This window comes from Achromobacter maghribensis, assembly GCF_057334215.1.
The window spans coordinates 157,050-198,168 of sequence record NZ_JBHFII010000005.1 but is presented as its reverse complement, the minus strand read 5'-3'; the positions used below and the strand labels follow the sequence as shown (position 1 = coordinate 198,168).

At 62.9% G+C, this 41,119-nt stretch carries 46 protein-coding genes; 25 read left to right on the top strand and 21 right to left on the bottom strand.

Annotation, left to right across the window (positions count from 1 at the left end; all coding sequences use genetic code 11):
- Positions 1 to 93 precede the first annotated feature (93 nt).
- Positions 94 to 1,515 carry a cache domain-containing protein gene (locus ACE039_RS02435; RefSeq protein WP_485821598.1) on the bottom strand — a complete coding sequence of 474 codons (1,422 nt, stop codon included), beginning with the start codon at positions 1,513 to 1,515 and terminating at the stop codon, positions 94 to 96.
- Between the two features lie 313 nt (positions 1,516 to 1,828).
- On the opposite strand from ACE039_RS02435, the gene ACE039_RS02430 reads away from it, so the two are divergent.
- Positions 1,829 to 3,910 carry a carbon starvation CstA family protein gene (locus tag ACE039_RS02430; protein WP_105557151.1) on the top strand — a complete coding sequence of 694 codons (2,082 nt, stop codon included), beginning with the start codon at positions 1,829 to 1,831 and terminating at the stop codon, positions 3,908 to 3,910.
- Positions 3,911 to 3,928: 18 nt separating this feature from the next.
- Positions 3,929 to 4,141 (top strand): YbdD/YjiX family protein, encoded by a 213-nt coding sequence (locus tag ACE039_RS02425; RefSeq protein ID WP_085946884.1) that lies wholly within the window; start codon positions 3,929 to 3,931, stop codon positions 4,139 to 4,141.
- An 80-nt stretch (positions 4,142 to 4,221) separates the two neighbouring features.
- On the opposite strand, the gene ACE039_RS02420 is transcribed toward ACE039_RS02425, so the two are convergent.
- Positions 4,222 to 5,397: an MFS transporter gene (locus ACE039_RS02420; RefSeq protein ID WP_485821597.1), complete on the bottom strand. Its 1,176-nt coding sequence runs from the start codon at positions 5,395 to 5,397 to the stop codon at positions 4,222 to 4,224.
- Positions 5,398 to 5,589: 192 nt separating this feature from the next.
- Between ACE039_RS02420 and ACE039_RS02415 the strand changes: the two genes are divergently transcribed.
- The 3 genes from ACE039_RS02415 (at position 5,590) to ACE039_RS02405 (ending at position 8,134) form a co-directional block, all read left to right on the top strand.
- Positions 5,590 to 6,141, top strand: coding sequence for a Dps family protein (locus ACE039_RS02415; protein WP_169270342.1), 552 nt, complete (start codon positions 5,590 to 5,592; stop codon positions 6,139 to 6,141).
- Between the two features lie 383 nt (positions 6,142 to 6,524).
- Positions 6,525 to 7,289 carry an acid phosphatase gene (locus ACE039_RS02410; protein WP_485821596.1) on the top strand — a complete coding sequence of 255 codons (765 nt, stop codon included), beginning with the start codon at positions 6,525 to 6,527 and terminating at the stop codon, positions 7,287 to 7,289.
- Positions 7,290 to 7,342: 53 nt separating this feature from the next.
- Positions 7,343 to 8,134 (top strand): hypothetical protein, encoded by a 792-nt coding sequence (locus tag ACE039_RS02405; RefSeq protein WP_485821595.1) that lies wholly within the window; start codon positions 7,343 to 7,345, stop codon positions 8,132 to 8,134.
- Positions 8,135 to 8,146: 12 nt separating this feature from the next.
- Here the strand turns inward: ACE039_RS02405 and ACE039_RS02400 are convergent, their stop codons facing one another.
- The 4 genes from ACE039_RS02400 to ACE039_RS02385 form a co-directional block, all read right to left on the bottom strand.
- A complete protein-coding gene (locus tag ACE039_RS02400) occupies positions 8,147 to 9,187 on the bottom strand; it encodes an AraC-like ligand-binding domain-containing protein (protein ID WP_485821594.1) in 1,041 nt (346 codons plus the stop codon).
- Positions 9,188 to 9,221: 34 nt separating this feature from the next.
- Complete coding sequence (locus tag ACE039_RS02395; protein ID WP_485821593.1) at positions 9,222 to 10,256, bottom strand: DUF1254 domain-containing protein; 1,035 nt, start codon at positions 10,254 to 10,256, stop codon at positions 9,222 to 9,224.
- 182 nt (positions 10,257 to 10,438) lie between these two features.
- Positions 10,439 to 11,434, bottom strand: a complete 996-nt coding sequence (locus tag ACE039_RS02390) for an AraC family transcriptional regulator (RefSeq protein ID WP_485821592.1) — start codon at positions 11,432 to 11,434, stop codon at positions 10,439 to 10,441.
- 157 nt (positions 11,435 to 11,591) lie between these two features.
- On the bottom strand, positions 11,592 to 12,176 hold the full coding sequence (locus tag ACE039_RS02385) for a lipid-binding SYLF domain-containing protein (RefSeq protein ID WP_485821591.1): 585 nt from the start codon (positions 12,174 to 12,176) through the stop codon (positions 11,592 to 11,594).
- 214 nt (positions 12,177 to 12,390) lie between these two features.
- On the opposite strand from ACE039_RS02385, the gene ACE039_RS02380 reads away from it, so the two are divergent.
- The 6 genes from ACE039_RS02380 (at position 12,391) to ACE039_RS02355 (ending at position 16,188) form a co-directional block, all read left to right on the top strand.
- The gene (locus ACE039_RS02380) at positions 12,391 to 13,167 is read left to right on the top strand and encodes a putative bifunctional diguanylate cyclase/phosphodiesterase (protein ID WP_485821590.1); all 777 of its coding nucleotides are present in this window, start codon (positions 12,391 to 12,393) and stop codon (positions 13,165 to 13,167) included.
- Between the two features lie 105 nt (positions 13,168 to 13,272).
- Positions 13,273 to 14,010, top strand: a complete 738-nt coding sequence (locus ACE039_RS02375) for a 3-oxoacyl-ACP reductase family protein (RefSeq protein ID WP_485821589.1) — start codon at positions 13,273 to 13,275, stop codon at positions 14,008 to 14,010.
- A 65-nt stretch (positions 14,011 to 14,075) separates the two neighbouring features.
- Positions 14,076 to 14,393, top strand: coding sequence for a DMT family transporter (locus ACE039_RS02370; RefSeq protein WP_313460435.1), 318 nt, complete (start codon positions 14,076 to 14,078; stop codon positions 14,391 to 14,393).
- Positions 14,390 to 15,019 carry a TetR/AcrR family transcriptional regulator gene (locus ACE039_RS02365; RefSeq protein WP_485821588.1) on the top strand — a complete coding sequence of 210 codons (630 nt, stop codon included), beginning with the start codon at positions 14,390 to 14,392 and terminating at the stop codon, positions 15,017 to 15,019. Before ACE039_RS02370 ends, ACE039_RS02365 begins: the two co-directional genes overlap by 4 nt.
- A 180-nt stretch (positions 15,020 to 15,199) precedes the next feature.
- The gene (locus ACE039_RS02360; RefSeq protein WP_448711002.1) at positions 15,200 to 15,637 is read left to right on the top strand and encodes a GNAT family N-acetyltransferase; all 438 of its coding nucleotides are present in this window, start codon (positions 15,200 to 15,202) and stop codon (positions 15,635 to 15,637) included.
- A 170-nt stretch (positions 15,638 to 15,807) separates the two neighbouring features.
- Positions 15,808 to 16,188: a hypothetical protein gene (locus ACE039_RS02355; protein WP_313460430.1), complete on the top strand. Its 381-nt coding sequence runs from the start codon at positions 15,808 to 15,810 to the stop codon at positions 16,186 to 16,188.
- Positions 16,189 to 16,211: 23 nt separating this feature from the next.
- Here the strand turns inward: ACE039_RS02355 and ACE039_RS02350 are convergent, their stop codons facing one another.
- The gene (locus ACE039_RS02350) at positions 16,212 to 17,354 is read right to left on the bottom strand and encodes an NADH:flavin oxidoreductase (RefSeq protein ID WP_448711000.1); all 1,143 of its coding nucleotides are present in this window, start codon (positions 17,352 to 17,354) and stop codon (positions 16,212 to 16,214) included.
- 1 nt (position 17,355) lies between these two features.
- The gene (locus ACE039_RS02345) at positions 17,356 to 17,751 is read right to left on the bottom strand and encodes a RidA family protein (protein WP_485821587.1); all 396 of its coding nucleotides are present in this window, start codon (positions 17,749 to 17,751) and stop codon (positions 17,356 to 17,358) included.
- A gap of 150 nt (positions 17,752 to 17,901) precedes the next feature.
- Between ACE039_RS02345 and ACE039_RS02340 the strand changes: the two genes are divergently transcribed.
- A complete protein-coding gene (locus ACE039_RS02340; RefSeq protein WP_485821586.1) occupies positions 17,902 to 18,789 on the top strand; it encodes a LysR substrate-binding domain-containing protein in 888 nt (295 codons plus the stop codon).
- 4 nt (positions 18,790 to 18,793) lie between these two features.
- On the opposite strand, the gene ACE039_RS02335 is transcribed toward ACE039_RS02340, so the two are convergent.
- The 3 genes from ACE039_RS02335 to ACE039_RS02325 all read right to left on the bottom strand — a co-directional run bounded on the left by ACE039_RS02335 (position 18,794) and on the right by ACE039_RS02325 (position 20,442).
- Positions 18,794 to 19,123, bottom strand: a complete 330-nt coding sequence (locus tag ACE039_RS02335) for a YciI family protein (protein ID WP_485821585.1) — start codon at positions 19,121 to 19,123, stop codon at positions 18,794 to 18,796.
- A 67-nt stretch (positions 19,124 to 19,190) separates the two neighbouring features.
- A complete protein-coding gene (locus ACE039_RS02330) occupies positions 19,191 to 19,691 on the bottom strand; it encodes a hypothetical protein (RefSeq protein WP_105557172.1) in 501 nt (166 codons plus the stop codon).
- Between the two features lie 151 nt (positions 19,692 to 19,842).
- Positions 19,843 to 20,442 (bottom strand): ECF transporter S component family protein, encoded by a 600-nt coding sequence (locus tag ACE039_RS02325; protein WP_485821584.1) that lies wholly within the window; start codon positions 20,440 to 20,442, stop codon positions 19,843 to 19,845.
- 176 nt (positions 20,443 to 20,618) lie between these two features.
- Here ACE039_RS02325 and ACE039_RS02320 point away from each other — a divergent pair, with 176 nt between their 5' ends.
- Positions 20,619 to 21,275: a hypothetical protein gene (locus ACE039_RS02320; protein WP_485821583.1), complete on the top strand. Its 657-nt coding sequence runs from the start codon at positions 20,619 to 20,621 to the stop codon at positions 21,273 to 21,275.
- Between the two features lie 71 nt (positions 21,276 to 21,346).
- Here the strand turns inward: ACE039_RS02320 and ACE039_RS02315 are convergent, their stop codons facing one another.
- The gene (locus ACE039_RS02315) at positions 21,347 to 21,841 is read right to left on the bottom strand and encodes an autotransporter outer membrane beta-barrel domain-containing protein (protein WP_485821582.1); all 495 of its coding nucleotides are present in this window, start codon (positions 21,839 to 21,841) and stop codon (positions 21,347 to 21,349) included.
- A gap of 1 nt (position 21,842) precedes the next feature.
- On the opposite strand from ACE039_RS02315, the gene ACE039_RS02310 reads away from it, so the two are divergent.
- Positions 21,843 to 23,537, top strand: a complete 1,695-nt coding sequence (locus ACE039_RS02310; RefSeq protein WP_485821581.1) for an EAL domain-containing protein — start codon at positions 21,843 to 21,845, stop codon at positions 23,535 to 23,537.
- Between the two features lie 44 nt (positions 23,538 to 23,581).
- Complete coding sequence (locus tag ACE039_RS02305) at positions 23,582 to 23,866, top strand: hypothetical protein (RefSeq protein ID WP_448710986.1); 285 nt, start codon at positions 23,582 to 23,584, stop codon at positions 23,864 to 23,866.
- A 109-nt stretch (positions 23,867 to 23,975) separates the two neighbouring features.
- Here the strand turns inward: ACE039_RS02305 and ACE039_RS02300 are convergent, their stop codons facing one another.
- Entirely contained in the window at positions 23,976 to 24,398 is a 423-nt protein-coding gene (locus tag ACE039_RS02300; protein ID WP_448710984.1) for a DUF3995 domain-containing protein, read from the bottom strand.
- Positions 24,399 to 24,470: 72 nt separating this feature from the next.
- Positions 24,471 to 24,815 (bottom strand): winged helix-turn-helix transcriptional regulator, encoded by a 345-nt coding sequence (locus ACE039_RS02295; protein WP_485821580.1) that lies wholly within the window; start codon positions 24,813 to 24,815, stop codon positions 24,471 to 24,473.
- Between the two features lie 60 nt (positions 24,816 to 24,875).
- On the opposite strand from ACE039_RS02295, the gene ACE039_RS02290 reads away from it, so the two are divergent.
- From ACE039_RS02290 to ACE039_RS02270, 5 genes are all read left to right on the top strand, one after another.
- Positions 24,876 to 25,940 (top strand): NADPH:quinone reductase, encoded by a 1,065-nt coding sequence (locus tag ACE039_RS02290; protein ID WP_485821579.1) that lies wholly within the window; start codon positions 24,876 to 24,878, stop codon positions 25,938 to 25,940.
- Between the two features lie 114 nt (positions 25,941 to 26,054).
- Positions 26,055 to 27,638, top strand: coding sequence for an EAL domain-containing protein (locus ACE039_RS02285; RefSeq protein WP_485821578.1), 1,584 nt, complete (start codon positions 26,055 to 26,057; stop codon positions 27,636 to 27,638).
- 281 nt (positions 27,639 to 27,919) lie between these two features.
- Positions 27,920 to 28,909 (top strand): zinc-dependent alcohol dehydrogenase family protein, encoded by a 990-nt coding sequence (locus tag ACE039_RS02280; protein WP_485821650.1) that lies wholly within the window; start codon positions 27,920 to 27,922, stop codon positions 28,907 to 28,909.
- Between the two features lie 251 nt (positions 28,910 to 29,160).
- Positions 29,161 to 30,063, top strand: coding sequence for a LysR family transcriptional regulator (locus tag ACE039_RS02275; protein WP_485811016.1), 903 nt, complete (start codon positions 29,161 to 29,163; stop codon positions 30,061 to 30,063).
- 74 nt (positions 30,064 to 30,137) lie between these two features.
- A complete protein-coding gene (locus tag ACE039_RS02270) occupies positions 30,138 to 30,221 on the top strand; it encodes a hypothetical protein (protein ID WP_485821649.1) in 84 nt (27 codons plus the stop codon).
- Positions 30,222 to 30,279: 58 nt separating this feature from the next.
- Here the strand turns inward: ACE039_RS02270 and msrA are convergent, their stop codons facing one another.
- The 5 genes from msrA to ACE039_RS02245 form a co-directional block, all read right to left on the bottom strand.
- Entirely contained in the window at positions 30,280 to 30,969 is a 690-nt protein-coding gene (msrA, locus tag ACE039_RS02265) for a peptide-methionine (S)-S-oxide reductase MsrA (protein ID WP_485821577.1), read from the bottom strand.
- 31 nt (positions 30,970 to 31,000) lie between these two features.
- On the bottom strand, positions 31,001 to 31,495 hold the full coding sequence (gene msrB, locus ACE039_RS02260; protein WP_485821576.1) for a peptide-methionine (R)-S-oxide reductase MsrB: 495 nt from the start codon (positions 31,493 to 31,495) through the stop codon (positions 31,001 to 31,003).
- A gap of 79 nt (positions 31,496 to 31,574) precedes the next feature.
- The gene (locus tag ACE039_RS02255; RefSeq protein ID WP_485821575.1) at positions 31,575 to 31,916 is read right to left on the bottom strand and encodes a pentapeptide MXKDX repeat protein; all 342 of its coding nucleotides are present in this window, start codon (positions 31,914 to 31,916) and stop codon (positions 31,575 to 31,577) included.
- A gap of 54 nt (positions 31,917 to 31,970) precedes the next feature.
- The gene (locus ACE039_RS02250; RefSeq protein ID WP_485821574.1) at positions 31,971 to 32,762 is read right to left on the bottom strand and encodes a molybdopterin-dependent oxidoreductase; all 792 of its coding nucleotides are present in this window, start codon (positions 32,760 to 32,762) and stop codon (positions 31,971 to 31,973) included.
- Between the two features lie 10 nt (positions 32,763 to 32,772).
- Positions 32,773 to 33,405 (bottom strand): cytochrome b/b6 domain-containing protein, encoded by a 633-nt coding sequence (locus ACE039_RS02245; RefSeq protein WP_313462779.1) that lies wholly within the window; start codon positions 33,403 to 33,405, stop codon positions 32,773 to 32,775.
- A gap of 144 nt (positions 33,406 to 33,549) precedes the next feature.
- Here ACE039_RS02245 and ACE039_RS02240 point away from each other — a divergent pair, with 144 nt between their 5' ends.
- Entirely contained in the window at positions 33,550 to 34,278 is a 729-nt protein-coding gene (locus tag ACE039_RS02240) for a response regulator transcription factor (protein ID WP_485821573.1), read from the top strand.
- Positions 34,275 to 35,747, top strand: a complete 1,473-nt coding sequence (locus ACE039_RS02235; protein WP_105557184.1) for a sensor histidine kinase — start codon at positions 34,275 to 34,277, stop codon at positions 35,745 to 35,747. Before ACE039_RS02240 ends, ACE039_RS02235 begins: the two co-directional genes overlap by 4 nt.
- 25 nt (positions 35,748 to 35,772) lie before the next feature.
- Here the strand turns inward: ACE039_RS02235 and ACE039_RS02230 are convergent, their stop codons facing one another.
- Both ACE039_RS02230 and ACE039_RS02225 read right to left on the bottom strand, forming a co-directional pair.
- Positions 35,773 to 36,930: an NAD(P)H-dependent flavin oxidoreductase gene (locus ACE039_RS02230; protein ID WP_448708321.1), complete on the bottom strand. Its 1,158-nt coding sequence runs from the start codon at positions 36,928 to 36,930 to the stop codon at positions 35,773 to 35,775.
- Positions 36,931 to 37,044: 114 nt separating this feature from the next.
- On the bottom strand, positions 37,045 to 37,773 hold the full coding sequence (locus tag ACE039_RS02225) for an IclR family transcriptional regulator (RefSeq protein ID WP_485821572.1): 729 nt from the start codon (positions 37,771 to 37,773) through the stop codon (positions 37,045 to 37,047).
- Between the two features lie 186 nt (positions 37,774 to 37,959).
- Between ACE039_RS02225 and ACE039_RS02220 the strand changes: the two genes are divergently transcribed.
- From ACE039_RS02220 to ACE039_RS02210, 3 genes are read left to right on the top strand one after another with little or no spacing between them, the layout of a single operon-like run.
- Positions 37,960 to 38,910: a hydroxymethylglutaryl-CoA lyase gene (locus ACE039_RS02220; protein WP_485821571.1), complete on the top strand. Its 951-nt coding sequence runs from the start codon at positions 37,960 to 37,962 to the stop codon at positions 38,908 to 38,910.
- An 11-nt stretch (positions 38,911 to 38,921) separates the two neighbouring features.
- Positions 38,922 to 40,127, top strand: coding sequence for a CaiB/BaiF CoA transferase family protein (locus tag ACE039_RS02215; protein WP_485821570.1), 1,206 nt, complete (start codon positions 38,922 to 38,924; stop codon positions 40,125 to 40,127).
- Complete coding sequence (locus ACE039_RS02210; protein WP_485821569.1) at positions 40,124 to 41,110, top strand: Bug family tripartite tricarboxylate transporter substrate binding protein; 987 nt, start codon at positions 40,124 to 40,126, stop codon at positions 41,108 to 41,110. The genes ACE039_RS02215 and ACE039_RS02210 overlap by 4 nt, the downstream gene beginning before the upstream one ends.
- The last annotated feature ends 9 nt before the right edge of the window (positions 41,111 to 41,119 follow it).

Sequence of the window (41,119 nt, the reverse complement as noted above, 5' to 3'; positions counted from 1 at the left end):
GCCGCGGCACGGTCTCCAGGCGCAGGCGTAGCCCGTCCCGTACCAGGGGGTGGTCGTCGACCAGCAGGAGTCGGATGGCATCGGGGGTGTCGGTCATGCTTGGGTCGTCGCGGTAGGGGTGGCCGGCGCCGGCAGGGGCAGCCAGGCCTGCAAGGTCGTGCCTTGCGCGTTGGTATGGAAAGTCAGGTTACCGGATAGCGCGCTCATGCGTTCGCGCATGTTGCGCAGCCCGATGCCGCGCCGGGGGTCCTGCTGGACTTCGGCGAAATCGAAGCCGCGGCCATCGTCCGAAATGGTCAGGCGCAGGTCGTGCGCGCTGTACGCAAGCGTCATGTCGGCGCGCGTGGCGCCGGCATGGCGCAGGATGTTGGTCAGGGCCTCCTGGGTGACGCGGAACAACGCCGTGGCATAGGCGTCGGGCAGTTTGACCGGCCGTCCGGTGGTGCGAAGGCTGACGGCCAGCGGCGGCGCTCCGTCTGCGCTGGCGATGGCGAACTCGCGTCCCAGGTGTTCCAACGCGGCCGGCAGGCCCAGGTCGTCCAGCAAGGTGGGACGCAGGTTGTGCGAAATGCGCCGCACCTCGCCCACGGCGCTGTTCAGGCGGTCCAGCGCGCCGCCCAGCGGCCGGTCGATATGGGCCAGGGCCTGCGGTTGCTCCGGCAACGAGTGCCGCAGCCGTTCGCGCGCGGCTTCCAGCGATAGTTTGATGGACACCAGCACCTGGCTGATGCCGTCGTGCAGTTCGCGTGACAGGCGGGCGCGCTCATCTTCCTGGGAGCGCACCAATTGCTGGGCCATCAGCCGCAGCTTGGCGTCGGACTGCCGGTGGTCGCTGATGTTCAGCGCCAGCCCGCAAGCCGCCACCCCCAGGATGGCGACGGCGGCAATGCCGGCCACCCAGGCGAACATGCTGCGGATGTTGGCCTGCGCGGCGGCGTCGATACGCACCAGGGCCTGCTCCACGTCGTCCAGGTAAATGCCCGTGCCGAGCATCCAGCCCCACCGGTCCAGCACCACGACATAGCCGAGTTTCTCCACCGTCTGGTGGGTAGAGGGTTTTTCCCAAAGGTAGTGCACCACTTCGCCTTGCTGGCCGCCGCGGCGGGCGGCCGTGAGCAGGTTCTGGATGACCGCCTGGCCGCGCGTGTCGCGCAGGTTCCAGAGGTCTTGGCCGACCAGTTCCGGCTGGCGCGGGTGCATCAGGTTCTTGCCCTGCAGGTCGTAGACGAAAAAATAGCCGTCATGGCCGAATTCCATCTGCGCCAGCAGCTCCAGCGCCCGCTGGCGCGCGGCCTCGTCGTCGCCCGCCTCCTGCAAGGGCGCGACGGCGCTGTAGGCCAGGCTTACGTAGTGGCGCAGTTCGCTTTCCTTGCTGGCCAGCCAGGCGCTTTCCACAACCTGCTTTTCGCGCTGGGCCAATTGCAGGCCTTGCACGTAGACGGCCACCGCGATGGCGGCCAACGCCACCAGCAGGGGCACGGCGGCAAGCAGCAGGATTTTCAGGCGCAGCTTCATATTGTGGGGGGCAACCCGGATAAGAATTGGTGCGATGCGTCACGACGGCTTTGCCTGTAGTGCTATCGGTCGCGGTGCAGGATTTTACGGTTTTCGTCGGTTTATGTTGCGGCGCAGTGCGTAGTAACACGTACGCGGCTTGCGTAGTTCCGCGCTTGTTGGCAAGGGGGCAAAACGAAATACTAACGCCCGCGTTCAACGGACGCAGTGCGGGCGCCAGCGCGCCCGCCACCCCACAACAATGAGTCTGCCTTCCGCGGGACGAAAAAAGCGTTTCACGCCACAAGCATGGCGGGAGGCAAGAGGAGCACTTATGCATACCAGCAGTAAGGGACTGGGTCAGCACCTGGTCTGGCTGGCGGTTGCGGTACTGGGCGCGTTTGCGCTGGGCACCGTGGCGCTGGCCAGAGGCGAGACCATCAACGCGCTATGGGTGGTGATTGCCGCCGTATGCGTCTACCTGATCGCATACCGCTATTACAGCCGGTTCATCGCCAAGAACGTCTTCCAGCTGGACGCCTCGCGCATGACGCCGGCCTGGAAGCACAACGACGGCCTGGACTACGTGCCGACCAACAAGCACGTGCTGTTCGGCCACCACTTTGCCGCCATCGCGGGGGCCGGCCCCCTGGTGGGCCCGGTGCTGGCCGCCCAGATGGGTTACCTGCCTGGCATGCTGTGGATCCTGGCGGGCGTGGTGTTCGCCGGCGCCGTGCAGGACTTCACCATCCTGTTCATCTCGACGCGCCGTGACGGCCGGTCGCTGGGCGATCTGGTCAAGTCCGAACTGGGCAAGATCCCGGGCGTGATCGCGCTGTTCGGCGCCTTCATGATCATGGTGATCATCCTGGCCGTGCTGGCGCTGATCGTGGTGAAGGCGCTGACGCATTCGCCCTGGGGCACCTTCACGGTCGCGGCCACCATCCCCATCGCGCTGTTCATGGGCGTGTACCTGCGCTACATCCGTCCGGGCAAGATCGGCGAGGTCTCGGTCATCGGCTTCGTCGGCCTGATGGCTGCCATCACCTTTGGGCAGGACGTGGCCGCGCATCCGGTGCTGGGCCCGATGTTCGATTTCGATGGCAAGGGCCTGACCTGGATCCTGATCGTCTACGGTTTCATCGCCGCCGTGCTGCCCGTGTGGCTGCTGCTGGCCCCGCGCGACTACCTGTCGACCTTCCTGAAGATCGGCACCATCCTCGGCCTGGCGATCGGCATCGTGGTCGTGGCGCCGGAACTGAAGATGCCCGCGCTGACGCAGTTCGTGGACGGCACCGGCCCGGTCTGGTCGGGCAACCTGTTCCCGTTCCTGTTCATCACCATCGCCTGCGGCGCGGTATCGGGCTTCCATGCCCTGATCGCGTCGGGCACCACGCCCAAGCTGATCGAAAACGAAAGCCAGGCCCGCTATATTGGTTATGGCGGCATGCTGATGGAATCGTTCGTGGCCATCATGGCGCTGGTGGCGGCTTGCGTGATCGAGCCCGGCATCTACTACGCCATGAACAGCCCGGCGGCCGTCATCGGCACCACGCCGGACCAGGTGGCCCAGGTGGTGTCCAGCTGGGGCTTCGTGGTCACGCCGCAAGACCTGATCCAGACCGCCAAGGACGTCGGCGAAAGCACGATCATTTCGCGCGCGGGCGGGGCGCCCACGCTGGCCGTCGGCATGGCGCACATTCTGCACCAGGCCATCGGCGGTCCGGGCATGATGGCCTTCTGGTACCACTTCGCCATCTTGTTCGAAGCGCTATTCATCCTGACCGCGGTGGATGCGGGCACGCGCGCCGGCCGCTTCATGCTGCAAGACCTGCTGGGTACCTTCGCCCCGTCGCTCAAGCGCACGGACTCGTTGCCGGCCAACCTGATCGCCACCGCCTTGTGCGTGGCGGCCTGGGGCTACTTCCTGTATCAGGGCGTGGTGGACCCGCTGGGCGGCATCAACACGCTGTGGCCGCTGTTCGGCATCGCCAACCAGATGCTGGCCGCGATCGCGCTGACGCTGGGCACCGTCGTGCTGTTCAAGATGAAACGCGACCGCTACGCATGGGTCACCATCTTGCCCACGCTGTGGCTCCTGGCTTGCACGCTGACGGCCGGCTGGCAAAAGCTGTTCGACGCCGACCCGCGCGTCAGCTTCCTGGCTCACGCCGCGAAGTACAACGCGGCTATCGCCGAAGGCCGCGTGCTGGCGCCCGCCAAGTCGCTGGGCGAGATGTCGCGTGTCGTGATGAACGACTACATCAACGCCGGCCTGTGCGCCATCTTCATGTTCGTGGTGGTCAGCATCGTGGTGTTCGGCCTGAAGTCGGTGCAGCGCGCGCGCGCCGAGAACAAGCCTACCTCGCGCGAGACGCCCTACGAAACCCTGCCCGTCGCGGCGGGCGCGGACTGACCCCCAAGGAGCCGCCGCATGCTGTTTGGCAACATGAGTTCAGCCGCCGGCGCCGCCGGCCGTTACCTGGGGCAGACGCTCCGGCTGATGGTCGGCGTGCCGGACTACGAGACATATGTGGAACATATGCGGCGTACCCACCCTGACCAAGAGCCGATGACCTACGAAGCTTTCTTCCGCGAGCGCCAGGACGCGCGCTACGGGGGAAAGAAACGGATCGGCTGTTGCTAGTGGACAATGCCCCTGCGGGGGCTTTTTCTTTGGACGCGCCAGCGTCGAAAAGACCCACGCGGCGAACGACGCACTCGCTTCTACGATGCGCGCGGCCGCAGCCTTTCCGAATAAATCACCAGCGGCACCGCGCACAGCGCGCACGCGGCCATCACCATGAAGCCGCCGGGCGCGTAGCTTCGGTACAGCGCGCCGCCCAGCTGGATGCTGGCGAACATGAACACGCCGCCCGACAGCATCGCGTATAGCGCGATCGCCGATGTCTTGCATGCGGCGGGCACGTGGCGCGTGATGTACCACATGATGGCGGCGTTGTTGCCGGCCAGGGTGAAGCACTGCAGCAGCTGCAGCCCGGCGATCAACGCCGGGTCCGTCGTGGCCGACAGGCCCGCCCAGCGGATGACCGTCATCACCGCCGATGCCAGAATCAGCCATTGCGCTCCGGTCCGAGCCAGGACCTTTGGCGCCAGGAAAAAAAACAGCACTTCGCTGCCGACGCCCACCACCCACAGCAGAGAGATCAGCGCGGTCGACAGGCCGCTTGCGGTCCAGTAGAGCGTGGAATAGGAATACAGGAAGCCGTTGCTGGCCTGGACCAGCGACGCCGCCGCGATGCACATCACAAGCGGGCGGTCGCGCAGGACCGCCAGCATGGGCATCCTCACGCGCTGGGCCGGCGTCTCGTCGGCGGCGGGGCGCGCGGCTTGCGGCAGCAGCCGCACGCAAGCCAGGCAGGCGATGATCAGCAGGATAGACAGCCACATCACCCAGTCGGCATCGAACGTCTTGATCAGGTAGCCCCCGACGACGGTGATGGCGGCAAAGCCTAGCGAGCCGCAAGCCCGGATCACGGTGTAGGAATGACCCTGCGCCCGGCCGCTTGATATCGCCATCCGGTCCATCAGCGGCAGCACGGCCGGGAAGACGGCGTTCAAGAGCAGCGTGATGGCGAGCATCCAGCCGGACGTCTGCGAAAACGGATAACAGAAGAACAGCACAAGCGATGCCGCCAGCGCCAAGGCGATCAGCGCGTGTGCGCGGCCGCTCTGGTCGGCCACGTGGGCGACGACCGGCGTGGACAGGATCTTGGGCAGGAAGGAGGTGGCGACGATCAGCCCGATGACGGCGGGATCCACGCCGCGGCTGGCAAACCATAAGGGCAGGAAGGGGATGCTGACGCCCTGCAGGCCGTAATACAGGAAGTAGAACCCGTGCAACGCGATGGCGCCTTGTCTGGCGTCGGGATTGCCGCGCATAGCGATGGTGTCAATCTGGCTGATACGAAGGCGCGTAGCATACTCCTACCCGTCAGGCTCAAGCATTCAGCTTGCCGCCAGCTGACGCGGCCCATTGGCAAAGCGGATTTAGGGGATTACCCTTAGGTATCGCACACGGTTTCATCCGTGCCGCGACTGCGTACTTTCTATCATTCCAAGGAGCGGCATTTCATGGCCAAGAAATTGAATGAGAAGACCATCAAGACGCTGAAAGAGCGCCGCAAGCTTCCACTGGCAACGCCTACCGACCTGGCGGCGGCAGCCACCCGCGACATCTCCGCCGCGCTCAACCAGCTACTGGCCGACGTGTTCGCCCTGTATCTGAAAACCAAGAACTTCCACTGGCACGTAAGCGGGCCGCACTTCCGCGATTACCACCTGCTGCTTGACGAACAAGGCGACCAGCTATTCGCCATGACCGACCCCATCGCGGAACGCATCCGCAAGATCGGCGGCACGACGCTACGTTCCATCGGGCATATCTCGCGCATGCAGCGTATTTCGGACAACGACGCCGACTACGTGCAGCCGCTGGACATGCTGGCCGAATTGCGCGAAGACAACAAGGTGCTGGCGGCAGCGCTGCGCGAGGCCCACAACATCACCGACGAACACCGCGACATTGCCAGCTCGAGCCTGATCGAAAACTGGATCGACGAAACCGAACGGCGCACCTGGTTCCTGTTTGAAGCCAGCCGGCAGGGCGACTCCACGGGTCATTGAGTCCGCTTCGTTCCGTCGCAAATGAAAACCGCCCAGCCCTGACGGACTGGGCGGTTTTGCATGGCGCGGCCGCAATCTGGCAAGCGGAACAATATGCGCGTTGATCGCGCCGATCACGGCATTGCAGAAGCGGACGGACGTTGCGCCACGTGCAATGTCCCATTAATCATGCCGTTCTGTCTCAGGTTGCCGTTTTGCCGTTTTCTGCGTGGGTGTTCAGTGTAAATTCGCCAACGCTTTCACTCCCGCTGCGGTGCCAGAATGGCTGGCGTGGGGTGTCGCGTGTCCCGCAATTCGACTGACGGTAACGATCACCCATGCATTCAAAGCTACGTCGCACGGCAATCAGCGTTCTTTTTATTTCTCTTGGCATGAGCAACGCGATGGCCGCCGCAGCGGGCGATGGGTCGGATCCGGCAGTCACGGATCCGCACTTCGAATTGGCGCCGGGCTACCTGCCCAAGGAAACCTTGCCCAATAGCCTGGACCTGCTTGGGCCGCCGCCCGCCGCGGGCAGCGCCGCATTGGCTCGCGACGAAGAGGCAAGGGCGGCAACGATTGCCCTGCGAGGCTCGGCGCGCGCGCATCTGGCTCGTCTGGACGCGGACCTGCAGTTTCCGCAACCCGCCCAGCGTTTCTCTTGCGCCATGGGGGTCGATATCACCGAAGCGCAGACGCCGCACCTGTATAAGTTGATGCAGAAGGTCCTTACCGACGCCGGCCTGTCCACCTACGGTGTCAAGAACACCTATAACCGTGTGCGGCCATTCGTTGTCCATAACGAAGGCACGTGTTTCCCCGAACAAGAGACGTTGCTTCGCTCGGATGGCTCATACCCCTCGGGCCATACGGCCGCGGGTTGGGCCTGGGCGCTTGTTCTGGCCGAAATCAACCCCGAACGCGCCAATCGCCTGTTGCGGCGAGGCCTGGAGTTTGGACAAAGCCGAGTCGTATGCAACGCGCATTGGCAAAGCGATGTGGACGCGGGCCGCACGATGGGGGCGGCAACGGTTGCCCTGCTGCAAAACAACCCTGAATTTGTCGCTGACGTGGATGCCGCGCGCAAAGAAGTTCAGGCGGCCAAGGCGGGGCATGCCGCGCCGGGCCTGGACTGCGTGGCCGAGGAAGCGGCGCTTTCCGGCAAGTGATCACGACATCCGCCTGCGCGCGCCCATCAATGCCGCCGTTCCGTCGAGAAACCATGAACTTTGTTGCTTTCCCCCTGATTGCCGTAAGCATGGCATTCGGAATATCCCAGGCGGCCCTTGCCCAGGACGGCTTGCCGATCAGCCCGTTGATGCAAAAGCAGGGCGACTCGTCCGCGCAATGGCGTATCACTGCAAGCCCCTATGCCTGGGCGTCCGGAATCAAAGGGAAAGTCGGGCAATTCGGGCAAGCGCCGGCCAGACTGGATTCCAGTTTCAACGACATCCTCAGCGAGCTTGATCTGGCTTTCATGGGCGCCATCGACGCGCGCTACGAACGATTCAGCCTGATCGGGGATGTGATGTATGGAAAGCTCTCGGCAGGGGGCGACACGCAGTATGGCGTTCTGAGCCGACGCGTCGACATCACCACCACCTCGTTCTCGGGGTTTTTTGGCGCGGGCTACAGCGTGCTTGAGGGCGACAACGGCCATCTTGACGTGATGGGTGGCGGGCGGCTTTGGCACGCAAGCACCAAACTATCCTTGAAAGGCGGCGTGCTCGACGGCCGCAGCGAACGCGACAGCGCCACATGGATCGATGCGGTGGCGGGTCTGCGCGGTCAATATGCCCTGAATGATCACTGGTATCTGACCGGCTGGGGAGTTGTCGGCGCGGGGCAGGCCAGGCTTGATTGGGACGTGACGGCCGCTATTGCCTATCAGTTCAAGTCCAATTTTTCGGCGGTACTGGGCTACCGGGCGCTTGGCGTCAACTACGACCGCAATGGTTTCGTCTACAACGTCGTTCAGCAGGGGCCTATCCTGGGCCTTTCCTACCAGTTCTGAATTGGCCGACGGCTATACCGCCCGCGGGCCGTGGCGGTGCCCATGGCCGTGTGCGGAAAAATGGCTTGCCAGCAGGTTGCGGCTATCGCCGGCAGGCAAGGCCAGACGGCATTGCTCTCTGGCCTCGTCCGGCGCAACGCCAAAGCGCGCGATGAACGCCTTGCGGAATCTTGCCGAATCTCGAAAACCGAAATGCGCGGCGGTCTGGCCCACCGGATGCCTGGCATGACGAGGGTCGACAATGCGGGCATAGGCCGCATCAAGGCGTTTGCACTTGATGATGTGGGCGATGCCGCCCAACTCGGCGAAGACGCGATATAGATGGGCTCGCGACACTCTGAATCGGTGCATGAGCAGCTCGGGGCCCAGTTCAGGCTGCGCGAGGTGATGATCGATATAGGCCAGGACCCGCGCGCGCAACGCCTGGCCCAATAGCGAATCCGGCGCGTTCTGGATGGGCGCGGCGTTCGCCAGGCCCGCCGAAAGCAGGGCGGTCAGGGCCTCCAGCGCCGCCACGTCTTCGCTTGCGGACAACTGCCCCGACACGGCGTGGAAGCCGCAGAGGTAATCCTTGAGCAGGCGCGTCATCGGGTTGCCGGCCTGAAGCACCAGGCCGTGAATATCGCGGGCCCCCAATATCTTGTCGATATTGGCGCGAGGAATGGTCATGGCCAGGCGTTCTCCGGCGTCCACCCGGCATTGATAGGGTCGGGCAAGATCAATGAAGCAGATTCCACCCGCACCGGCCGTGACGTCACGGTCGTCAAAATCACCTTGAATGGACCCTGCGACCAGAACATGGACCAAATACTGATCCAGCCCGCTGCGGGCGATCGTGGCGGGGTCCCGCTTGTAACGCTGCGCATTGAAAGTCGTCGAACCCAGCGTCAATCCGCCCAGATGGCGAATCCGCATGGTGCCCTCCAACGTTGCGCCCTTGGCGGTGGAAAGCAGCGTTGTGTCGCAGAAAGGGCGCGTGACCTCGCGCCAGTACTCGTCGCGAAACGAAGACGCGATGGCTTGAGTGGAAATGAGTGTTTCAGCGCGGGTCATGCTGACGTTTTACCCTAAGTCGCATGCCTGGAGACTATTGCGTGACGCGCTGCGGCTCCGGAAAGCGCCAACTGCCATTCAGGATCTCTTCACGGGGCTGATACAGCCTGACGGTGTAGTTCCAACCGGGCATGGTGGGCAGGCAATTTTTAATTTTGCCGTCGCAGCCGCCAAACTGGATGGCGATCGAGCCGTCGGCGCTTTTTTCCGCCGTCAGGCTATTCAACGAGTAAGCGTCATAAGGGTTCTTCTGGAAGTACCCTTGGGCGTTGTAGACAATAACGGACCAGAAGCTGTTGACCGGCACCTGGCCGACGTTAAGCCGATACACGGCCCGTCCGTCATTGTCCGGGGCCGTCCAGCCCAGATACGTGGCGTCCTTGGCTGGGTTTCCACCCCAGCCCGTCGCCGTGCCGATCAGGTGCTGGATGGGGTCGACGGTGTCCTTCGTGCCGAATGCCTGGTTGTAGTTGGGGATGGTCGATCCCAGGACAAGCAGGGCATCGCGCACCGTCTTCTGGCTTGCCTGGTCCCATTTCGGCACGACGAATTCCCCCACGCGGGCCTGGCTCACGGTAATGGCATCCTGCAGCGCATGCACTTGCTGGATGTCCTTCGCGTTGGCGGGGTCGACCAATGTGCGGATCGCCACAAAAACATAACGAGTGCCGATGGCCTCTTTGGTCAGCGTATGCTTGCCAGCACCGTAAAAGACGGCCGGTACATAGTGGTCTTGGCTGACCAGCTGCATCGACATGAACCGCTTGCCGGCTTCGGGCAAGGTAATCGTGACCGCGCCGGCGTCCAGATCGAACACCGCGCCTGAATACAGGGTGTCCCGATTCATGCGGATGACATTTTGCGCATCGACGGAAACGGGCTCGCGAGTATGAACGAATCGTCCGAAGCTCCCGTCGGCTACGATTTTTGCCATGTACAGGTCAGTCTCGGCTCGAACAAAATTGCCGACGCCGACTATGGCTCCCTTCTCCGGGGAAGACTGGGCGTTCGCGGTTCCAAGCACTGCCATCGTCAAGGCGACGATGCATGAGGCCGATGAATATGACATTGACGTCCTTCAATAATATCGATTCGATTCCTCTTCCAGCACGCTAGCGTTGCTTGTGGGCGGCGTGCCCGGGCAGAGGTGTTTGCCGACGCGGACTGTACAAGAACGCCCCGCGGCAGGCTTGCCATTTGATGCCAATGATGAACGGCCGAATGCCTGGCGTTCAGCGAAGCCGAATCGGATCAGGCGCTGTTGAGTAGCCGCGCGCGGAAGCGCGAAGGGGCTTGCCCGGTCCAGCGCTTGAACGCGCGCGTGAAATGCGCGGGGTCGCTATAGCCGACCATATACGCGATTTCAGTGGCGGAGTATTTGCGCATTCCCATGAGCCGAAGCGCTTCGCTTCGACGGGTCTCGTCGTGTAGCGCTTCGAAGTCAACGCCGCTGGATTTCAAGCGCCGCTGAAGGGTGCGCGCCGACATTCCCATCTCGCGGGCGATCGAAGTGAGCTTGGCCCTGTCTTGATCGGATAGGCGTTCGATGAGCAGGCCGGCCGTATCGACCGTAGACTGCAATGCCGTCGTGATCCTGCGGGCATCGTCCTTCACCGCAAGCAAAGGGCTGTCGAGCAGATCGCGCTCGAATTCGATCATGTCATAGTCGGCGCCCAGTACGATGTTCGGCCCCAGGCAGGCCTCAAGCGCGTCGTCGCCCCTTGCCCTGGTCGCCTTCAGATGCACGCGTATGCTCGAGGCGTCGCCCGACATGAGCGGTATTTTTCGAAGCACGGCCAAGCTTCCAAGAATGAACTGGCGGGGATCGGCTTCGAGTTGTCCGGTGAAACTATGAATTAGCTTTGTGCTGCGGCCTTCCGTGACGATGTGGACTTTCCCGCCCTGGTGCAGCCATTCCGCGTGCGTGGCGGCCCTGGCGCAGGCCTGCGCGATATTGACCGAATTCAACACCATCGCGCCCCACGGGCCCAGAGAGCGTAGTTCCGTCAGCTGGCCGACATGGGCGCCGCCGAACGGGTCCTGCGCGATGCTGGCCATTTCGTTTGAAATGCGAAAGCACGTGGAGCGCGGAAGCCAGATATCGGGATTTTGAAATATGTTCGGCGATATGCCGAGGCGCTGGAAGAACTCAAGAGCGGACACGCCCCGACTTGCCAGATAAGGAGCCATCTGCAAAAAACTGCGAAGTTTGATGGATGGCGTTGGGTGCGAAATGGCTTCAGACACAGAGACTAGAACGGCCCGCTTGAGGTGAATGCGTGGCAGAATTTACACCGTGGCTTTTGCGAACAAATGCGAGAATCTTCCTGCTGAGACAAATCGCCGCAAATCATGAGACATTTGCGGCGATCCGGGCTTGGGGCCAGCAGATTTTCGGACTACGTCAGGGCTTGATGTTGCTGATCTTCGAGCCTTCAAGGCCCATGCCGGCCATCAGGCCTTGGGCGCCAAATGGCACGGCAAAGACATCCTGCGTCAAGGTGGTGGTGGACAGGCTAGATGCGGTGGATTTGTCCCACAGCACGAGGCTGGGGCCGCTGCCCAACGCCCAGCCATCACTTTGGTCCAGATAGTTCAGCGATTTCTGGTTCATGAAAAACAACGCATAGCCAAAGGTCTGCGCGCCGGCCTGCAAGCCTAGCGACATGGCGGAAATATCGTAATAGGCGATCGGTTCCTTGCCCTTGAATAACGCGCCTTGCCCATGCTCGCCTCCTACGATGAGGCCGGCTTTGTAGATCTTGGGAAAGACCAGAACCGCCACGGCTTTGTCGCCCAGTTCTTTCGTACCGGGTTCAACCGCATAAAGATGTTGAAGGGCTTTGGCGGAGTCTTGGCGAATTTGCTGGGCGCTGTCCGCCCATGCCATGCCGGGCATACCCGTTACGCTGACAAGCGTCAGCAGGCCCGTTGCCAGGCCGCGGGACAACCGGCTGCGGAAACGCTTTAGGTAGTTGGGGTTTGCCATTTTCGGGTATTTCCTTTGCGTTGATTACGCGTTGCGTGGTCTAACGCGGCAGGAGTATTCAGATCGAGCCTACGCTTGTCAATAGACGAGAGCAGGCGTGCCGTCGCCCCGTTTTATGCGCGGTTGAAGGCCATTTTTTATTTGGCGCAAAATGGCAAGACGTCGTTCACGCATTGCCCTAATCTGGCCTCGACCACAGGGCATGGAAGACGTCATGAGACAACTTGCAGCTGACAAGGCCAACCTTTCGCTGCACGATGCATTGGCCAATGCATCGGCGCGCGGGGAGCTGTTTCTGCAGTACCAGCCCATTGTCGACGCGGCATTGAAAATCATCGGTATGGAGGCGTTGATGCGCTGGAACTCGACAGAGTACGGTCAGATTCCGCCTGCGCGATTCGTGCCGCTTGCCGAGCGAAGCGGCGCCATTATCTATATGGGAGCCTGGGCGTTGCACGAGGGCTGCCAGCAACTGGAGCAATGGTCCAGAATGCCCACGGCTTCCGAATGGACGTTGAGCGTGAATGTCAGCGCGCATCAATTCCGCGAAGCAGATTTCGTTGATGACGTCGTGCATCTGGTGCAAAGGTATGGAATTGCGCCGGGCCGGCTGATTTTGGAAGTCACGGAGAACGTGTTTCTGGATTCGAACGCGAGCCGCCAACAGAAGGGATTTCAACGGCTCCGAGAGGCGGGCGTTGGCATTGCGGTAGACGATTTCGGCACCGGCTTTTCGTCGATGTGCTACCTGAGGAATTTGTCGGTGTCTCAAATCAAGATCGACAAGACCTTTATCGATGACGTTGCCGTCAGCAAGAAAGACCAGGGGATTGTCGGGGCCATCCTGATGTTGGCGCGGGCGCTGGATGTGGATGTGGTCGCCGAAGGCGTCGAAACGCCAGAGCAACTGGCCTATCTGAAAGGGGTGGGTTGTTCGGCCTTTCAAGGCTATCTGTTTGGACGGCCGGGCGACGTTTCAGCATTCTTGTGATGCATGCCGTTCCGCTGCGGCCGATGGACCCGCTTAACAATCCTTGACGTCGAATTCCAGTTCGCGTAGCCTTTTTAACCGAACGGTATAAAAGGAGCCGCCAGCATGGAATTCAACGGCAAGGTCGCCCTCGTCACGGGGGGCACGCGGGGCATCGGCGCGGCTATTGTCCGGTGGTTGGCGCACAGGGGCGCGGATGTTGCCTTTACCTATGCAAAGTCGGATCAGGCCGCCAAAGGCCTTGCCGAGCAGCTGGCGGTGACGGGCAGCAAGGTCCTGGCCATTAAGGCGGATAGCCGAGATCCCGCCGCCGTCCGCGAGGCGGTCGCGCAGACCGCCCGGGAACTGGGCGGGCTGGACATACTCGTCAATAGTGCCGGCGTATTCCCTGCGGGTCCCATCGAGGACGCCACGCTTGAAGAGATCGACGACACGTTGGCGATCCACGCCAGGGCGGTCTTCGTGGCTTCGCAAGCTGCGCTTGCCTACATGGGCGCCGGCGGCCGCATTATTTCCATCGGTTCCTGCTTTGCCCAGCGCGTGCCCTATGGCGGCGTGACGCTCTACGCAATGAGCAAATCCGCGCTGATCGGGTTCACCAAGGGCCTTGCGCGCGAGGTAGGCAGCCGCGGTATCACGGTCAACATTGTCGATCCGGGATCGACCGACACCGATATGAATCCTGCCGACGGTCCCACGGTTTCCGCGGAGCTGGAACTCATGGCAATCAAGCGCTATGCCGCGCCGGACGAGATCGCGGCCGCCGTCGGATACCTTGCGGGGCAGGACAGCCGATTCATCACCGGCGCGTCGCTCGCCATCGACGGCGGCTTCACGGCGTAGCATCGCCGGCGGACGCCGTGGGGTGACGTTGACGCAATCGCAGTGAAGAACAAATGAGGACGTAGATGGCTTGGGCACTATTGATTCTGGCTGGCGCGCTTGAAATCGTCTGGGCATTGGCGCTTAAGCAGGCAGACGGTTTGACGAAATTCTGGCCAAGCCTGATCGGCATCAGCGTGGCCATGCTTAGCCTCGTGCTGCTCGGTTTGGCGTTGAAGGATCTGCCGGTAGGCACCGCGTATGCCATTTGGGTCGGCATCGGAGCTTTCGGTGTGGCCGTATTCGGAACCGTAGTGCTAGGCGAGCACATGTCGTTGGCCAAGATGTTGTTCCTGGGGCTGATCGGGGTCGGGGTAGCGGGTCTGCGGATGATTGAATCATGAGTGCCGGCAGCAAACCCAAATCAACGCCCGTCGCGAAAATCGGGCGCCCAAGAGCCTTTGATCGAGACAGCGCGCTGCTTGCCGCCATGCGGACGTTCTGGACGCAAGGCTATGAGGGCACGTCGGTCCAGGATCTGGTCAGCGCCATGGGCGTCAACAAGCCCAGCCTTTATTCAACCTTCGGTTGCAAGGAAGAGATCTTTCGAGAGGCGGTGGAACTGTACGACCGCGTCGAAGGACGGGCGACGTCACAGAGTCTTAGCCAAGCGCAAACCGCCCGCGAAGCGGTCGAAACCATGTTGCGGTCGAATGCAAGCGCCTATGCGGTGGACGAAGGGCCGCGCGGGTGCATGATTGTGTTGTCATCGTTGCTGGGCGCGCCCGAAAACGACAGCGTCCGCGCGTTTCTTGCCGACAACCGATTGAAGGGAGAAAAGGAGTTAAGGGATCGCCTTGCGCGCGGCATTGCGCAAGGAGACCTTTTGGCTTCGGCAGACGTCGATCAGCTTGCCGCCTTTTACACCACCGTGCTTGAAGGGCTCTCCATCCAGGCCCGTGACGGCGCCTCGGCCAAGAAACTCAACATGATTATCGACGCCGCAATGCTGGCGTGGCCGACCGCTTAGCGGACTACGGCTGAACCACCATACAGGCGCCAAAACCGGGACCGAAACCGACGCTTGTGGCAGTGGCGACGGCGGAAACGATGGCCGACATCAAAACGCAAAGTACCAGTGGCACCAAGAAGCACGCCGCTTCGGGACTCATGCACAATCAAGGTCTTTCGCATCTGGATAAGGGTAACCATGACCAAGCAAGGGCACAGCAAACTGGAAATCAGACGCTTATCACCGGCCGAATGGGGCGACGCATACCCTGCCATCGCGCAACTCCGATCGCTGGACGAGGCGGAGTTCATGGCGCGGGTTCGCCGCCAGTCCTATTCGGGCTATGAGTTGGTGGCTGCCTTTCGGGACGGGAAGATTATCGGCGTGCTGGGCATGCGGCCAGTCCACACCTTGGCACGTGGCGCGCATCTGCATGTTGATGACCTTGTCGTCGACGCCGCGGTGCGGGGCAGCGGCGCCGGCCGCGCCTTGATGGAGTATGCCGAAAGCGATGCGCGTGCGCGTGGAATGACGGCCGTGTTTCTTGACGCGCGGCGGGATGCCGTTGCGTTCTACGAGCGAGAGCACTATCTGCTGCATCCCGCACCTTCAATGAAGAAGGTTCTGGCGTCATGAGGGACGGCCTCTGATGCTAATGGTTACATAGATTCATGAGCGGCTAACAGCGAATAAGGCATATTGCCTGCGCTGCGTCGGCAGCAACGTCGCCGGGTGGCCACTGTGGCCGGGCGGCACGCAACCTGATTCCCGCAGACCTGATCCGTTTAACGCCTTGGAGACCTGAATTGCCGATTTTCAAGCAAGCCCACGCCGTTGTGTCCCGTAACCGTAAGGCCATCCTGATGGCTGCCGCGCTGACTTTGAGCAGCGGCGCCGCCCTCGCGCAGCAGGCCGCGCCGGGGCAAATGCCGAACATGGCTGCGTTGAGCGGCCAGATGCATGCCGCCGCCGAGTATTGCAATGCCTACACGGCCGCGCAGCTGGAACAGATGAAGCAACAGCAAAAGACCGCGGCAGGCGCTCATGGCATGGCCGCCACGGACTTCGACACCGCGTTCTCGCAGTCATACACCAAGGCCCGCGGACAACTGGGTGGGCTGAGCGCGGCGGACAAGGAAAAGACCTGCGCGCAACTCAAAGCCATGTCGGCGGCCTACCCGAAATAGCAGGGTGGGCGCGGGGATGGATCTTACGCCGCCCGGTGACGAACCGCGTTGGCAAGGTCCGCGATCGGCGCCAGCAAGCCCCGATCGAATGTCTCATGCGCTTGCCCGGCGCGCAGCCTTGCCGGCCAATCGGCATGCGTAAGCGCGCCACGGCCAAGCGAGACAAAGTCGGCCTCTTGCCGGGCGATCATCCCGTCGGCTTCTGCCGCATCATGCAGCGACCCGTTCGCCAACACCGGCACCGAAACGTGGCGCTTCGCCAGCGCGGCAAGGCTGGGGCCGACCGTGCCGAAGGCGGGACGCCAGGCCTCGAATTCGGTGGTGTGAAGGTAGTCGACAGGCTGCTTGCCGAGCGTGCCGAAGATCTGTGCCGCGTCGGCCTCGCCACCCTCCCATTTGTGCGTGAAGTCGTTGACCTTGCCCTGCGAGACGCGCACGCCCACCACGAAATGCGCCGACGTCGCGCGTCGCACCGCCTGGATGACGTCCACTGTCAGACGCAGGCGGTTTTCCACGCTGCCGCCGTAGCGGTCGGTGCGCAGGTTGGTGTGGGCCGTAAGGAACTGGTCCAGCAGATATCCGTTGGCGCCGTGTATTTCGACGCCGTCGAATCCGGCCTCCTGGGCCCTGCGCGCCGCTTGCGCGAAGCCGTCGATGGCCTCGGCGATGTCATCGGCCGACATGGCGTCGGGCATGCGGTAAGGTCCTTCGCCCCGATAGAAGGCCATCTGCTGCCCGATCGGCAGCACGGCCGAGGGGCCTTTCGTCGAGCCCCGATGGGGATTGCCTTGCGACAGCGCGCCGGCATGCATCAGTTGCGCGACAATGCGCCCGCCGTGCCGATGCACCCGGTCCACCACGGTTTGCCACGCATCGCGTTGCCCGTCGTCGGCCAAGCCAGGCTGGAAAAGGTAGCCCTGCGCATGGGCCTTGTCCGTGTAGATGCCTTCCGTGATCACCATGCCGAAGCCGCCCGCCGCGAAGGCTTCGTAGTAATCGGCCATCTGCGCGGTGACGCGGCCTTCCGCCGTCGCGCTGACGCGGGTCATGGGTGCCACCGCCAGACGGTTGGGCAAGTGCAGTTCCTGTCCCAGGCGCAACGGCGCGAATAACGTGGCGTGCGCGGTCTGCGCATCGCCCGCCGGGCGATCAATTTGCGTGCTCATGTCAACGGTCCTCCGTTTGGCGGACGGCCGCGATGGCTTCGATCTCGATCATTGCGGCGGGGTCGTACAGCGCCTTGATCTCGGCAATCGTGTCGGCTGGGTAGGGGGCTGAAAAGAAGCGGCGACGCAAGGCCACCACGTCCTGGAAATGCCCCATATCCGTCACGAAGATGGTGACTTTGATCACGTCCTTCAGGCTGGAGCCGCCGGCTTCCAGCGCGCGGCGCAAGTTCGAGAAGGCTTGCTCGCCTTGAGCAAGAAAGCCGCCTTCGACGATCTTTCCGTCATCGGCGGCGCCTGCCTGGCCCGAGATGAAAAGCAGGTCTCCGAAGCGGACGCCTTGCGACAACAGGAAAGGGGCGTAATTGTCGGGTTGGGTGATGACACGTTCTAGCATGGTGCGAATTCCTTCACTTATCGTTGGTCGGAGGACAGAGCGGAAAATCGTCTGTCCATGCCCTCAATGTAGGAATTCGCGGCGCGTGTGACAAAGGTTCATTTGTCAGCTATAAGAAGAGAATATTTCATCTATATGCCGGGACCGCTCATGCAACGCCGATTTCTTCCGCTTTCTGCGCTTCGGGCATTCGAAGCCGCCGCGCGCCTGGGCAGTTTCAAGGCCGCCGCCAGCGAACTGGCGGTGACGCCGACCGCCGTCAGCCACCAGATCCGGGCGCTGGAGGCGCAGATCGGGCTGGTTCTGTTTGATCGCCAAGTGCGCAAGGTGTCGCTAAGCAATGCGGGCACGCAGCTGTATCCGGTGCTGCGTGACGGGTTCGACGCGTTTGAGGCGACGCTGGCCAAGTTGATGCAGCAGCCAACGCGCAACCAGGTCAGCATCTCGGCGACGAATGCCTTTACCGTGAAGTGGCTGGTGCCACGCATGAGCGATTTCCGCAGCCGGCATCCCGGTATCGACTTGCAGTTGCAGGCAAGCGACGACCTTGTCGATCTGCGCTCGACGGCGGTCGACATCGCGATTCGTTACGGCCGGGGGCCGTATCCCGGCCTGATCACCGAGCCGCTGTTCACCGACCGCTTCGCGCCCGTGGCCAATCCGCGTCTGGGCGTGGTGTCGGCGGACGACCTGGCTCGCGTGCCGTTGATCCGTTTCGACTGGAAACGTCCTCAGCCCGACAACCCGACCTGGGAACGTTGGTGCACGGTCGCAGGGCGGCCCCTGCCGCCAGAAGCGGGTCAACTTCGATTTTCCGACGAAGGCCATGCCATACAGGCGGCCGTCGCGGGCCATGGCATTGCGCTGGTCAGCCTGGCGCTGATCGCCGACGAACTGGAAGCGGGCCATCTGGTGCAGCCCTTCGGACCCGCGATCGACGGGCACACCTACCATTTGGCCAGACACGCCGATCGCCCGCCTTCGGCGCCCGTCCAGGCGGTGGCGCAGTGGTTGCGTGCGCAGGCGGCGGGAGGCTGACCCGCTACGGCAGTCGCAGCGGCCAGACCTCAACGACACCGTGCGCGACCGCGCAGGGGGTTCGCGACACCATGTCTATGGCCTCGGCCAGGTTGGCCGCTTCGATGATGGCAAAGCCCGCCACCGGCAAGGGGGATTTCATGAAGGCCTGGTGCGTGGTTTCGACCCCGCCGGCTTCGGGATTGCGCACCTGCACGGGTTGGCCTGCAATGCCCATCAGCACGCCGTCTTTCTGCAGCGTGGCGTCGTGCGCATGGGCGGCATCGCGAATGGCGGCCGGGGTGCGGTCGTAACCTGCCTGGTCGCCATATCCGATCGTTACGAACTTTGGCATGGTCGGTCTCCTTGAGAGGGTTGAAAAATCCGTCGCCGGCCTTGTCCCTCTGCCCGAGGCCGGCGTGTCAGCCGTGCTTGCCGAAGCCCCCGCTGGCCCAGTCCGAGGCGCGCTGAACGGTCAGCTTGTAGGTCGGCGCGACATGGGTTTCGGCCAGTTGCTCGCCGAATTCGTCGTAGGCGCTTAGCACGGCATAGGGCTCGTCTTCGTCGGGCACGATATCCAGCTTCACCGTCAGGCGGCCGGCGGCGGCGTCGATCTTCACGCTTTTGTGCAGCGTCGCATGCAATTGCTGTTCATGGCGGCGCAGGACTTCGTTGGCGGTTTTGACCAAGGTGAAGAAGGCAGGGGAGTCGAGCGGCTTGGGGTTCTTTTTGTCACGGCCCATGGTCCATGGGCCCACCAGGGCCGGCTCGGCTTGTCCGTCCAGGGTCATTTCGACAGCCCAACCGTCATCGTCCTCGTTCTTGATGATCCGGGCGGTCCAGCCGTCATCGCGCCAAAGCCTGGCCTCTTGTTCCTTTCGGTCTTCGGGCATGCCAGTCTCGGGTATGCGGGTGTCATTCACTGCGGTAGTTCTCCTGGATTCGGTGGCGTGCGGCCCCATGGCCTGGCGGCCCTGAAGGTTGCACTGTAGCCCGGCGCTTGCGGGAATTCCGCGGGCCCTGGTGGCTTGCAGGACAATTTTGGCATAACCGCAGGCGGCCGGCGCCTGGCGCCTATAGCTTATCCAGGCGGGCGGGGTCGAATTCCCAGCGATGCGTCGAGTCAGCCGTGCATTGAATGACGGTCTTGATATGTTGCTTGGGGCCCACGTCCTTGAGCTTGACCTCTCCGTTACATACCGGGCAGTCTCCGCTCAAGGTGGTGAGATAGACGCGCCCCGATGGATCGGATTCGACGTTCATCAGATCCGCAAGCCGGACAAAACCATTCCGAATCAGTCGATAACCGATAAAGCACGCGAATCCGCTGGGGATGACCAGCCAGAACCACCAGACGCCCCATCTGAAAGCCATTTCGCCAAGCGTCGCCATCAGGCCGGCCGCGCCCACTGCCGCGAGCCAGCGCTGCTTCAGGGCGCGGCCGCCCAACGCAATGGGAATGACGCTTGTGCGAACGAGCGCGGGCCGGCTCCAGCCGCCATCCCCGGACGCGGGTGCCTGATACGCGGGCGCCACAATGGGATCCGGATCGGTGTTGAAACCGCCGGGCTCCGGCGTCTTCCCGGGCTGGGAAAGGCCGGACAGGGTCCTTTGGCATTCGTCGCAAAGACGGCCGCGGCCACGATGCGCGGCCCCACAGGTTTGGCAATGCACGTGCGCTCCCTCGCGAATGATTGCAACGGCCGAAAGGATACAACCATTGACGGTTCGGGGCCGGCGTGCGCCGCCCAGCGCCCCGCGCGCCACGCAGCCAAGGCGGAATTCGCGACCGTTTGCCGTGCTACGCTTTTGCCGACCCAAGGCTTCAGCCCGACGACATGATGAAACCCATGCGTGTTCGACGAATGCTCCTGGCGCTTGCCACGTTGGCGCTGGCGCCCGTGTCCGGCACCCAGGCCGCTGCCACGGCGGCAGCGTGGACACCGGCCGGCCCGACGGCATGCAGCTTCTCGGGTTGGACCGGCAGCCAGAAGCCGATGATCCGGGTGTATGCGACGCCGTCCACCAAGGCCGAGGTATTGGGTGGCCTGCCGACGACTCCGGGAGATGATCCGGATCCCGAAATCGACTACTACCCCGTCACGTTCGATGTGACCGAGGCGCGCGACGGGTGGCTGAAGATCAAGGGCGCCAGCGATGCGATGACCGGTAGTGACGAGAGCTGGCCGCGGCCCGTATATCGCGGCGAGGGCTGGATCGAAGCGGGCGATGCGCAGGTCGGCATCCAATCGGCGCGGGGCTACGCCCGTCCGGACGCGGGCAGCGAGCGGTTGCTGGATCTGGGCAGCGACTGGCTGACGGAGCGCGCCGCGTTGCAAGGTATCGTCGCCTGCAAGGGCGAGTGGCTGTTGCTGGACTACGAAATGCGCAACAGCGCCAAGTGGGAGCCGCTTGCTCCCAAGGACCGCGCCCGGGGGCGGGCGTGGTTTCGGGGCATCTGCGCATCGGCGGAGACAACCTGCGACATGCGGTCAGTGGACCAATAACAGGCGCGCCAGCGGCCGGCCGCCTGCGGCACAAGGCCGCCTCCGACCATTCCCCGGTCCAAGCTGCCCGATCAGAACCGGTAGCGCACGTCGAGCGTGCCGGTGTTCTGGCGGTTGCCGTCGCCAAATTGTCCGCCGTACGCGACCCCGACCGTGGTGCGTTTGCTGACCTCGATTCCCACGGCGAGTTCGACCACGGCCGCATCCCGCGCGACGGGCGCGCCAGTCACCGTGAACGAATCGCCGCCCTGGACGAAGCTCAGCGCGCTAGCCGGATTCACGTCGCCGAAGGCATGGCGCCACCCCAATGTGCCGCGCGCATAGCCGCGCGCGCCCGCGCTATCGAAGCGGTTCAGCGCATGCAGCCCAAGGGTCGTGGTGGTGACGTCGTTGCGGCTGCTTTGTCCACGCAGCGCCGCGTCGCCGCCCGATTCCGAGAAGCCACGCGTGCGCATATCGCTATAGTTCGCCGCGGCAAAGGGTTCCAGGGTGAGATGGTCATTTACCGCTGCGGCGTAGCCCAGTTCGGTGAAGAACTGGCTGGTGCGGTCGGCCGGGATCGCCACTATGCCGCGCATTGTAAGAAGTCAAAAGATCGGGAAGAATCAGGGTATTCCGAAAATTGGCATTGAAGCGATGACCCTTCAACAGTCAGGTGAAACAGCGGCCACGGCCATGAACCCGAACATGCGGAGGCAAGGCGCGGTCGTTCCCAGCGAAAGGCGCAAGAGGAACATTGCCATCATGGCGAGCGCTCTTGCGATTTCTGGGGTGTTGGTTCCTTTGCTGATTGCCAGCCACCTTGCTCGCGAGCAGGCGGAAGAAGCGCAGGTCCTGCGTTTGAACCTGGTAGCGGGAAAGGTGGCGGAAAGGGCCAATATTGCGCTTTCGCAAGCACGCAATGCTCTCGATACGCTAACAATCGTTGATGAGCAGCCCTGTCACGACGATCACGTGACACTGATGCGGCGATTGACGCTCAATACACTGTCGATCGAAGAGATCACCTATAACGATGGCACGGTCGCGTGCACCACCTGGCGTGACAGCACGCCGCTCTTGCCGGAATCCAGCTTTGAACTGACACCGGATACGCGCGCTTTCGTCGGCGCGCGCTCGGCGATATCTGGCGCCGCGCCGATGCTGGGTATACAGCGGGCCCCTTACCTGGTCTTAATCAATCTGAGCCGATTCACGGATATCCAGAATCCGCACGCAATTCAAACGGCATTCATGCGAGTGAACGGACCTGTTCTTGCCGTATCGCCGGGCGCCAATACAGATGCTCTGCTGGCCACCCTGCAGACGGGCGTCCAGGATCCCGCGCTGCTTGCCAGTTCGGTGGAATTTGGCGGATGGCGGGCCACGGCGGCGGGCCCTCATGAAAGCCCCGAGGAACTCTGGCATCAACGCTTGTTGTTGTTTCCGCTCGGCGCGCTTTTCTCCGGCCTGATCGTTTGGCTGATTTATAAGCTGTCGCGAGCCAGGCTTTCTCAGGAAGCCGAGTTGCTCCTGGCGCTGAAACAGCGCGAATTTTTTGTGAATTATCAACCCATCATCGAGCTCGCGACAGGGAAGTGCGCGGGGGCCGAGGCCCTGGTCCGCTGGCGCAGGCCAGACGGCGAGATCATCGCGCCTGACAACTTCATCCCGTTGGCGGAAAAATGTGGGCTCATCAGTGCTATCAGTATGGAAGTCATCCGCCAGGCAATGGACGACCTTGCCGCGCTGCTGACGGCCAACCCCGGATTGCACCTTGCAATTAACTTTTCGGCCATTGATCTTTCGTCGACGCAAATACTGGATTGCCTTAGCGAAAAGCTTGCGCAGTCTAAAATTGGGGCTGGCCAGATATGGATCGAATTGACCGAGCGGGATTCAATAGACCCACAAAGCGTATCGATTCTGGAACTCGCACGGTCTCGAGGCTTCGGAATCGCCATCGACGACTTCGGCACCGGCTATAGCAGCCTCGCCTACCTGAATCGATTGCCGGCGCATACCCTGAAGATTGATCGGGCGTTCGTCCACACCATCGAAACCGATTCGGTCAGCGCGCAGGTGCTGCCGCACATCATCGAGCTTGCGCATAGCCACAGTTTTCTTATCGTCGCCGAGGGAGTGGAGACTCCCATCCAGGCCGCGTACCTGCGTGCCAAGGGAGTCCAGTATGCTCAAGGGTGGCTGTTTTCCAGGCCGTTGTCTGCTGCGGATTTCTTGAAGTTCGTTGGCAGCAATCCGGACACAGCCTTCCTTGCTTAACCCTCCTTCACACCGTCCTCGCAATCCCAGGAGAAATCATGAGATTGATCGCTTTGCCCCTCGTCTGTTGCGTCCTGCTCGCGGCTTGCGCGCAACCTCGCACCAACGCGTCCGTTCCGGCGGCCGCCGTGACACCAGATTCCGCCATTGCGGCATGCAAAAGCGCCCTGGCACTCAAGCAATCCGTCAATCCCGTCATGGTCTTACCCATGAGTTCGGCGGCAATTCCCGGTGGCCGTGAAGTGTTCTTGAGCCTGAATGGCAAGCAATGGCTTTGCGCGACCGACGCTTATGGGAATGTCGGCCGCCTGGAGGCGCGCGGAGGATAATTCGTTTTGCACGGTGCTTTCGCAGGCGGTGCCGATGGTATGGGCTGCGCAAACCGCTACGCTTTCCCGCGCCGTGCAGCGCCCGCCATGTTGTCGGCCTGCCACTCGCTTATCCCTGCCAGGCGGTGGCCGCCACGCCGGCGGCCAGCAGCAGGCACAGCGGTGAAAACACCCGCGTGTCCAGCCGGGCGAAGGGCTCGCCACCCAGCCGCTTGAACAACCCCACGTAGCGGAAGTCACCAATGGCTCGTCCCAGCAGCGCCAGCGCCAGCGCAGCAGCGGCCCAGCGTAGCCAGGTCGGCGCGACAGGGGCGCCGGGGAAGCCTGCATTGACCGCCACCAATCCGGCAAACCCCATCAAGGCCAGACCCACGACGAATGTCCCCACGGCCGACGGCCGAAACAGCGGCTTGCCGTCTTTGACCGGCAAGGCAATCAGGTAGGCCACCCGGCCCCCCAGTGCCCAATAGATATGCCACAGCGACAGCACGATGAACACGCCACAGGTCAAGGCGGCAATGATGGCTTGCATGATGATTCCGGAAAGTTGGCACCGGCGTGATTGTGCCCCGGATTTACGCAGTAGGGTCGCGGCTTGCGGCGGTCAGCCCTTCCGTTTGCGGGTCTTGCTCTCCAGGTAGTGTTCGCCCCAGGACTTCATCGCTTCCAGCGTCGGAGCCAGCGTGGCGCCCAGCGCCGTCAGCGTGTATTCCACCCGTGGAGGCACTTCGGCAAAGACTTCACGGCTGACAATGCCGCTGGCCTCAAGTTCGCGCAGCTGCAACGTCAACGAGCGCTGCGTGACGCCGCCGATCAGCTTTTTCAGTTCGCCGAAACGCTTGGTTCCGCCAAGCAGGTAGTGAATGATCAACGGCTTCCATTTGCCGCCCGCGATGTGGACGGTGATTTCCACCGCGCATTGGTATTGATCGAGCTTGCCAGCCGCCATGACACTGCCTCCGTTCGGATTGAGGCCCAATAGTATAGTTTTTATCCTTAGGTATAAAGAGTGTGCCTACTTGTAAAAAAGACACTGGATTTTGATAATGCCGCCTTACGGAAGCTTGCCTTCCATGTCGGAGAAAAATCCATGAAAGCCGCTTTTTACGAACGCCAGGGCCCCGCGCATGAGGTGCTTTGCGTCGCTGAAGTTCCCGATCCCCAACCCGGCCCCGGAGAAGTCCGGGTGCGGGTGCACGCGTCGGGGCTGAACCCGACGGACCTCAAGGCCCGCACGGGGTTCTCCGCCGCGATGCCGTTCCCGCGCGTCATCCCGCACCAGGACGGCGCGGGCGTCATCGATGCGGTGGGCGATCCGAAAGAGGCGGGCCGGGTGGGCCAGCGGGTATGGATCTATGAGGCGCAGTACGGCAGGCCGACGGGAACCGCGGCTGACTATGTCGTGGTGCCGTCGGCGCAAGCCGTGCCACTGCCTGATAACGTGACGTTCGAGGTCGGGGCGTCACTCGGCATCCCGGCCTTGACGGCCCATCGCTGTCTCTTCGCCGATGGCGACATCCGGGGCAGGAATGTACTGGTGCAGGGCGGAGCGGGCGTGGTCGGCACTGCTGCCATCCTCTTGGCAAAGTGGGCGGGCGCGTGGGTCGCCGCCACCGTCATGAATGAAGAGCAAGCCGCCGTCGCCCGCGCGGCCGGCGCGGATCTGGTGTTGGACCGTCTGAATGACGATGTTGCCGCAGCCGTCAACGCACGCACGGGCAACGCAGGCGTGGACCGTATCGTCGACGTCAACGTGAAGGCGAACCTGGATATTGACCTTGCATGCCTGGCGCCCGGGGGTGTCATCAGTTCCTACGCGATGACGCATGCCGCCGATGCGCTGACATTGCCGCTGTTAAACGCGATGGTGCATGGATGCGTGCTGCGCTTCGTGTTTATCTATTCGGTGCCCGTGGCGGCGAAAATCGAGGCGATCAGGGACATCAACGCCTGCCTGGCCAGTGGCAAGTATGCCCCCCATATCGGGATGAGGGTGCCGCTGGAGAAAATTGCCGACGCCCATCTCGCGCTTGAATCGGCATCCGTCGTGGGCAAGGTACTCGTCGTGTTGTGAGTTGCTGCCTTGCAGCATGGTCTTTGGTCAAAATGCGCCCGAAAAGGGGGGCTATTGGACCGCTCGTCATCGCCTATTCTGATCGTAGAATCTGGCTGATGATCAGGGAGGATCATGACAACAGGACATCTCTCAAGCCGGTTCGGGGCACTTTTGATTCTTGTGCCGACCTTGACGCTTGCTACGTTTTTTGGAGCTATCGGTTATTCGCTCAAGGCGTCACTCCTGGACGACGCCATTGATCACCATAATGTTCATCTGCTCCAGCGTTCGCTTGCCATCGCGAACGAGCAGGCCGCCATCATCGACGAGCTGAGCGCCCCAGCCGTGGCATGCTCGGCCGAGGACCTGGCTCTGATGAGAGAGAGAGTCTTTCAGTCGAAGTACGTGGGGGATATTGCACGGATTTCGGATGGGGCAATACAGTGTTCGGCGGTGTGGGGAGAATGGGGCGAGCCCTATGTCTTGCCTGCCGAGCGAACGCCGATGCACCAGGACATCTTCGTATGGAGGAAACTCGCGAACCCGGTCCATCCGGCGCTCATCGCGGACGTTGCCGCAAACGACCGCGTGGCGGTTTTCAATGGCCCCAACGCGTTCGTTGATGTAGGGGACCACACCGGCCATTTATGGGGACGCACGTACTCAAGGGATGGCAGCGTGATCCAGGAGTTCGGTGCTTCCCCGTCTCCCGAGGCCGACACAAGCATTTTCGGGAAAATCACCAGCGCGTTCCTGATTGTCCGAAGCGGATCGACGTGTTTGTCGCCCGGCCAGCCTGATATCTGCGTGGCCTCCACAGCGCTGGTGGACGCGCGCGTCATGGTCCTGGCTATCGGGCTGGTGGGCGGGCTGGTCGGTGTCGCGTGTGGCGTGGCGCTGTTCCTGTCGTGGCGAGGCGCAAACGGCCTACGGGTGAGTCTTGCCAAAGCGATACGCCGAGAGAAAATTCAGGTCCGCTATCAGCCGCTTTGCGCGCTCGAGACTGGCGAGATGGTCGGCGCCGAAGCGCTGGCCCGTTGGACGCACGACGAGGTCGGTCCTATTCCTCCGGACACCTTCATCCCTTGGGTCGAATCGATGGGGCTTCGGCGAGCTTTCACCCAATACATCATTCGGAACGCGATTGACGGAGTAAAGGATCGACTGACCGGCGCAAGACCGTTCTATCTTAGCGTCAACGTCTTTCCGGCCGACCTGGAAGATGAATCGTTCCTTGATTTTCTCGTTGCTTGCGTCAAAGAACGAGGCGTCGCGCCTAAACGGATCGTGGTCGAAGTCACGGAGTCGGCAAAGTTCTCGTCCGCGTCCCCGGCAGAGCTGATCAGCCGCTTTCGCGTGGCAGGTTTCAATGTCTTTTTGGATGACTTCGGCGTGGGCTATTCCAACTTGGGCAATGTCCTGCAATGGGACGTCAGCGGAATCAAGCTGGACCGGATTTTTATCCAGTCAATCGGAGATGCACCGAACACCAACCCGGTGCTGGACCAAGTGATCGAAATGGCAAAACAGCTTAACGTCCAGCTGGTCGTGGAGGGTTTGGAAACGCGACGGCAGGTCGACTACATCCGGGAACGGGCGCCGCTCGCCATCGGCCAGGGGTGGTTTTTTGGGCGCCCCGTCTCTGCTGACGAGTTGGGCAAAGTGGCCATTAAGCCGGACGAGCCCACGCAGGCTCGCTCGGCGTCCGTTTGCTGACTCGGCTCCCTATATCCGCGGCGTTCCATCAGGCGATTTTCTCGTCTTCGGGGGAGACGTCGGATCCACCGCGCATGGCACTCGATCCGATAGTTATGGATTAACGAAACAATCCATTGTCGCTGGCCGCTCTTCTCGGTGGCGCTCGCCTTCCATATAGTTTTCTCCATGCCGAGTGCATGTCGCTTAACTCAATTATGCGGCGCCGGCTCAGCCTGAAGCACTCGACCAAACCCACTCGTCCGCTCAATGAGTTCGGGCAATGCAATCTGGAGAAAACAATGGCACGTCACGTCCGCTTTCATGAAACCGGTGGCCCCGAAGTTCTGAAGATCGAAGAAGTCCCCACTCCTGAACCTAATGCCGGCGAAGTGCGCATCAGCGTTCGCGCATTGGGCTTGAATCGCGCCGAAAGCATGTATCGCACCGGCCGATACGTCATAGAGCCCGCGTTTCCCGCAACCATGGGTTACGAGGCATCCGGCGTGATCGACGCCATCGGCCCTGAAGTCGAAGGTCTGGCGGTGGGAGACGCCGTCGCCGTCATTCCAGCGTTCATGTTCGACCAGTACGGCCTGTACGGCGACCTGGTCATCGCCCCGGCGCGCGCCGTGGTGAAAAATCCAGATGGGGTGAGTTGGGAATCAGCTGCCGCGATGTGGATGCCATTTACCACCGCCTGGGGCGCCCTGATCGACCTGGCGAACCTTCGCAGGGGTGACTTCGTCGTGCTTTCTGCTGCCTCGAGCAGTGTTGGCTTAGCGGCGATGCAAATTGCAAAGTCTGTGGGCGCCACGCCCATCGCGATCACTCGAAACGGCGAGAAGACCAAAGAACTGCGGGAAGCAGGATTCGCCCATATTCTCCAAACCGGCGTCGGCGATATTACGGCCGAAATCATGCGTATCACCGATGGGGCCGGTGCTCGAGTGGTCTTTGATCCCGTTGGCGGTCCCACCTTCGAGAGCATCGTGAAGGCCACGAGCAAGGACGCTATCGTGTTCATCTACGGTGCGCTGAGCCATGACGTTACGCCGGTCCCCGTGCTTCACGTCCTGGGCAAGCACACGACAATTCGCGGTTACGAGTTCATCGAGGTCACTGCTGACGACGAAAAGCTCACTCGTGCCAAAGCCTTCATCACGGAAGGCCTGAGCAACGGCAAGTTCAGCCCGCAGATCGCAAGGGTGTTTCCCTTTGAAGAAATCGTCGAAGCCACGCGTTACTTGGAGTCGAACGCCCAGTTTGGGAAGATCGTGGTCAAGCTTTAGACAGCCTTAACGGCCTCGCCTAACGGAGACGATTTCCCCACTCGGTTCAGTTATCCAGTAGTCAATCCCCGGGGGACGGTCGACACCTGGCCGCTCCGCCCATCGTTAGTGCCAGAGAAAATTGAAATGCAGTGTCTTGCATTTACAAAGCAATGTAGGCTGGGAGCGGAGTCGCCGGACGATAAAATCGGCGACATACGCGCCATTGCTGGTGGGTGGGACACGGGGGTGATATGGAGCTTTTGCATTCAATGGAGTTGTTTACAAAGGTCGTCGAAGTCGGCAGCTTCACCAAGGCCGCCGACACGCTCCAGATCAGTCGACCCCAGGTGACGCTCGCAATCAAAGACCTGGAGAATGCGGTGGGCGCGCGGTTGCTCCACCGCACAACTCGAAAGGTGACGTTGACGGCCGAGGGGGAAGCCTTTTACGAGCGGGCTAAGGAGATCCTCGTCGGTGTGGCTGATGCTACGAGCATGTTTGGACGGCTTGGTGATCCCGTCCGTGGTCGTCTGAGAATCAATCTGCCGTCGGTTCTTGGGCAGTTGCCGTTTTTGAACGCATTGGCGACCTTCTCCGAGAAGTATCCTGAAGTAGAAATCGCTCTTGGCATCAGCGATCGTTTTATCGACTTGGTCGCAGAAGGCGTTGACTGCGCGCTTCGTATCGGCGATCTGGCCAGCTCAAGCCTGATCGGCAGGCAAGTTGGCTCCGTAAAAATGGTAAGTTGCGCCGCACCAAAATACCTCGGAAAGTTTGGCGAACCCCTCAAAATTGAAGATCTCGCCCGCCATCGTGTCGTCCAGTTTCTTTCTGGAGGAAGTCGCCGGGCCTTACCGTGGTGCTTCTTGGTAGATGGGGCGGAGCAAACCTACACCGGCAAGGGCAGCTTGAGCGTCAACGAAGCCAATGCCTATGTTCACGCAGCAGTCGCGGGCTTTGGCCTGATTCAAGCGCCCGGATTCATGGTGGAACAGCAATTGAAAGACGGAAGTCTCGTACAGGTATTGGAACCGTATCGACCAAAGCCGATGCCCGTCTCTCTGGTGTACCCCAGTCGTTCTCACGTCGCCCCGCAGGTGACGGCTTTTGCGGATTGGCTTCAGGCCCAGCTGCCTCTCATTCGGCCGAAGTGGGTTCTAAAGGCCAAATAGACTCCCTATCTTGCAGCTTCCGCCTTACCGACGGCAAACATGTGCGTGCGGATGACATCATCATCCCGGCGGATATGGCCGTTGGAGACATCGCGGAATACCTTGATGATCTTCTTCATGAAATATTCCGACCCGGGGACAGGATCGTAGCGCGGTAAGGGCCCGGCGCGTCGACGCTGATAGGCCTCTACGCGCGAGCGACTTGATTTCCTGTCTTCAGTTCACCAGTACCGGCTTGTCGCGATATCGGTCGGGGAAGGTCTTCGCCAGGTTCTCCACCTTGGGGATGTCGTTCACCATGATGTACATGCTGTACGGGTGGCGCACCAGATAGTCCTGGTGATAGCCCTCGGCCGGATAGAAGGCCTGCAACGGTTCGACCGTGGTGGCGAGCGTCTTGGGGTAGACGCCTGCCTGGTTCAGCTGCGCGATGTAGGCTTCGGCGACCTTGCGCTGGCTGTCGTCGGACGGGAAAACGGTCGAGCGGTACTGCGTGCCGCTATCCGGACCCTGGCGGTTCAGTTGCGTCGGATCATGCGCGACCGAGAAGTAGATTTGCAGCAGTTGGCCGTAGCTGATTTGCTTGGGGTCGTAGGTGATTTCCACGGCCTCGGCGTGGCTGGTTCGTCCGCTGCTTACGGCGTCGTAGTTGGCCATGCCGGCTTTACCGCCGGCATAACCCGATACGGCGTTGGTCACGCCCTTCACGTGCTGGAACACGGCTTGCACGCCCCAGAAGCAGCCGCCGGCAATGACGGCCTTTTCCTGCAAGGCCGGGTCCTTCGACGGGTCGACGGCGGGCGGCGGAATGATGAAGGCGGATTCGCGGGCTTGAGCGGCGCCCGCGGCCAACAGGCCGAAGGCGGCGGCCAGGGCGGCGCAGTGTTTGCGGAACGGGATGTTCATGGTGTGGCGTCCTGATAGGGGCAGTCTGGGGTCAGGCCTGGGGAGCGAAGGTCATGGCTACCCCGTTCATGCAATAGCGCAAGCCGGTCGGCCGTGGGCCATCGTCGAAGACGTGGCCCAGGTGGCCGCCGCAGTTGGCGCAGTGGACGGCGGTGCGAATCATGCCGAAGCTGCGGTCGCGGGTTTCGCCGACGGCGGCGTCCAGCGGTTGCCAGAAGCTGGGCCAGCCGGTACCGCTGTCGAATTTGGTGTTTGACGAGAACAGCCGCTGTTCGCAGCCCGCGCAAGAGAACGTGCCTTTGCGGTGTTCGTCGTTCAGCGGGCTGGTGTATGGGCGTTCGGTGCCTTCGCGGCGCAGCACGTCGAACTGCGCGGGCGTCAGGCGGGCGCGCCATTGCGCGTCGGTCAGCGTGTAGGGAAACGAGGCTGCGGGGGCGGCGCCGCGCGCGGCCAGCATGGGAGCCAGGCCGGCAGCCAGTGCCGCAACGCCGCCCAAGCTCAGGAAATGTCTGCGATTCAATGTCATGGGATGGCTCCTTGCAGGAGTAAGGGGGCAGCCCCCGCGCTTGCTGGCGGGCGAAGCGGGCGGGCTGCCGCGAGGGGGATTATTTCTTCATGCTGTCGTTGGCCATGCCGCCCTTGGACATGCCGTCTTTCGACATGCCATCCTTGGCCATGCCATCCTTCTTCATCCCGTCGTGCGCCATGCCGTCTTTCGCCATGCCGCCTTTGGACATCCCGTCCTTGGCCATGCCGTCTTTCGCCATGCCATCCTTGGACATGCCGTCTTTCGCCATGCCGCCCTTGGACATGCCGTCTTTCGACATGCTGTCCTTCGACATCGAGTCCTTGGCCATATTGTCCTTGCTCATATTGTCGGCGGCATGGGCGGCCACGGCGCCAAAGGCCAGGCACAGGGAGAAAGCGGCGGTGGTGAGTGTCTTCATGATGTGTTCCTTTGATGGGAGGGGGTAAAACATGGGAATGGACAAGCGTTCCACCTAGCTTCCGCCGAACCAGTTGTAGCCCTGGTCCTCCCAGTAACCGCCTGGGTAGGTGTTGGTGACGAAAATCGCCCGGATGTGCTTGGGGTTCTTGTAGCCAAGCTTGGTGGGCATGCGCAGCTTCATGGGAAAGCCGTATTCGGGCGGCAGGGTCTTGCCGTCATAGGTCAGCGCCAGGATCGTCTGCGGGTGCAGCGCGGTCGGCATATCGATGCTGGTGTAGTAATCGTCCGAGCACTTGAAGCCCACGTATTTCGCGGTCAGGTCGGCGCCCACGCGCTTCAAAAACGTGGAAAACGGCACGCCGCCCCATTTGCCGATGGCGCTCCAGCCTTCCACGCAGATGTGCCGCGTGACCTGGTCTACCTGGGCCATGGCGCGCAGTTCTTCCAGGCGCCATTGGCGCTTGTCGGCCACCATGCCGGTGACTTCCAGCCGGAACGACGCTTCGTCGACATGACGGACCTCGTCGATACCGTAATAGGCGTTGAACGGAAACGGCCGCGTGATCATCGATTCGGGGTAGGTCGGCGCCAGCTTGTTGGGGTCGAAAATCCAGCCTTGCACGCGGTCGTTGAAGCGGGACACGGAAGCCAGCGCCTTTTCCACGTTCTCGTCGTCGGATAGCGAGCAGCCCGACAACATCGCCAACCCGCCCAGCGTCAGGCTGTTGCGCAGGAACGTGCGGCGGGAAGGCTGTTCGACCCGTTTGGCCAACAGGTTCCGGGCCTCTTTCAGAATGGCGGGGCCGTCCAGGCCCAGCAGCGATAAGCGTCTTTTCTGGCTCACGAAGGGCTCCTTATTTGCCGCGAATCATGGCGAGCAGGCTGCGCGGAACCAGCGCCACCATCACCAGATGGACCGCCACGAATGCGACCAGCAGCGCCATGGCGAAGAAATGAACCCGCCGCGCGAACTCGTAACCGCCCAGCAGTTCACGCAGCAGATCGAATTGCACCGATTTCCACAGCACCAGGCCGGACAACACCAGCACCACGATGTCGGCCATGACGAAGAGGTAGGCCAGCTTTTGCACCTGGTTGTAGTGGCGCAGATCGTCGTGGGCGAGCTTGCCGCGCAGGGCGGCGCCAAGGTCGGCGGCGACGCCGCGAGGGCTGACGGGGAAGAACTTGCGCCACAGGCGGCCGGTGGCCACGTTCAGCGCCAGATAGAGCAGGCCGTTGGCGAACAGCAGCCACATGCCGGCAAAGTGCCATTGCAGGGCGCCGCCCAGCCAGCCTCCCAGCGTGATGCCGTTGGGGAAGGTGAAGTCGAAGAACGGCGCGGCGTTATAGACGCGCCATCCGCTCATCACCATGATCACCACGGCCAGCGCATTGATCCAATGCATCGTCCGCAGCCATCCGGGATGGATGACGCCGGCCGGACGGGGGGCGGCCGGTGTATCGTGACGTGCGGGGCTTGCCATCATGGCGGGTCTCCGGGGCGTTCTGTCGTTGAAGCCATTCTTCCCCGGAGCCGATATCGGAGTCCTCACGCAAACTTAAAATATTTGTGATAACTCCCCGCCTGCGGATTGGCGACAATGGCACTACTGAATTGGTCCGAGCCCCCCATGGAATCGCCTCGCCGCGTGCTGATAGTTGAAGACGACGTCCACATCGCCGAATTGCTGCGCTTGCACCTGCGCGACGAAGGCTATGCGGTGGAACATGCCGCGGACGGCAACGAAGGCATGCGGCGGCTGGAAGAGGGCAGTTGGGACGCGCTGGTCCTGGACTTGATGCTGCCCGGCATTGACGGCCTTGAGATCTGCAAGCGGGCGCGCGCCATGGCCCGCTACACCCCCATCATCATCACCAGCGCCCGGTCCAGCGAGGTGCACCGCATCCTGGGTCTGGAATTGGGCGCGGACGACTACCTGGCCAAGCCGTTTTCCATGCTGGAACTGGTAGCGCGGGTGCGGGCGCTGCTGCGCCGCAGCGACGCGGTGGAGCGCAATGCGCGCATCGACGCCGGCAGCCTGGCCGTGCATGGGGTGTCCATCGACCCGACCGCGCGCACGGTGGATGTGGACGAACGCCGCCTGGACCTGACGCCGCGCGAGTTCGACCTGCTGCATTTCTTCGCGCGCCATCCCGACAAGGTGTTCTCGCGCATGGATCTGCTGAACCATGTCTGGGGATATCAGCACGAAGGCTACGAGCACACCGTGAATACGCACATCAACCGGCTGCGCACCAAGATCGAAGCCGATTCTTCCAACCCGCAGCGCATCCTGACCGTATGGGGCAGGGGCTACAAGTTCGCGGCGGCGCCGGGCGGCACGGGAGGCGCATCATGAAACGTTTCAGTCTGACTCAACGCCTGTCCGGTGTTTTTGCGTTGCTGCTGCTGGCCAGTTGTGGCGCATCGGCCTGGTTACAGATCGCCGCCAATTCGCGCTACGAGCAGGAAGTCGTGCAGCGTCTATCCAGCGGGCTGGCGCAGCATATCGCCGGCACCAACGAACTGATGGACACCAATGGCTGGAAGCCGGACGCCGTGCGTTCGCTGTTCGATATGCTGATGGCGGTGAATCCCGCAGTCGAGGTCTACCTGCTGTCGAACGACGGTCGCATCGTGGGCGATGCGGCGCCGGCGGGGCAGATCAAGCGGGACCGCGTGGATCTGGCGCCCGTCAAGCGGCTGCTGGACGGCGGGATGCTGCCTATCGCGGGCGACGACCCGCGCAGTCTGGACGCGCAAAAAGTGTTCAGCGCCGCGCCCGTGCGGGTGGCGGGGCAGGACAAGGGCTATGTCTATGTGGTGCTGCAGGGCCAGGCGCACGATGCGTTGGCGATGTCCGTGTCGCGCAGTTCGGTGTTGCGAACGACGCTGTGGTCGATCGCGCTGGTGGCGCTGCTGGGGCTGGTGGCCGGCTTGACCGCCTTTGCCTTGATCACGCGGCCACTGCGCGGCCTGACTCGGGCGGTGCGCGCCTTTGACGGTGACGACGGCCAGGCGCTGGCCGCGCTGGAACGTCCGGGCGACGCCTCGGACAAAAGCGGTGACGAAATATCGGTGTTGCGGCGCAGCTTCGTGCAGATGGGCCGCCGGATTTCGGATCAATGGCGCGAGTTGACCCGGCAAGACCAGCAGCGGCGCGACCTGGTCGCCAATATCTCTCACGATCTGCGCACGCCGCTGACGTCCCTGCATGGCTACCTGGAAACGTTGCGCCTGAAGGACGACACGCTGGACGCCAGCGAACGCCGCCGCTATCTGGACATCGCGCTGGCGCAAAGCCGCAAGGTGGGCCGGCTGGCGCAAGAACTGTTCGAACTGGCGCGGCTGGAATCCGGCTTGGTGCGGCTGGAGCCTGAAACCTTTTCACTGCCGGAATTGGTGCAGGACGTGCTGCAGAAGTTTGAACTGGCCGCCGAGGCGCGCCAGCAACAATTGACGACGGATATCCCGCAGGCCTTGCCGTTGGTGCGCGCCGACCTGGGGCTGATCGAACGGGTCCTGACGAACTTGTTGGACAACGCGATCCGGCACAGCCCGCCGGGTGGCCGGATCGAACTTCAGCTGGGGGCGACGCAGAGCCGGGTGCAGGTGCAGGTCAGCGATTCGGGGCAGGGGATTCCGCCCGAGCTTCGCGCGGGATTGTTCACCCGGGCTTCGGCGTTGAGCCGCGGGCCGCGCGATGGCGGCGGTTTGGGGCTGGTGATCGTGCAGCGCATCCTGCAGCTGCATCAAAGCGAGATCCGGCTGGTGGAACGCGCCGAACGTGGCGCGGTGTTCCAGTTTGACTTGTCGGCAGCGCGTTGACGTTCACCGGCCCATCGCCAAGGTGTCAGGCGGCGGCGGGCATCTTGCCGTGTAGCAGGTAGTCCATCAGTTCGCGCACCGAGCGCATGGCGTCGCCGAACGGCAGCTTTGACGCGCCGCGGAAGAACAGGCCGCGGCTGACCTCGCCGCGCAGGGCGGCGGCCAGCTTCAGGTCGATGCAGAACTGGCCGAAGCGCGACAGACCGTCGCGCAGGCCGCATTGCGTAAGGCAATCCATGCGCTGGCTGCAACGCCGGGGATCGGCGCGGGTACCAGCTTGCAGCGTCTTTTCCTGGCGCAGATAGCGGGTCAGCCAGGGCGTTGCCACCGCGCGCGCCGGCAGACCGGCGACGCTGGTGAATTCGGCAAGTTCGGCAGGGTCCGCATCCATCAGCACGCGTTTGAAGTTCTCGTGCGCGTCGCCCTCATGGGTGACGGCGAATGCCGTGCCCACCTGCACGCCGTCAGCGCCGTTGGCAAGCCAGTGGCGCACCTGTTCGTGGCTGCCGACGCCGCCCGCGACAATCAGGCGCGGCGCATCGTGGCCCAGTTGCAGTTCGTCGAAAAGGGCATGGCATTCGGTCAGGACACGCTGGAAATCGAAGCGTTCGTGGTGGAGGTCGTCCAGGCGCGCCGCGCCCAGGTGCCCGCCCGCATGGCCCGGATGTTCAATGACCACGGCGTCGGCAAGCTTGCCTTTCTTCATCCATTTCTTCAGCACGACCGCCACGCCGCGCGCTTCCGACAGGATCGGCACCAGCGCGACCTTCGGGAAATCGGCCGTCATTTCAGGCAGGTCCATCGGCAGGCCGGCGCCCATCACGATGGCTTGCGCGCCGCTTTCGCAGGCCTGACGCACCAGCGCGGGGTGGCCGCGCACGGCCTTCATGACGTTGACCGCGATCAGGCCGCGCCCTTGCGCCGCGTCCAGCGCGGCACGCACTTCGCGGTCCAGCGCGACCAGGTTGGCGCTGTCGATGACGTCGCGGTCATTGCATTTGTCGGTTTTTTCAAGCAGATCGGGGTGGTGATGGCGCAAATCGATGCTGGCGATGGTGCCTACCGCGTTCAGGCTGGCAACCGCGCCAGCCAGGCGGTGAGCGGACACGCCTACGCCCATGCCGCCCTGAACGATGGGCAGCAATTCGCGTCCGGCGAGTTTGAGTGATTTGAACCACGTCATGTTGAGTCTTTCCTCTGGTCAAGTGGACAGAGGCTAGAGCAAGGGATGACGGGTCGCCTTGCGCGGGATCAAGCCGGGGGGCAATGGCGGGGGCGGGGGCGCCCGCCGCCATGCTTAGCCGACGCTGCCCGTCAGCCGATTGGCGGCTTGCAGCACGGATGCCAGGTGAGCCGGTTGGTAACGGTGCGCGGGCGCCGTCAGCGTCACCGCCGCCGCGATGCCGCCGGACAGCAGGAAAACGGGCGCCGAGATGCCGGCGACTTCACTCAGGCGGTCGCCCAGCGCGGCGAAATAGCCGTCTTGGCGAATCCGGGCGTACAGCGCCTGGTCCGGGCCGGGGGCGTGCCCCAGGATGTCGTCATAGGCCGTCAGCACGCGTCCGCCGCTACCGCGTTCCAGTGGCAGCAGGTCGCCGGCCCGGATGTGGTCGCGCACCGGGTGCGGGGAATCCACGCGGTACAGGCACAGCCGGGCATCGCCCTGGCGCACATGGTAAGCCGCGCTTTCGCCGGTGGCGGCCACCAGTTCCCGCAGCACGGGCATGACCACGTGCTCCAGCGAGAACGACGCCGAATAGATGCTGTGCAGGCGGGCCACTTCGGGCCCCAGCGCATAGCGGCCGTCGTCCAGGCGGCGAATCCACTGCGCGTGTTCCAGCGACGCCAGCAGGCGCAGCACGGTGCTTTTGTATAGCCGCGTGCGTTCCGCCAGATCGCCCAGCGATAGCGTCCGGTCGGCAGCGGTGAACACAGCCATCAGGCTCATCGCCCGGTCGACGGCGGCCACGCCGCCTTCAGCGGCATCGGCGTCCGCGACGGATTCAGTGGCGGCTTTACGGGGCACGGCGCGCCCCGGTCGGACAGCGGACTTCAATGTGCATATTCCATCCTTTAGAACGATTGGGGCCATTGTAGGCACAGCCCGGCCGGCGATTCGGGCCGTATGCCGCTTGACACTGATTTTGCATTCGTCTTTAATTCTATTAGAAAGAACATCGTTCTATTAGATAGAATTTAATTGGAGACAGAAATGGCGAGCGACATTACGGCCGAAACGGGTGTCTTGATCAGCGAGGTCGGGCCGCGCGACGGGCTGCAATCGGTCAAGGCCACCATGCCGACCGCCGACAAGTGCCGGTGGATCGATGCGCTGGTCGCCGCGGGCGTGCGCGAGATCGAAGTGGCGTCGTTCGTGCCCGCGCGGCTTCTGCCGCAGATGGCGGATGCGGCGGAGGTGGTTGCCCATGCGATCCGCCATCCGGGCGTGACCGTGATGGCGCTGGCGCCCAATCTGCGCGGGGCCGAGGCGGCATTGCGCGCGGGGGTCCACAAATTGACGCTGCCGGTCTCCGCCAGCCGTGCCCATTCGATGGCCAATGTGCGCAAGACGCCGGAAGACATGGTGGAAGAAGTCCGCGCCATCGTGGCGCTGCGCGACGGCATCGCGCCCGGAGTCAAGATCGAGGCCGGAATTTCGACCGCGTTCGGCTGCACCTTGCAGGGACTTGTGCCGGAAGACGACGTGATCCGGCTGGCGGCGATGTGCGTGGAGGCGGGCGCGGACGAATCCGGCCTGTCCGACACCGTGGGCTACGCCAACCCCGCGCAGGTGCGCCGCCTGTTCCGCCGCTTGCACAGCGAAATCGGGGCCCGCGCCGGCGCGGCCCATATGCACAACACCCGGGGCCTGGGGCTGGCCAATTGCCTGGCCGCCTGGGAAGAGGGCGTGCGCACGTTCGACAGTTCGCTGGGCGGATTGGGCGGATGCCCCTACGCGCCGGGCGCATCGGGCAACGTCGTCACCGAAGACCTGGTCTTCATGTTCGAGGCGATGGGCGTGCGCACCGGGATCTCGCTGGAAAAAATCATCGCGGCGCGCTCGCCGCTTGCCGCCGGCCTGCCTGGCGAGCCGCTGTACGGCATGACGCCCGATGCCGGGCTGCCCAAAGGCTTTTCGTCTTCCCGACCCGTTTCCCCATGAAGGTGCCTGACATGTCCAGCCGTCCCCCGTCCCGTCTTCCGTACGAAGGCATTCGCGTCGTCGAATTCACCCATATGGTGATGGGGCCCACGTGCGGCATGCTGCTGGCGGACCTGGGCGCCGAAGTCATCAAGGTGGAACCGGTGGGCGGCGATTCCACGCGCCGCCTGTTGGGGTCCGGCGCGGGGTTCTTTCCCATGTTCAACCGCAACAAAAAGAGCATCGCGCTGGATCTGAAGCAGCCCGAAGGCATTGAGGCTGCGCTGCGCCTGATCGATTCCGCCGACGTGGTCAGCGAGAACTTCAAGTCCGGCGTGATGGAGAAGCTGGGCTTGGGGTATGCCGCGCTGAAGGCGCGCAACCCGCGCCTGGTCTATGTCAGCCATAAGGGCTTTCTGCCGGGTCCGTACGAAAACCGGACCGCGCTGGATGAAGTCGTGCAGATGATGGGCGGGTTGGCCTACATGACGGGCCGCCCCGGCGATCCGCTGCGCGCGGGCGCCAGTGTCAACGACATCATGGGCGGCATGTTCGGCGCGCTCGGCGCGATGGCGGCGCTGGCGCAGCGCGAACACACCGGCGCCGGCATGGAGGTGCAGGCGTCGCTGTTCGAGAACAATGTCTTCCTGGTGGGCCAGCACATGATGCAGCACGCGATGACCGGGCGCGCGCCGGCGCCGATGCCCACCCGCATTTCCGCATGGGCCGTGTACGACGTCTTCACCGTGAAAGACGGCGAGCAAGTATTTCTGGCCGTCGTCAGCGATAAGCAATGGGACATTTTCTGCCGGGCATTTGGCCTGGCGGACTGGCTGGCCGATTCGCGCCTGAAGACGAACAACGACCGCGTGCAGGCCCGCGATTGGCTATTGCCGCAGTTGCGTGCGCTCCTGGCTGGCTACCGCGCGTCTGAGCTGGCCGCCATGTTTGAACGGGAAGGCCTGCCGTTCGCACCGATCACGCGGCCGGAACAGCTTTTCGACGATCCGCATCTGAAAGCAACGGGCGGGCTTGCGCCGGTCACGCTGCCTGACGGACGCGAAACCCGGGTGCCGCTGGCCCCGCTGACGCTGGACGGCGTCCAGCCTCCCATCCGCCTGCAGCCGCCGGCCGTGGGTGAACACACCGACGAGCTCTTGCGAGCCGTTGGCTATCGCGACGACGAAATCGCGGCCTTGAAGGCAAGGCACATTACACAAGGAGACAAACCCTCATGATCGCTCTATCTCGACGTTCGTTCCTGGGCGCAGCCATCTGCGCGGCCGCATTGCCGTTACGGGCCCAGACCGCCGCCGGCTATCCCAACGGCCGTCCGATCCGCCTGATCGTCCCGTATACGCCAGGCGGCGGCACGGATTCCGTGGCGCGCGCCATCGCGGCCAAGATCACGGGCGCGGCCGGCTGGTCCGTCGTGGTCGAGAACCGTCCCGGCGCGGGCGGCAACATCGGCCTGGACTACGTCGCCAAGACCAAGCCTGATGGCTTCATGCTGGGTCTGGGGCAAACCGCCAACCTGGCCATCAATCCGGCGTTGATGCCGAAGATGCCCTTCGACGCCGAAAAGGACTTTGCCGCCGTTGCCCTGATCGCGTCGCTGCCGGTGGTGCTGGTGGTGAAGGCCAACGCGCGCTGGAACACCTTGGCGGATCTGGTTCGCGACGCCCGCGCCGCACCCGGATCCATCAAGCAGGCGCTGGCGGGGTCGGGCACCGTGGGCCATCTGGCGGGCGAATTGCTGGCCTACCAGGCAAAGTTTGAAGTGCTGAACGTGCCCTATCGCGGCGCGGCGCCAGCCTTGAACGATTTGCTTGGCGAGAGCACCGACTATATGTTCGCCACGCCGCAGGCCGCGCAGGAAATGTTGAAGGGCAAAGTGTTGCGCCCCTTGGCTGTCACGGCGCGGACGCGGCTGCCGATCCTGCCCGATGTGCCCACGGTGGCCGATTCTGGTTTCGAGGGGTTCGAGGCGCTGGACTGGAAGGCGCTGGTCGCGCCCGCCGGTACGCCCCGGGACGTGGTGCAGGCGGTCAACGGCGTCGTGGAAAAGGTGCTGGCCGATCCGGCCACGGTGGCGCTGTTCACCGCCGAAGGCAGCACGGCGATGGGCGGCACGCCCGAGGCGGCGCAGCAGTACATTCTTCAGGAACAGAAGAAGTGGGCCCGCCTGATCCGCGAGGCCAATATCCAGACCGCCTCTTGAAGCGGGCGG

What these genes read in the sequence shown, in the direction of transcription:
- ACE039_RS02435 (WP_485821598.1), bottom strand. Translation starts at nt 1,515, where the DNA reads ATGAAGCTGCGCCTGAAAATCCTGCTGCTTGCCGCCGTGCCCCTGCTG.
- ACE039_RS02430 (WP_105557151.1), top strand. Translation starts at nt 1,829, where the DNA reads ATGCATACCAGCAGTAAGGGACTGGGTCAGCACCTGGTCTGGCTGGCG.
- ACE039_RS02425 (WP_085946884.1), top strand. Translation starts at nt 3,929, where the DNA reads ATGCTGTTTGGCAACATGAGTTCAGCCGCCGGCGCCGCCGGCCGTTAC.
- ACE039_RS02420 (WP_485821597.1), bottom strand. Translation starts at nt 5,397, where the DNA reads ATGCGCGGCAATCCCGACGCCAGACAAGGCGCCATCGCGTTGCACGGG.
- ACE039_RS02415 (WP_169270342.1), top strand. Translation starts at nt 5,590, where the DNA reads ATGGCCAAGAAATTGAATGAGAAGACCATCAAGACGCTGAAAGAGCGC.
- ACE039_RS02410 (WP_485821596.1), top strand. Translation starts at nt 6,525, where the DNA reads ATGGCCGCCGCAGCGGGCGATGGGTCGGATCCGGCAGTCACGGATCCG.
- ACE039_RS02405 (WP_485821595.1), top strand. Translation starts at nt 7,343, where the DNA reads ATGAACTTTGTTGCTTTCCCCCTGATTGCCGTAAGCATGGCATTCGGA.
- ACE039_RS02400 (WP_485821594.1), bottom strand. Translation starts at nt 9,187, where the DNA reads ATGACCCGCGCTGAAACACTCATTTCCACTCAAGCCATCGCGTCTTCG.
- ACE039_RS02395 (WP_485821593.1), bottom strand. Translation starts at nt 10,256, where the DNA reads ATGTCATATTCATCGGCCTCATGCATCGTCGCCTTGACGATGGCAGTG.
- ACE039_RS02385 (WP_485821591.1), bottom strand. Translation starts at nt 12,176, where the DNA reads ATGGCAAACCCCAACTACCTAAAGCGTTTCCGCAGCCGGTTGTCCCGC.
- ACE039_RS02380 (WP_485821590.1), top strand. Translation starts at nt 12,391, where the DNA reads ATGAGACAACTTGCAGCTGACAAGGCCAACCTTTCGCTGCACGATGCA.
- ACE039_RS02375 (WP_485821589.1), top strand. Translation starts at nt 13,273, where the DNA reads ATGGAATTCAACGGCAAGGTCGCCCTCGTCACGGGGGGCACGCGGGGC.
- ACE039_RS02370 (WP_313460435.1), top strand. Translation starts at nt 14,076, where the DNA reads ATGGCTTGGGCACTATTGATTCTGGCTGGCGCGCTTGAAATCGTCTGG.
- ACE039_RS02365 (WP_485821588.1), top strand. Translation starts at nt 14,390, where the DNA reads ATGAGTGCCGGCAGCAAACCCAAATCAACGCCCGTCGCGAAAATCGGG.
- ACE039_RS02360 (WP_448711002.1), top strand. Translation starts at nt 15,200, where the DNA reads ATGACCAAGCAAGGGCACAGCAAACTGGAAATCAGACGCTTATCACCG.
- ACE039_RS02350 (WP_448711000.1), bottom strand. Translation starts at nt 17,354, where the DNA reads ATGAGCACGCAAATTGATCGCCCGGCGGGCGATGCGCAGACCGCGCAC.
- ACE039_RS02345 (WP_485821587.1), bottom strand. Translation starts at nt 17,751, where the DNA reads ATGCTAGAACGTGTCATCACCCAACCCGACAATTACGCCCCTTTCCTG.
- ACE039_RS02340 (WP_485821586.1), top strand. Translation starts at nt 17,902, where the DNA reads ATGCAACGCCGATTTCTTCCGCTTTCTGCGCTTCGGGCATTCGAAGCC.
- ACE039_RS02335 (WP_485821585.1), bottom strand. Translation starts at nt 19,123, where the DNA reads ATGCCAAAGTTCGTAACGATCGGATATGGCGACCAGGCAGGTTACGAC.
- ACE039_RS02320 (WP_485821583.1), top strand. Translation starts at nt 20,619, where the DNA reads ATGCGTGTTCGACGAATGCTCCTGGCGCTTGCCACGTTGGCGCTGGCG.
- ACE039_RS02310 (WP_485821581.1), top strand. Translation starts at nt 21,843, where the DNA reads ATGCCGCGCATTGTAAGAAGTCAAAAGATCGGGAAGAATCAGGGTATT.
- ACE039_RS02300 (WP_448710984.1), bottom strand. Translation starts at nt 24,398, where the DNA reads ATGCAAGCCATCATTGCCGCCTTGACCTGTGGCGTGTTCATCGTGCTG.
- ACE039_RS02295 (WP_485821580.1), bottom strand. Translation starts at nt 24,815, where the DNA reads ATGGCGGCTGGCAAGCTCGATCAATACCAATGCGCGGTGGAAATCACC.
- ACE039_RS02285 (WP_485821578.1), top strand. Translation starts at nt 26,055, where the DNA reads ATGACAACAGGACATCTCTCAAGCCGGTTCGGGGCACTTTTGATTCTT.
- ACE039_RS02280 (WP_485821650.1), top strand. Translation starts at nt 27,920, where the DNA reads ATGGCACGTCACGTCCGCTTTCATGAAACCGGTGGCCCCGAAGTTCTG.
- ACE039_RS02275 (WP_485811016.1), top strand. Translation starts at nt 29,161, where the DNA reads ATGGAGTTGTTTACAAAGGTCGTCGAAGTCGGCAGCTTCACCAAGGCC.
- ACE039_RS02270 (WP_485821649.1), top strand. Translation starts at nt 30,138, where the DNA reads ATGGCCGTTGGAGACATCGCGGAATACCTTGATGATCTTCTTCATGAA.
- msrA (WP_485821577.1), bottom strand. Translation starts at nt 30,969, where the DNA reads ATGAACATCCCGTTCCGCAAACACTGCGCCGCCCTGGCCGCCGCCTTC.
- msrB (WP_485821576.1), bottom strand. Translation starts at nt 31,495, where the DNA reads ATGACATTGAATCGCAGACATTTCCTGAGCTTGGGCGGCGTTGCGGCA.
- ACE039_RS02255 (WP_485821575.1), bottom strand. Translation starts at nt 31,916, where the DNA reads ATGAAGACACTCACCACCGCCGCTTTCTCCCTGTGCCTGGCCTTTGGC.
- ACE039_RS02245 (WP_313462779.1), bottom strand. Translation starts at nt 33,405, where the DNA reads ATGATGGCAAGCCCCGCACGTCACGATACACCGGCCGCCCCCCGTCCG.
- ACE039_RS02240 (WP_485821573.1), top strand. Translation starts at nt 33,550, where the DNA reads ATGGAATCGCCTCGCCGCGTGCTGATAGTTGAAGACGACGTCCACATC.
- ACE039_RS02235 (WP_105557184.1), top strand. Translation starts at nt 34,275, where the DNA reads ATGAAACGTTTCAGTCTGACTCAACGCCTGTCCGGTGTTTTTGCGTTG.
- ACE039_RS02230 (WP_448708321.1), bottom strand. Translation starts at nt 36,930, where the DNA reads ATGACGTGGTTCAAATCACTCAAACTCGCCGGACGCGAATTGCTGCCC.
- ACE039_RS02220 (WP_485821571.1), top strand. Translation starts at nt 37,960, where the DNA reads ATGGCGAGCGACATTACGGCCGAAACGGGTGTCTTGATCAGCGAGGTC.
- ACE039_RS02215 (WP_485821570.1), top strand. Translation starts at nt 38,922, where the DNA reads ATGTCCAGCCGTCCCCCGTCCCGTCTTCCGTACGAAGGCATTCGCGTC.
- ACE039_RS02210 (WP_485821569.1), top strand. Translation starts at nt 40,124, where the DNA reads ATGATCGCTCTATCTCGACGTTCGTTCCTGGGCGCAGCCATCTGCGCG.